The 56,106-nt window shown below is 67.3% G+C and carries 52 protein-coding genes (1 of these 52 running past the window's edge); 17 read left to right on the plus strand and 35 right to left on the minus strand.

Features of this window, described 5'->3' with window-relative positions:
* Positions 1 to 240: 240 nt before the first annotated feature.
* Positions 241 to 2,271 carry an SMI1/KNR4 family protein gene (locus ACWMMN_RS36220; protein ID WP_486424218.1) on the plus strand — a complete coding sequence of 677 codons (2,031 nt, stop codon included), beginning with the start codon at positions 241 to 243 and terminating at the stop codon, positions 2,269 to 2,271.
* 214 nt (positions 2,272 to 2,485) lie between these two features.
* Here the strand turns inward: ACWMMN_RS36220 and ACWMMN_RS36225 are convergent, their stop codons facing one another.
* From ACWMMN_RS36225 to ACWMMN_RS36235, 3 genes are all read right to left on the minus strand, one after another.
* Positions 2,486 to 2,896, minus strand: a complete 411-nt coding sequence (locus ACWMMN_RS36225) for a tautomerase family protein (protein ID WP_059242085.1) — start codon at positions 2,894 to 2,896, stop codon at positions 2,486 to 2,488.
* A 14-nt stretch (positions 2,897 to 2,910) separates the two neighbouring features.
* Positions 2,911 to 3,222 (minus strand): carboxymuconolactone decarboxylase family protein, encoded by a 312-nt coding sequence (locus ACWMMN_RS36230; RefSeq protein WP_059242087.1) that lies wholly within the window; start codon positions 3,220 to 3,222, stop codon positions 2,911 to 2,913.
* 251 nt (positions 3,223 to 3,473) lie between these two features.
* On the minus strand, positions 3,474 to 4,604 hold the full coding sequence (locus ACWMMN_RS36235) for a GlxA family transcriptional regulator (RefSeq protein ID WP_230950503.1): 1,131 nt from the start codon (positions 4,602 to 4,604) through the stop codon (positions 3,474 to 3,476).
* On the opposite strand from ACWMMN_RS36235, the gene ACWMMN_RS36240 reads away from it, so the two are divergent.
* The 3 genes from ACWMMN_RS36240 to ACWMMN_RS36250 are packed head-to-tail and all read left to right on the plus strand — an operon-like array spanning position 4,603 to position 6,265.
* Positions 4,603 to 5,352 carry an NAD(P)H-dependent oxidoreductase gene (locus tag ACWMMN_RS36240; RefSeq protein ID WP_059242091.1) on the plus strand — a complete coding sequence of 250 codons (750 nt, stop codon included), beginning with the start codon at positions 4,603 to 4,605 and terminating at the stop codon, positions 5,350 to 5,352. The genes ACWMMN_RS36235 and ACWMMN_RS36240 overlap by 2 nt on opposite strands.
* A 38-nt stretch (positions 5,353 to 5,390) precedes the next feature.
* A complete protein-coding gene (locus ACWMMN_RS36245) occupies positions 5,391 to 5,543 on the plus strand; it encodes a hypothetical protein (protein WP_155627361.1) in 153 nt (50 codons plus the stop codon).
* The gene (locus ACWMMN_RS36250; RefSeq protein WP_486424493.1) at positions 5,543 to 6,265 is read left to right on the plus strand and encodes a DJ-1/PfpI family protein; all 723 of its coding nucleotides are present in this window, start codon (positions 5,543 to 5,545) and stop codon (positions 6,263 to 6,265) included. Before ACWMMN_RS36245 ends, ACWMMN_RS36250 begins: the two co-directional genes overlap by 1 nt.
* Positions 6,266 to 6,295: 30 nt before the next feature.
* Here the strand turns inward: ACWMMN_RS36250 and ACWMMN_RS36255 are convergent, their stop codons facing one another.
* The 7 genes from ACWMMN_RS36255 to ACWMMN_RS36285 all read right to left on the minus strand — a co-directional run bounded on the left by ACWMMN_RS36255 (position 6,296) and on the right by ACWMMN_RS36285 (position 16,975).
* Positions 6,296 to 8,032 carry a phage integrase family protein gene (locus ACWMMN_RS36255; protein ID WP_486424219.1) on the minus strand — a complete coding sequence of 579 codons (1,737 nt, stop codon included), beginning with the start codon at positions 8,030 to 8,032 and terminating at the stop codon, positions 6,296 to 6,298.
* Positions 8,033 to 8,153: 121 nt separating this feature from the next.
* Positions 8,154 to 9,419 (minus strand): MFS transporter, encoded by a 1,266-nt coding sequence (locus ACWMMN_RS36260; protein WP_486424220.1) that lies wholly within the window; start codon positions 9,417 to 9,419, stop codon positions 8,154 to 8,156.
* 13 nt (positions 9,420 to 9,432) lie between these two features.
* Positions 9,433 to 10,218: a peptidylprolyl isomerase gene (locus ACWMMN_RS36265; protein ID WP_486424221.1), complete on the minus strand. Its 786-nt coding sequence runs from the start codon at positions 10,216 to 10,218 to the stop codon at positions 9,433 to 9,435.
* Between the two features lie 9 nt (positions 10,219 to 10,227).
* A complete protein-coding gene (narI, locus tag ACWMMN_RS36270) occupies positions 10,228 to 10,911 on the minus strand; it encodes a respiratory nitrate reductase subunit gamma (protein WP_059242102.1) in 684 nt (227 codons plus the stop codon).
* A 24-nt stretch (positions 10,912 to 10,935) separates the two neighbouring features.
* Entirely contained in the window at positions 10,936 to 11,634 is a 699-nt protein-coding gene (gene narJ / locus ACWMMN_RS36275) for a nitrate reductase molybdenum cofactor assembly chaperone (protein WP_486424222.1), read from the minus strand.
* Complete coding sequence (gene narH / locus ACWMMN_RS36280; RefSeq protein WP_342706462.1) at positions 11,631 to 13,160, minus strand: nitrate reductase subunit beta; 1,530 nt, start codon at positions 13,158 to 13,160, stop codon at positions 11,631 to 11,633. The genes narJ and narH overlap by 4 nt, the downstream gene beginning before the upstream one ends.
* Entirely contained in the window at positions 13,157 to 16,975 is a 3,819-nt protein-coding gene (locus ACWMMN_RS36285; RefSeq protein ID WP_486424223.1) for a nitrate reductase subunit alpha, read from the minus strand. Before ACWMMN_RS36285 ends, narH begins: the two co-directional genes overlap by 4 nt.
* A 435-nt stretch (positions 16,976 to 17,410) precedes the next feature.
* Between ACWMMN_RS36285 and ACWMMN_RS36290 the strand changes: the two genes are divergently transcribed.
* Positions 17,411 to 18,589, plus strand: a complete 1,179-nt coding sequence (locus ACWMMN_RS36290; RefSeq protein ID WP_342706464.1) for a tetratricopeptide repeat protein — start codon at positions 17,411 to 17,413, stop codon at positions 18,587 to 18,589.
* A gap of 36 nt (positions 18,590 to 18,625) precedes the next feature.
* Here the strand turns inward: ACWMMN_RS36290 and ACWMMN_RS36295 are convergent, their stop codons facing one another.
* The 6 genes from ACWMMN_RS36295 to ACWMMN_RS36320 form a co-directional block, all read right to left on the minus strand.
* On the minus strand, positions 18,626 to 18,772 hold the full coding sequence (locus tag ACWMMN_RS36295; protein WP_340626134.1) for a hypothetical protein: 147 nt from the start codon (positions 18,770 to 18,772) through the stop codon (positions 18,626 to 18,628).
* Positions 18,773 to 18,846: 74 nt separating this feature from the next.
* Positions 18,847 to 19,038: a DUF2964 family protein gene (locus tag ACWMMN_RS36300; protein WP_059242109.1), complete on the minus strand. Its 192-nt coding sequence runs from the start codon at positions 19,036 to 19,038 to the stop codon at positions 18,847 to 18,849.
* Between the two features lie 15 nt (positions 19,039 to 19,053).
* A complete protein-coding gene (locus ACWMMN_RS36305; protein WP_059242111.1) occupies positions 19,054 to 19,533 on the minus strand; it encodes a universal stress protein in 480 nt (159 codons plus the stop codon).
* 177 nt (positions 19,534 to 19,710) lie between these two features.
* The gene (locus ACWMMN_RS36310; RefSeq protein ID WP_174994068.1) at positions 19,711 to 21,486 is read right to left on the minus strand and encodes a right-handed parallel beta-helix repeat-containing protein; all 1,776 of its coding nucleotides are present in this window, start codon (positions 21,484 to 21,486) and stop codon (positions 19,711 to 19,713) included.
* 2 nt (positions 21,487 to 21,488) lie between these two features.
* Positions 21,489 to 22,616, minus strand: coding sequence for a 2-dehydro-3-deoxygalactonokinase (locus ACWMMN_RS36315; protein ID WP_486424224.1), 1,128 nt, complete (start codon positions 22,614 to 22,616; stop codon positions 21,489 to 21,491).
* 49 nt (positions 22,617 to 22,665) lie between these two features.
* Entirely contained in the window at positions 22,666 to 23,787 is a 1,122-nt protein-coding gene (locus ACWMMN_RS36320) for a porin (protein ID WP_063805316.1), read from the minus strand.
* A 319-nt stretch (positions 23,788 to 24,106) separates the two neighbouring features.
* Between ACWMMN_RS36320 and ACWMMN_RS36325 the strand changes: the two genes are divergently transcribed.
* Positions 24,107 to 25,102 (plus strand): LacI family DNA-binding transcriptional regulator, encoded by a 996-nt coding sequence (locus ACWMMN_RS36325; protein ID WP_063805298.1) that lies wholly within the window; start codon positions 24,107 to 24,109, stop codon positions 25,100 to 25,102.
* A gap of 20 nt (positions 25,103 to 25,122) precedes the next feature.
* Here ACWMMN_RS36325 and ACWMMN_RS36330 read toward each other — a convergent pair whose 3' ends face one another.
* The 7 genes from ACWMMN_RS36330 to ACWMMN_RS36360 all read right to left on the minus strand — a co-directional run bounded on the left by ACWMMN_RS36330 (position 25,123) and on the right by ACWMMN_RS36360 (position 32,217).
* Positions 25,123 to 26,028 (minus strand): SMP-30/gluconolactonase/LRE family protein, encoded by a 906-nt coding sequence (locus ACWMMN_RS36330; protein WP_174994065.1) that lies wholly within the window; start codon positions 26,026 to 26,028, stop codon positions 25,123 to 25,125.
* Positions 26,029 to 26,099: 71 nt separating this feature from the next.
* On the minus strand, positions 26,100 to 27,179 hold the full coding sequence (locus tag ACWMMN_RS36335) for an ABC transporter ATP-binding protein (protein WP_174994064.1): 1,080 nt from the start codon (positions 27,177 to 27,179) through the stop codon (positions 26,100 to 26,102).
* A gap of 31 nt (positions 27,180 to 27,210) precedes the next feature.
* A complete protein-coding gene (gene dgoD / locus ACWMMN_RS36340; RefSeq protein WP_059242122.1) occupies positions 27,211 to 28,356 on the minus strand; it encodes a galactonate dehydratase in 1,146 nt (381 codons plus the stop codon).
* On the minus strand, positions 28,353 to 29,138 hold the full coding sequence (locus tag ACWMMN_RS36345) for an SDR family NAD(P)-dependent oxidoreductase (RefSeq protein ID WP_486424225.1): 786 nt from the start codon (positions 29,136 to 29,138) through the stop codon (positions 28,353 to 28,355). Before ACWMMN_RS36345 ends, dgoD begins: the two co-directional genes overlap by 4 nt.
* A gap of 4 nt (positions 29,139 to 29,142) precedes the next feature.
* Positions 29,143 to 30,045, minus strand: coding sequence for a carbohydrate ABC transporter permease (locus tag ACWMMN_RS36350; RefSeq protein ID WP_174994062.1), 903 nt, complete (start codon positions 30,043 to 30,045; stop codon positions 29,143 to 29,145).
* Positions 30,042 to 30,911: a carbohydrate ABC transporter permease gene (locus tag ACWMMN_RS36355; RefSeq protein WP_059242128.1), complete on the minus strand. Its 870-nt coding sequence runs from the start codon at positions 30,909 to 30,911 to the stop codon at positions 30,042 to 30,044. The genes ACWMMN_RS36350 and ACWMMN_RS36355 overlap by 4 nt, the downstream gene beginning before the upstream one ends.
* A 70-nt stretch (positions 30,912 to 30,981) precedes the next feature.
* Positions 30,982 to 32,217 carry an ABC transporter substrate-binding protein gene (locus ACWMMN_RS36360; protein ID WP_081052133.1) on the minus strand — a complete coding sequence of 412 codons (1,236 nt, stop codon included), beginning with the start codon at positions 32,215 to 32,217 and terminating at the stop codon, positions 30,982 to 30,984.
* Positions 32,218 to 32,560: 343 nt separating this feature from the next.
* Between ACWMMN_RS36360 and ACWMMN_RS36365 the strand changes: the two genes are divergently transcribed.
* Positions 32,561 to 33,322: a 2-keto-4-pentenoate hydratase gene (locus tag ACWMMN_RS36365; RefSeq protein ID WP_059242132.1), complete on the plus strand. Its 762-nt coding sequence runs from the start codon at positions 32,561 to 32,563 to the stop codon at positions 33,320 to 33,322.
* A gap of 4 nt (positions 33,323 to 33,326) precedes the next feature.
* Here the strand turns inward: ACWMMN_RS36365 and ACWMMN_RS36370 are convergent, their stop codons facing one another.
* Positions 33,327 to 34,244 (minus strand): DMT family transporter, encoded by a 918-nt coding sequence (locus ACWMMN_RS36370; RefSeq protein WP_059242134.1) that lies wholly within the window; start codon positions 34,242 to 34,244, stop codon positions 33,327 to 33,329.
* A 290-nt stretch (positions 34,245 to 34,534) separates the two neighbouring features.
* Between ACWMMN_RS36370 and ACWMMN_RS36375 the strand changes: the two genes are divergently transcribed.
* A complete protein-coding gene (locus tag ACWMMN_RS36375; RefSeq protein WP_059242136.1) occupies positions 34,535 to 35,947 on the plus strand; it encodes a hypothetical protein in 1,413 nt (470 codons plus the stop codon).
* 42 nt (positions 35,948 to 35,989) lie between these two features.
* Here the strand turns inward: ACWMMN_RS36375 and ACWMMN_RS36380 are convergent, their stop codons facing one another.
* From ACWMMN_RS36380 to ACWMMN_RS36390, 3 genes are all read right to left on the minus strand, one after another.
* On the minus strand, positions 35,990 to 37,042 hold the full coding sequence (locus tag ACWMMN_RS36380) for an AraC family transcriptional regulator (RefSeq protein ID WP_059242137.1): 1,053 nt from the start codon (positions 37,040 to 37,042) through the stop codon (positions 35,990 to 35,992).
* A 148-nt stretch (positions 37,043 to 37,190) separates the two neighbouring features.
* Positions 37,191 to 37,517: a hypothetical protein gene (locus ACWMMN_RS36385; protein ID WP_059242140.1), complete on the minus strand. Its 327-nt coding sequence runs from the start codon at positions 37,515 to 37,517 to the stop codon at positions 37,191 to 37,193.
* A 32-nt stretch (positions 37,518 to 37,549) separates the two neighbouring features.
* A complete protein-coding gene (locus tag ACWMMN_RS36390; RefSeq protein WP_486424226.1) occupies positions 37,550 to 39,055 on the minus strand; it encodes a hypothetical protein in 1,506 nt (501 codons plus the stop codon).
* Positions 39,056 to 39,507: 452 nt separating this feature from the next.
* On the opposite strand from ACWMMN_RS36390, the gene ACWMMN_RS36395 reads away from it, so the two are divergent.
* Together ACWMMN_RS36395 and ACWMMN_RS36400 are read left to right on the plus strand one after the other, a co-directional pair.
* Positions 39,508 to 41,676 (plus strand): PA5441 family protein, encoded by a 2,169-nt coding sequence (locus tag ACWMMN_RS36395; protein WP_486424227.1) that lies wholly within the window; start codon positions 39,508 to 39,510, stop codon positions 41,674 to 41,676.
* Between the two features lie 7 nt (positions 41,677 to 41,683).
* Positions 41,684 to 42,391 (plus strand): DUF3142 domain-containing protein, encoded by a 708-nt coding sequence (locus ACWMMN_RS36400; RefSeq protein WP_486424228.1) that lies wholly within the window; start codon positions 41,684 to 41,686, stop codon positions 42,389 to 42,391.
* Positions 42,392 to 42,434: 43 nt separating this feature from the next.
* Here ACWMMN_RS36400 and ACWMMN_RS36405 read toward each other — a convergent pair whose 3' ends face one another.
* Both ACWMMN_RS36405 and ACWMMN_RS36410 read right to left on the minus strand, forming a co-directional pair.
* A complete protein-coding gene (locus tag ACWMMN_RS36405; RefSeq protein WP_059242147.1) occupies positions 42,435 to 42,809 on the minus strand; it encodes a gamma-glutamylcyclotransferase family protein in 375 nt (124 codons plus the stop codon).
* A gap of 58 nt (positions 42,810 to 42,867) precedes the next feature.
* Complete coding sequence (locus tag ACWMMN_RS36410) at positions 42,868 to 43,503, minus strand: LysE family translocator (protein ID WP_256087520.1); 636 nt, start codon at positions 43,501 to 43,503, stop codon at positions 42,868 to 42,870.
* A gap of 165 nt (positions 43,504 to 43,668) precedes the next feature.
* Here ACWMMN_RS36410 and ACWMMN_RS36415 point away from each other — a divergent pair, with 165 nt between their 5' ends.
* Positions 43,669 to 44,589, plus strand: a complete 921-nt coding sequence (locus tag ACWMMN_RS36415; protein WP_486424229.1) for a LysR substrate-binding domain-containing protein — start codon at positions 43,669 to 43,671, stop codon at positions 44,587 to 44,589.
* A gap of 96 nt (positions 44,590 to 44,685) precedes the next feature.
* On the opposite strand, the gene ACWMMN_RS36420 is transcribed toward ACWMMN_RS36415, so the two are convergent.
* Both ACWMMN_RS36420 and ACWMMN_RS36425 read right to left on the minus strand, forming a co-directional pair.
* Positions 44,686 to 45,522, minus strand: a complete 837-nt coding sequence (locus ACWMMN_RS36420) for an alpha/beta fold hydrolase (protein WP_486424230.1) — start codon at positions 45,520 to 45,522, stop codon at positions 44,686 to 44,688.
* Between the two features lie 153 nt (positions 45,523 to 45,675).
* Complete coding sequence (locus tag ACWMMN_RS36425; RefSeq protein WP_059242152.1) at positions 45,676 to 46,509, minus strand: oxidoreductase; 834 nt, start codon at positions 46,507 to 46,509, stop codon at positions 45,676 to 45,678.
* A 94-nt stretch (positions 46,510 to 46,603) separates the two neighbouring features.
* On the opposite strand from ACWMMN_RS36425, the gene ACWMMN_RS36430 reads away from it, so the two are divergent.
* Complete coding sequence (locus ACWMMN_RS36430) at positions 46,604 to 47,575, plus strand: AraC family transcriptional regulator (protein WP_486424231.1); 972 nt, start codon at positions 46,604 to 46,606, stop codon at positions 47,573 to 47,575.
* A gap of 272 nt (positions 47,576 to 47,847) precedes the next feature.
* Here the strand turns inward: ACWMMN_RS36430 and ACWMMN_RS36435 are convergent, their stop codons facing one another.
* Genes ACWMMN_RS36435 through ACWMMN_RS36445 form a run of 3 tightly spaced genes read right to left on the minus strand, consistent with a single transcriptional unit; the run spans position 47,848 to position 50,754 of the window.
* Positions 47,848 to 48,783 carry an alpha/beta hydrolase gene (locus ACWMMN_RS36435; protein ID WP_486424232.1) on the minus strand — a complete coding sequence of 312 codons (936 nt, stop codon included), beginning with the start codon at positions 48,781 to 48,783 and terminating at the stop codon, positions 47,848 to 47,850.
* 1 nt (position 48,784) lies between these two features.
* Positions 48,785 to 49,669: an alpha/beta fold hydrolase gene (locus ACWMMN_RS36440; RefSeq protein ID WP_256087524.1), complete on the minus strand. Its 885-nt coding sequence runs from the start codon at positions 49,667 to 49,669 to the stop codon at positions 48,785 to 48,787.
* 29 nt (positions 49,670 to 49,698) lie between these two features.
* Positions 49,699 to 50,754 carry a sugar phosphate isomerase/epimerase family protein gene (locus ACWMMN_RS36445; RefSeq protein ID WP_256087525.1) on the minus strand — a complete coding sequence of 352 codons (1,056 nt, stop codon included), beginning with the start codon at positions 50,752 to 50,754 and terminating at the stop codon, positions 49,699 to 49,701.
* Between the two features lie 112 nt (positions 50,755 to 50,866).
* Between ACWMMN_RS36445 and ACWMMN_RS36450 the strand changes: the two genes are divergently transcribed.
* On the plus strand, positions 50,867 to 51,460 hold the full coding sequence (locus ACWMMN_RS36450) for a TetR/AcrR family transcriptional regulator (RefSeq protein WP_256087526.1): 594 nt from the start codon (positions 50,867 to 50,869) through the stop codon (positions 51,458 to 51,460).
* A gap of 266 nt (positions 51,461 to 51,726) precedes the next feature.
* On the opposite strand, the gene ACWMMN_RS36455 is transcribed toward ACWMMN_RS36450, so the two are convergent.
* Positions 51,727 to 52,383, minus strand: coding sequence for an NUDIX hydrolase (locus ACWMMN_RS36455; protein ID WP_233464335.1), 657 nt, complete (start codon positions 52,381 to 52,383; stop codon positions 51,727 to 51,729).
* A gap of 395 nt (positions 52,384 to 52,778) precedes the next feature.
* Between ACWMMN_RS36455 and ACWMMN_RS36460 the strand changes: the two genes are divergently transcribed.
* The 4 genes from ACWMMN_RS36460 to fucP all read left to right on the plus strand — a co-directional run.
* Positions 52,779 to 53,639 (plus strand): PhzF family phenazine biosynthesis protein, encoded by an 861-nt coding sequence (locus tag ACWMMN_RS36460; protein WP_059242167.1) that lies wholly within the window; start codon positions 52,779 to 52,781, stop codon positions 53,637 to 53,639.
* Between the two features lie 325 nt (positions 53,640 to 53,964).
* On the plus strand, positions 53,965 to 54,642 hold the full coding sequence (locus tag ACWMMN_RS36465; RefSeq protein ID WP_059242169.1) for a hypothetical protein: 678 nt from the start codon (positions 53,965 to 53,967) through the stop codon (positions 54,640 to 54,642).
* A 334-nt stretch (positions 54,643 to 54,976) separates the two neighbouring features.
* Entirely contained in the window at positions 54,977 to 55,903 is a 927-nt protein-coding gene (gene rbsK / locus ACWMMN_RS36470) for a ribokinase (protein ID WP_174994043.1), read from the plus strand.
* A 40-nt stretch (positions 55,904 to 55,943) separates the two neighbouring features.
* Positions 55,944 to 56,106 carry the start of an L-fucose:H+ symporter permease gene (gene fucP, locus ACWMMN_RS36475; protein ID WP_340626146.1) on the plus strand. The gene runs 1,211 nt beyond the window's last position, so 163 of the gene's 1,374 nt are visible here — the first part of the coding sequence; the start codon lies at positions 55,944 to 55,946; its stop codon lies beyond the right edge, outside the window.

Consider the following 56,106-nt stretch of genomic DNA (forward strand, 5'->3'; position numbering starts at 1 on the left):
TCCGTGCCATCGGCCGATGCGTTGCGGCGCGTCATTCATTCGTCGACCGCCAGCCTGTTCCAGCACCGGCCGGGCCGTCCCTGCCAACAATCTCCTGACACACCTGACAGTTACATCGCAACGCGATGAATCGTCCAATAGCGCTTCACAAAAATCCGCCTTCGGTCACGCGTCTGGAGAGAGACGCGGGCCACCTGGCCGCACAATGGTGTGCCACGAAGCATCACGACGAGGAACCCGATGAGCGTACCCGCCCGCTATCCCGCATGGCTCAGGCAAGCCTATGAACCATGCCGGCGCCTCGTTCCCGGCGCGATGCTGAGCGAGTCGATCCCGATCGACGAAGCGGCATTGCGCGTCACGGCGGAGGACATCCTCGCCCCGGACGACGTTCCGTCCGTTCCGCTGGCCGCCTGCGACGGCTATGCGCTGCGTGCGGCCGATACAGCAACCGCCTCTCGCCGGGAACCCGTCGAGCTCGACTGCAAAGTCGGGCTGGGCCAGCTGGCGTCGCGAACGGCCAGCCCGGCTGCCCGCGCGCTCGGCGAACGGCAAGTGGCCAGCATTCCCGCCTACGTCGCGATGCCGGATCACGCCGACACGGTTGCGCCGAACGCCGAGCATCGGTGGATCGACTCGCACACGGGCGCACGCCTGCGGTTTCATGCGCCGCTGGCGGAAGGGCAGCACGTGATCGCCATCGGCAGTGAATTCCGGAAAGGACACGTGCTGCTCGCGAAAGGGATGCGGATCACGCCCGCGCGACAGGCGGCGTTGATAGCGGCAGGTGTGCGCGACGTTGCCGTCACGAGGCGGCCGCGTGTCGGCGTCGTGATCGCCAGTTACGATGTGGCGCCGCCGAGCCACGCGCGCGAACCCTGGCAGCGATTCGACTCGATGGGCCCGTATCTGCGCGCGGTGCTGCGGCAATGGGGTTACGACGTCCCGGTCGTCGAATATCTGCCGTTGCCTTCGACAGATTCGTTGTCGCCCGAGGTGGAGCGCAACGAACGGGCCTTCAGGCAGCAGCTGGTCGAGCTGTCCAGCCGCTACGACCTGATCGTCGGCGCCGGATTGCCGGCGGGTGCGCCATTCGGGATTCGCGGCCTGAATGCGCAGATGATGTATTCGAACAGCCGGGAGACGGTCCAGGTCCGGCAGGTGCCCGGCGAACGCTTCAACGTCGGGCGAAGCGAAGACCGCTCGCCGCCGACGAAGTGGACAGTGAAATCCACGAGGCCGGACGGCTTCGTCTACCGGACGGAGTCGTTCATCCGCTACGACCAGGCCGTGCTGGTCAACCTGCCGGGTCACACGAGCGGCGTCGCCGTACTGCTGCATACGATCGTCCCGCACGTGCTCGACCTGCTGGAGCACATGGCGACGCCGGGGCCGTATTGGGAAACCGCACTGACCGCGCACGACATCGAACCCGATGCCGAAGTCAACGGGATGCGATGGGGCAATCTGTCCGCCACCGAACGCGGCGAATCGCGGGTCCGTCTTCTGCCGTTCCAGGGTGACGGCCCCATCCGCGGCGTGGCCGAAGCCGACGTGCTCGTCGCGATCCCGGCGGGCGTCGATGCACTGCCGGCCGGGACGCCCGTGCTGTTTCTGCGACTGGATGGCACGGGTACGCGCGCGTCGCGCACCGACGTCACGACGGACGACACCGCGACCGTTCCGGCGCAGTCGCCGCAGGCCGCGGCCTCCGCCGCTGCACCGGTTGCCGGCGCCGCTGCGCCTGATGTTCACGATGCATGGAAACGCATCGAACACGCGATCGCCGCCCATCCCGCGAGCTTGCCGGGCGGCCTGAACGGGCCGGCCGACGCTCATGCGATTGCCGAACTCCAAGCCGCGCTGGGTTCGACGCTGCCGGACGACCTGATCGCCAGCCTCCGGTTGCACGACGGGCAAGCCGATCCCGACGCCGTGTTCGCCGAAAGCGATGCGTTGTTGAGCGCGCAGGAGATCGTCGCGCAATGGTCGATCTGGCAGAAACTGGTTGCGTCCGGCGACTTCGACGGCATGTCATCGGAACCCGACGCCGGCATTCGCGACGACTGGTACAACCTCAAGTGGCTTCCGTTCACGCACGACGGCAGCGGCAACCATCTGTGCATCGACCTCGATCCCGCGGCAGGCGGCGTGGCAGGCCAGGTGATCCGCGTGTGGCATGACGACGAGCTGCGCGAACGCGTCGCGTCCAGTTATGCGGAATGGCTCGCGGGCGTGGCCGCGGAGCGCGACGACCGGTCCGGCGATTGACCGGCCGGAAAACACGGGCCGGGGCGCCTTACCGAAGCCGGCAGTCGTCGATCGACTGCTCCGCGCACATGCACTTGTCGAAGCACTCGGCCCGGATGGTGGACATCCCGCGCTTTCGCCTTCGATGCGCTTCGGCCCTTTCGGTGCATCGGCTCTCGAAGGCGTTTTCTCCGTCGTCGCATGACCTGGTTCGGACCTCACGTCAACGCGATTCTCACGGTACGGCCCGATGAGCCGGCGGCGCCGTCAGCGATGCGGCCCGGCCATGCCCGAACGACCAGTCGTCGGCACCGGTCGTGCCGATGATCACCATCACGTCCGCGGGCCGGATACCGGGGCTGTCCGCGAGTCGTTCGACGAGTTTCGCGTAGAACGCCGCTTTACACGCAGGACTGCGCACGCGGCCAGCCGTGATGTGGATCAGGACGAAATCGTCGGTGCGCGGCCCGCCACCGTAGTCCCGGTCATAGACCAGTTCGCCCGGCCGGCACTGCTGAAAGATCTGGAAGCAATCCCCGGCCGGCACCTCGAACGTTTGCTCGAGCGCCTCCTGCAAGCTCCTCGAAATCGCCGCCAACCAGTCGGCGGGCTTACCGTCCAGCAACGCAATTCTCGCGTAAGGCATCGAACACCTCTCCGTTATTCGGGCAGCGCGGCGAGCGCATTGATCGCGGATGCCGCGGCGGGCCAGCCGGCGTAGAACGCGAGGTGGGTGATCAGTTCTCCCAGCTCGCCTTTCGTGACGCCGTTGGCGATGGCTCTCTGCAGGTGTCCGGGCAGTTGCTCGGGACGATAGAGCGCCGTGAGCGCAGCAACGGTGGCAATGCTGCGCTCCCGTGGCGAAAGCTCGGGGCGCTGCCAGACATCGCCAAAGAGCACGTCTTCGCTCAGTTGAGCGAGCTTTGGAGCGAATCGCGTGATTTTTTCCAGATCGGTGGCGGGTTTGGCCATCAGGGCACCTGTGGTGGGGATTGACGGCTTTCAGTCTAGCCAGCCACGCGCATGCTGAATATTTGAAATATCTGCATCAACGATCCTGTTTTTTTGAACGATCGACATCCGCCCGATATTGCCGGATCTGGCCGTGCGCCGTCGTTTCGCAACCGGTGTCGAACCGGCAGCGTTGCCCAGGCGGCGGAACGGCTGAATCGCTCGCCATCGGCCGCCGGCGCGCCACTGAAAAAGCGCGAGGACCACGCGGGTCAGGATGTTCGAAAACGCCCACGGTACGCGCCCGGGCTCAGCCCGACCCGCTCCTTGAACAACCTGCAGAACGAACTCACGTCGCTATAGCCGACCTTGACTGCAACCGCCTCGATACTCAGGTCGCCCGCCTCGAACAGCCCACGGGCCGCCTCGATTCTCAGGCTTTGCAAATAACGCAGCGGCGTCTGATCCAGCGCGGCCTGAAAGCGGCGGATGAGGGTCCGCTCGCTCACGCCGAGTTCGCTCGCGAGCACCGATATCCGCACCTCTTTTGCCATGCTCCTCTGCAACCGGTGCTGGGCGCGATGAACCAGCGAATCGCCATGAACCTTGTCGGCCAGCAATGGGAGATAAGGCGTTTGCCGGGTCTGGCTGACGTCGATGAGCATGGTCTTCGCGCAGAGCGACGCAATCGTCGGCCCCGACAGACGCTCGATGATGTGAATCGTCTGCAGCAGATAGGAAGCCGATGCGCCGGCGCAAATCAGGCGATCGACTTCAGTCAGAACGGGTTCGACCTGAAGATTCACACGGGGAAACCTGGCGCGAAACTGGTCGGCGAGCCACCACGTCGTCGTCGCCGATCGTCCGTCGAGCAGGCCGGTCTTCGCCAGAATGAAGGTGCCGGTGCAGTTTGCCGCGACACAAGCGCCGGCGTTCCATTGCGCGATCAGCCAGTCGCACGCCATCGATTGACTCGCCAGCAGCTTGTCGAACGCCTTGTGCCCGGCGTAGTGCGCACTAGGGACGAACACCAGGTCGAATCGCTGCCGCGGACGAATCGGTTGCGTACTGATCTCCAGACCGTTGCTGGTCCTGACCGGACCGCCATGCTGCGACACGAAATGCCACTCGTAGCGCGCCCCCGCTTCGCCGTTCTGCCGCCTCAGGTGGGAATTCGCAACCTGAAGTATGTCGGCGAATCCCCCCAGGCTGAAGGCATAGCAATTTTCGTAGGCAAGGATGGCCGCGCGGTGCATGTCGGATTTCGCAAAGTGTTTGTCACTTCCGCCAATGTACAGCAGCGCGCGGCGCGACGAAACTTTCGATGCGAAGTCACGTTTCACGCCTGATACCCGCGTTCCAGCCGGTATCCATTGCCCTTTCGTCACGAGGCCAGCTTTCATGAAAGTCCTGATCGTCCACGCGCATCCCGAACCGCAGTCATTCTGCACGGCACTCAAAACCACGGCAGTCGATGTGCTCGGCGACGCCGGGCACGAAGTGGAGGTGTCGGATCTCTATGCCATGGGTTTCAATCCCGTCGCATCCGCCGATGACTTCGGAACACGCGCCAACCCCGACTACTGCGTCTATGCACTCGAGCAGCGCCACGGCGTTGCCGGCGGCACCATCGCCCCGGACATCAAGGACGAACTCGAGAAGCTCATGCGATGCGACTTGCTCATCCTGAACTTTCCGCTGTTCTGGTTCTCGACCCCGGCGATACTCAAGGGCTGGATCGATCGCGTTCTCGTCTCCGGACCCGTTTATGGCGGCATGCGCTTCTACAATCGCGGCGGCCTGCGCGGGAAGCGCGCCGTGGTGAGTCTCACGCTGGGCGGACAGGCTCACATGTTCGCTGACGACGGCGTCCACGGGCCACTCATGGACATGCTGCGGCCGCTGCTGCAAGGCACGCTCGGCTATACCGGGCTCGATGTGCTCGAGCCGTTCGTGGCCTGGCATGTTCCTTATGTCACGCACGACGTGCGACTCGACTATCTGGCAGCCTGGCGAAGCCGCTTGTCGTCGCTCGCGACGGAATCACCGCTTCCATTCCCGAGTCTCGATGACTTCGACGAACGTTTGCATCCGGTCACCGGCGCAACCCCGGCGATCGAAACACGCCAGGTAGCGCGCGTGAAGATGTGAACGGGCGAAAATGACGCTTCCCGTGCGACATTCGCCAGATGCTCGACGACCAGCTCTTTTTGCATGTCGACCTCCGGCGGATCCGCGCGAAACGGTGCGCGCGCATGGCAGAAAGTGCGGGAGAAATGACCTTGCGACAGGCCGCGCGCGGCGCGATGCTACAGGCCGCTCATGCCTTCGAGGGATCGTGATGGCCTCCACGCCGTTCATCGTCGTATTCGCATTGTTCGATCACGTCACGCAGCTCGATTTCACCGGGCCGGACGAAGTGTTCTGGCGCCTTCCGGGCGCACAAATTCACCGCGCTTCCGTTCGCGGCGGATCGATTCGCGCGGACAGCGGCCTCGCCGTTGCGGAGGTCGGGCGGCTCGCCGACATCGCGCATGCCGATCTCGTCTGCGTGCCGGGCGGGCTCGGCGTGATCGACGCGATCGCCGACGATGCGTTCGTCCGCGAGGTGCGCCGGCTCGCGCAGGATGCGCGCTATGTGACGTCGGTGTGCAGCGGGTCGCTGGTGCTCGGCGCGGCCGGGTTGCTGCGAGGACGACGGGCGGCCTGCCACTGGGCGTGGCGCGACCTGCTGCCGCCGTTCGGTGCGATCGTCGACGAAGGGCGCGTGGTGCGCGACGGCAGGATCGTCACGGGCGGCGGCGTGACCGCCGGCATCGACATGGCGCTCGCGGTGATGGCCGACGTCGCAGGGGCGGAATACGCACAGGCGGTGCAGCTCGGCATCGAATATGCGCCGGAGCCGCCGTTCGACTGCGGGCGCCCCGAACTTGCCGCCCAGGATGTGCTCGCTTCCGTCTGCGCGCTGTTCGAGCGCGTACGGCCCGATCGTCATGCGGTCGTCGCGCGTGCGGCGCAGCAACTCGCGCAACGGGACGGATGCGGATGCGCGGCATGCCGCTAAAGCGGTGGCCGCCTGCCGCGCGCGACGCCGCTACTTGTCCGCAGCAAACGCACTCGACATCTGCCGCGCGCGCTTCACGTCGTCGCCATGCAGGTAAATCGATGTCGTCGAAATCGACGCATGCCGCAGGTTGTCGCGCACGGTCGTCAACTCGGCCCCGCGTGCAAGCGCGTGCGTCGCATGCGTATGCCGCATCCAGTGCGGGCTCGCCTGGCGCAGCTTCTGCGCCAGCGCCGGGTTGTCGGCATCGACGGCATCGGCCGTCTGCGCAAAAAACCGCTGCATCACCTTCCACAACCGCACGCTCGTGATCGCGGCCGCATCGTCTTCCGCGAGGCTCGGAATCAGCGGCGTATCGGGCCGCCAGCGCGCGGGCGTCACCGGCAACCGTCGCGCGACCAGATAGCGATCGAGCGCCGTACGCGCAAGCGGCGGCATCGCGACACGCGCGGCCTTGCTGCCCTTGCCGATCACCTTCAGCCACGCGTCGCCGTGCGCATCCGTCTCGATGCCGCCGAGCGTCGCGCCGACCAGCTCGCTCGCGCGCAGCCCGGTCGCATAGCCGAAATCGAGAATGAAGCGCAGCCGTTGCGCGGCGCCCGGCGTCCAGCCCGACTGCGGCGCGCCGGCCGGTGTGCGCCTCCGGAATTCGAGACCGTCGGCGATCGTGCGGACCAGCAGCCACTCGCCTTCGGTAAATGCATGCGACGTGTCGAGTGCGTTCGCGCCGCGCGTATCGCGCACCTTCACGCCCGCGAACGGATTCGCGAGCAGGTAGCGCTGCTCGATCAGCCAGCGGAACAGTGCACCGAGCACCGACAGCGTGTACGCCGCCGAGCGCGCGGACAGCGCGCCCGAGAACGGCCGCCAGTCGGGCGCGCCGCGCGGCCGCACCGGCCCGACCCAGCGCTCGTGCGGCGTCGGGCGCCGGATGAACGCGCGATACGCGACCGCATCCTCGGTCGTCAGCGACGACAGCGCGCGGCCGCGCTCGACGATCGCCCACAGTATCAGCCGCTCCGCTTCCTTGCGGTATGCGCGCCGCGTCGCGGCCGATTCGTGCAGCGACAGCCATGCGTGCACGGCCGCGTAGTCGTTGTCCGCGTCGAGCGTGCTGGTCGCGCGCGGCGCGCGGAACGTGCCGGCCGAGCCGTCGACCTCGTGCGGCAGCTTCAGCTGTTCCCACGGCACGATGCTGCCGCGCGGCGTCGCGGCGATCAGCGCGCGCGCCCGTTCGGTCAGGTCCGGGTGCGCGGCGAAGAAGGCCTCGATGCGCCGCGCGCTGGCCACGCCGAGGCCCGCGATCGCGCTCCACCACTGGCGCCGGCGCGGAATGCGCACCGTCAGGTCGGCCAGCGTCGCGATGCCATGCGCGCGCAGCGCGCCGACCGCGCGGGCGGGCAGCCACAGGCCGACGTCGTCGCTGATCTGCGGGACCGGTGCCCGCGCATGACGCAGCAGGCCGATCGCTTCGGTTGCGGCCTTCGCCTCCCGCAAACGCTCACCGTCGGCATGCCCGAGCCGTTCCGCGAGTTCGGGCCGACCGGCCTGCCGCGCGACGCGCACGAGGCGGCGGCGAATCGCGCCGATCACGCCGCGCGCCGATCGCCCGTCGCCCAGGCGATCGGGCAAGTAGCGCTCGACGGCCTGGCGCACGGTCATGCCCGCATACCACGCGCGCAGCGCGGCCAGTTCGTCGGCGTCGGGAAAGCCTGCGGGCGCAGGCGCGGAATCGGGGGAAAGCGGTGAAATGAGGCGCGGTTTCATGGGCGCCAGTTTGACAGAAGCGCGCGCGGCCGGATACGTCGTGCGCGCCTGCAGAGGGAAGCGACGCACTGACGCGATCCCGAGCCTTCCGGCATCGCGCCCGCGCATCGATCGCGCCCCGTCAGCCCGTGACCGGCGTGCGCCGCACTTCCGACAGGTAGATGAGGATCAACGACACCCACACGATCCCGTACAGGAACATGAAGCAGGTCGTGCGCACGCGCAGCAGGTCGAGCAGCACGCCGAACAGAATCGGCAGCAGGAAGCCGCCGAGCCCGCCCGCGAGCCCGACGATGCAGGTGACGACGCCCATGTTGTCCGCGAAGTCGTCGGCGACGTACTTGAAGGTCGACGCCATCCCGAGCGCGAACACCGCGCCGAGCACGAAGGTCAGCGCGACGAAACCGGCCACCGGCATCGACACGTTCAGCGTCGCGGTGCCGTCGATCGTGTGGATCACGAAGTCGGTCGCCGGGTACGACAACAGGAACAACGCGATCCACGCGACCCACAGCCCCCACCACGTGACCGCATGCGCGCCGAAGCGGTCGGACAGCGCGCCGCCGAGCGCGCGCAGCACGGAGCCCGGCAGCGAGAAGCCGGCCGCGAACGCGGAAGCCATCACGAGCGACATCCCGTACTCGCTCTTCAGGTACTGCGGAATCCACAGCGACAGCGCCGTGAAGCCGCCAAACGTGATCGAGTAGTACTGGCAGAGCCGCCACACGCGCGGGTCGCGCAGCACCTTGAACGCGTCGAGCATCGACCCGCCGCGCTTGCCCGCGCCCGGATCGGGCGCCGACGCGAACCAGAAGATCAGCGCCGTGACGAGCAGCGCGACCGCGTAGATGCGCGGCACGACGCGCCAGCCGTACGCATCGAGCAGCAGCGGCGTGACGAACAAGTTGACGGCCGCGCCGGCCGTGCCCGCGCCGAACACGCCCATCGCGAGCCCGCGCCGCTGCGGCGGGAAGAAGCGCGCGACATACGGCGTGCCGACCGCGAACGACGCGCCGACGCAGCCGAGGAACAGCCCGATCAGCAGGAACTGCCACAGCTGCGTCGCGTAGCTGACGACATAGACGGGCACCGCGCACACGACGAGCAGCACCGTCATCACGATGCGGCCGCCGAAGCGGTCGGTCCACGTGCCGAGCGGCAAGCGCATCAGCGCGCCGGTCAGCACCGGCGTCGACGTGAGCAGCCCGAACTCCGTGCTGTTCAGCCCGAGGTCGGTGCGCAGCTGTACGCCGAGCACGCCGAACATCATCCACACGACGAAACACACCATGAACGCGAGCGTGCTCGCGGCCAGCACCGACCACGCGCGCAGCGGGACGGCCGGCGCGTTCACGACCGGCCCGGCATTACCTTGTTGAATTGCCATACGCAAGACTCCGTTACTGGACCAGCGGCCCGTTCGCGCCGTCGAATTCGACGCCTTCGACGCGCGCATCGCCCGCGAGAATCGCCACGTACTGCCGCATCGCCCGCTGCCGCACGCGTTCCGACAGGTACGCGGCGATCTGGCCGGCGGCTTCGTCGAACGGCACCGCGTCGCCCTCCACGCGACGCTCGATGCGCACGATGTGGAAGCCGAAGCGCGTGTTGACGAGTTTCGGCAGCACGCCGATGCCGTCGGTATCGAACAGCGCGGCCTCGAATTCCGGCACCGTATCGCCGCGCAGCAGTTGCCCGAGGCTGCCGCCGACTTCCGCCGACGGGCAGTTCGACGACGCGCGCGCGACCGCTTCGAACGTCCCGGGCGCGGCCACGACATCGGCGAGCGCCCGTTCCGCGCGCTGCCGCAGCGGCGCGAGCGGCACGCGATCCGTCATCGCGAACAGCACGTGGCTCGCATAGACGATGTCGTTGCGGCGAAAGCGCGCCGGGTGCTGCGCGTAATAGCGCTCGCAATCCGCGCGATCGGGTTCGGGCACGTGCGTCAGTTCGCGTTCGAGCAACGCGTCGACGGCCGCGTCGTCGAGCGGTGCCCCCTCGTCGAGCAGCGAGAGCGATATCGCGCGCTGCCGCAGCAGCTCGCGCACCGCGAGCGCGCGCCGTGCCGCGTCGAGCGGATCGGGCGTCTCGCCGTGATGCGCGGCCTCGGCCGCGATCGCAGCGTCGTCGATCGTGATGCCGTTGATGCGCAAGACGACCGGTGCATCGGAGAGAACGTCGTTCATGCGGCCTCCTCAGCGCTTGCGCACGAGCTGGTACGGGCGGATCAGGTACGCGACCGACGCGATCCCGCTCCAGATATGCACCATCCGCGTGAACGGCGACACGAGGAAGATCGTGAAGCCGAGCAGGATGTGCAGCCGGTACGTCAGCGGCACGCCGACGAGCAGGCTCGCGATATCCGGCCGGAACGTGACGACGCCCTTCACGTAATCGGTCAACTGTTCGAACATCGCGCCGTCCATGTGCCGCGTCGACAGCACGACGGTGCCGAGCCCGAGCGCAAGCTGCACCCACAGCATCAGCACGATCAGGATGTCGGACCGGCGGCTGTTGCGACGGATGCGCGGATCGCCCAGGCGACGCCAGATCAGGATCGTGAGCCCGACGATCGCCGCGACGCCGGCCGCGCCGCCCGCCACCATCGCGACGAGCTGATGCCCGGACGCCGACAGGAATGGCGACACGAGCCAGTGCGGCGCCAGAAAGCCGCCGAAGTGACCGAGCACGACGACCAGCACACCCCAGTGAAACAGGTTGCTGCCGAGCCGCAGCATGCCGTGGCGCAACAGCTGCGACGAATCGCTTTTCCACGTGTACTGCTCGCGGTCGAAGCGGATCAGGCTGCCGACCAGCAAGACGGCGAGGCAGATGTACGGGTAGATCCCGAACAGGAACTGATGCAAGTAAGCGTTCATGTCTTTCCCCAGTTGGGCCCGCGCTTACGCGCCGCGGGCCGGCCGCCTGTCGTGGAACCGCACGGTCTGCTCCGCCGGCGTCGCTGCCCCGACGAAGCGCACGGCCTCGTCCGCATACGATGCGTCGAGCGCGCGGTAGTCGTCGGCGCTCGGCCGCTCGGCGGCCACGTCGTCGTCGGCTGCATCCGGCGCGTCGGCCGGCGCGAGGCCGGCCAGCGGCAACAGCGCGCCGACGACGAAGCTGTAATGGCTGCCGCGCTGCGCGAGCTGGCCGGCCAGCGCGCGCAGGATCTCGCCGGTTTCGGCGAGCAGCTTGCGTGCGTCGGGCACCGGCAGCCGCGACAGGTATTCGAGGAACACGGGCAGGTAGTCGGGCAATTCGCCCGGGTTCAGGAACAGCCCGTGCCGCTCGTACATCTGCAGCAGGTCGACCATCGCCTGCCCGCGGTCGCGCGATTCGCCGTGCACGTGTTCGAACAGGTACAGCGACGTCGCGCGGCCACGGTCGAACAGCCCGACGTAGTTCTCCTGCAGCGTCAGCAGGTCGCGCTCGCGCACATAGGCAAAGAACCGGTCGAGGCCTGCGCGTACCGACTTCGGCACGCGGGTGCGGTCGCGCAGGTGCGCTTCGATCGAGTCGAGCGCGTCGACGAGCGATGCGTCGGGATAGTCGAGCAGCGCCGCGAGCGCCGCGTAGGTCGGATCGGATGCGGTGCTCGTCATCGGGAAGCCTCGTGGATCGGGATGGTCTTGTTGCCCTTCTTCGGGCTGAACAGGCTCGCTTCGGAACGGCCGTCCGAGCAGCCGTTGCCGAACGAGAAGCCACACGACGCGCGCAGGTCGTATGCGTTCTCCGCATACTCGCGGTGGGCGGTCGGGATCACGAAGCGATCCTCGTAGTTCGCGATCGCGAGATAGCGATACATCTCCTCGACCTGCGCGAGCGACAGCCCGACCTGGTCGAGCACGCCGCGCGCGTCGATGCCGTCCACGTGGCGCGCACGCATGAACGCACGCATCGCGAGCAGCCGTTCGAGCGCGAGCTTCACGGGCGCCTCGTCGCCGGCCGTCAGCAGGTTCGCCAGATAGCGCAGCGGGATGCGCAGCGATTCGACGTCCGGCAGGTAGCCGTTCATCCCGAGCGCGCCGCTGTTCGCGGCCGAGTTGATCGGCGACAGCGGCGGCACGTACCACACCATCGGCAGCGTCCGGTATTCCGGGTGCAGCGGGAATGCAATCTTCCAGTCGATCGCCATCTTGTAGGTCGGCGAACGCCGCGCGGCGTCGATCCACGCGGCCGGCACGCCGTCGCGCTCGGCCTGCGCGATCACGGCCGGATCGTCCGGATCGAGGAACAGCGACAGCTGGGCTTCGTACAGGTCCTTCTCGTTCTCCACGCTGGCCGCTTCGCCGATGCGATCGGCGTCGTACAGCAGCACGCCGAGATAGCGGATGCGGCCGACGCAGGTTTCCGAGCACACGGTCGGCTGGCCGGCCTCGATGCGCGGATAGCAGAAGATGCACTTCTCGGCCTTGCCGCTCTGCCAGTTGTAGTAGATCTTCTTGTACGGGCAGCCCGATACGCACATGCGCCAGCCGCGGCACTTGTCCTGGTCGATCAGCACGATGCCGTCCTCCTCGCGCTTGTAGATCGAGCCCGACGGGCACGACGCGACGCACGCCGGGTTCAGGCAGTGCTCGCACAGGCGCGGCAGGTACATCATGAAGGTGTTCTCGAACTGCCCGTAGATGTCCTTCTGCACGTTCTCGAAGTTGGTGTCCTTCGCGCGCTTCTCGAACTCGCCGCCGAGGATTTCCTCCCAGTTCGGCCCCCACTCGATCTTCTCGAGCCGCTGGCCGCTGATCACCGAGCGCGGCCGCGCGACCGGCATCGCGCGCGTGTTGCCGGCTTCCTGCAGGTGCGCGTAGTCGAACGTGAACGGCTCGTAGTAGTCGTCGATCTCGGGCAGATGCGGATTCGCGAAGATCTGCGCGAGCAGTCGCCACTTGCTGCCGAGGCGCGGCTCGATCTTGCCGTCCGCGCGCCGCCGCCAGCCGCCGCGCCAGCGGTCCTGGTTCTCCCAGTCCTTCGGATAGCCGATGCCCGGTTTCGTCTCGACGTTGTTGAACCACGCGTATTCCATCCCTTCGCGGCTCGTCCACACGTTCTTGCAGGTCACCGAGCAGGTATGGCATCCGATGCACTTGTCGAGGTTCAGCACCATCGCGATCTGTGCGCGTACCTTCATGACGTTTCTCCCGTGTCGATGGGAGTTGGCGCTTTGGCGCCTACTCCCGTCCCATGCAAGGCCCCTACCGCGTGCATTGCGGGATCGACCGCAGTCTCTTCGCCGTCGAGCCAGTCGATCTTGTTCATCCTGCGCACGATCAGGAACTCGTCGCGATTCGAGCCCACCGTGCCGTAGTAGTTGAAGCCGTACGCGAGCTGCGCGTAGCCGCCGATCATGTGGGTCGGCTTCAACGCGATGCGCGTGACCGAGTTGTGGATGCCGCCGCGCGTGCCGGTGATCTCGGAGCCCGGCGTGTTCACGATCTTCTCCTGCGCGTGGTACATCATCACCATCCCGGACGGGATCCGCTGGCTGACGACGGCCCGCGCACACAACGCGCCGTTCGAGTTGTAGCACTCGATCCAGTCGTTATCGACCGCGCCGATCGCCTTCGCGTCGTCCTCCGACATCCATACGATCGGGCCGCCGCGCGACAGCGTCAGCATCAGCAGGTTGTCCGTGTACGTGCTGTGGATCCCCCACTTCTGGTGCGGCGTCAGGAAGTTCAGCACACGTTCGGGGTTGCCGTTCGAGCGCGTGCCGAGCATGTGCGCGTAGCTGCCCGTATCGACCGGCGGCTTGTACGCGCACAGCGATTCGCCGAACGCGCGCATCCACGCGTGATCCTGGTACAACTGCTGGCGGCCGGTCATCGTGCGCCACGGCACCAGTTCGTGCACGTTCACGTAGCCGGCGTTGTACGACACGTGCTCGGATTCGATCCCGCTCCAGGTCGGCGACGAGATGATCTTGCGCGGCTGCGCCTGGATGTCGCGGAAACGGATCTTCTCGTCGGCGCGCGCGGCAGCGAGGTGCGTGTGGTCGACGCCCGTGATGCCGGACAGCGCGCGCCACGCCTTCACCGCCACTTCGCCGTTGGTCTCGGGCGCGAGCGCGAGGATCACCTCGGCCGCGTCGAGCGCCGTGTCGATGCGCGGGCGCCCTTGCGCGGCGCCGTCGGCGACCCTGTAGTTGAGCTCGCCGAGCAGCGTCACTTCGTCCTTCGTGTCCCAGCCGATGCCCTTGCCGCCGTTGCCGAGCGTGTCCATCAGCGGCCCGAGCGACGTGAAACGCGCATACGTATTCGGATAGTCGCGCTCGACGACGGTCACGGTCGGCATCGTCCGGCCCGGCACCGGTTCGCATTCGCCGCGCTTCCAGTCCTGCACGTCGAACGGCTGTGCCAGCTCGCCCGGCGTGTCGTGCGCGATCGGCGCGAGCACGACGTCGCGCTCGACGCCGAGATGCCCGTCGCACAATTCGGAGAAGCGCTTCGCGATCCCCTTGAAGATCTCCCAGTCGCTCTTCGATTCCCATGCGGGATCGACGGCCGCCGACAGCGGATGGATGAACGGGTGCATGTCGGACGTGTTCATGTCGTCCTTCTCGTACCAGGTCGCAGTCGGCAGCACGACGTCCGAGTACATGCAGGTCGTCGACATCCGGAAATCGAGCGTCACGAGCAGGTCGAGCTTGCCGCGCGGCGCTTCGTCGTGCCACGTCACTTCCTCGGGACGCGAGCCGCCGGTTGCACCGAGATCCTCGCCCTGCACGCCGTTGGTCGTGCCGAGCAGGTGCTTCAGGAAATACTCGTGACCCTTGCCCGACGAACCGAGCAGGTTCGAGCGCCACACGAACAGGTTGCGCGGGAAGTTGCCGGGCGCGTCGGGATCCTCGCTTGCCAGCTTCAGCGTGCCGGCCTTCAACTGCCGCGCGACATCGGCGCCCGCGTGCGCGGGATCGGCCAGCGCCGCCCCCACCTTCAGCGGATTCACCGACAGTTGCGGCGCGGACGGCAGCCAGCCCATCCGTTCCGCGCGCACGTTGTAGTCGATCGGCGCCCCATGGAACTGCGACTTGTCCGCGAGCGGCGACAGCAGCGTGGCCGGGTCCATCGGGTCGTAGCGCCACTGATCGGTGTGCGCGTAGAAGAACGACGTCGAATTCATCTGGCGCGGCGGGCGGCTCCAGTCGAGCGCACCGGACAATACCGTCCAGCCCGTCTGCGGCCGCAGCTTCTCCTGGCCCACGTAGTGCGACCAGCCGCCGCCCGGCTTGCCGATGCAGCCGCACATGATCAGCATGTTCATGATCGCGCGGTACGACATGTCCATGTGGAACCAGTGGTTGATCCCGGCGCCGATGATCACCATCGACTTGCCCTGCGTCTTGTGCGCGTTCTCCGCGAACTGCCGCGCAACCGAGATCACGTCCGCGCGCTTCACGCCGGTGATCGTTTCCTGCCATGCGGGTGTGTACGGCAGGTCGTCGTCGTAGCTCGCGGCGACGTCGCGGCCGCCGAGGCCCTGGTCGAGCCCGTAGTTCGCCACGAACAGGTCGTAGACGGTCGCGACCAGCATGTCGCCGTTGCGCGTCGCGATGCGCCGCACGCCGATCCGGCGCGACAGCTCGGACGCATGCTGCGTCGAGTTGAAGTGCGCGTGCGGCTGGTTGCCGAAGTACGGGAACAGCACGTCGACCACGTCGTCGTGCTCGGCCGTGCACGACAGCCGCGGTGACAGCGCCGCGCCCTTCGACGTCTCGCCGCGCAGGTTCCACTTGCCCTTGTCGGCGTCGTCCTGCTGCCCCCAGCGGAAGCCGACCGAGCCGACCGGCACGACGAACTCGCCGTTCGCGTCGTCGATCATCACGGTCTTCCAGTCCGGATGCGCGGCCTCGTCGAGCGCGTCGTCGAAGTCCGACGCGCGCACGAGGCGCTCGGGCACGTAGCCGTCGCCGTGCGGTACGAGGCGCACCAGGCATGGCATGTCGGTGTAGCGCTTGCAGTAGTCGGAGAAGTAGTCGCTCTTCCCGGCGAGATGAAATTCCTTGAGGATCACGTGGCCCATCGCGAGCGCGAGCGCCGCGTCGGTGCCCTGCTTCGGGTGCAGCCACAGATCGCCGAACTTCGCGCCTTCCGAGTAATCGGGGAACACCGACACGACCTTGGTGCCGCGATAACGCGCCTCGACGAGGAAGTGCGCGTCCGGCGTGCGCGTCTGCGGGACATTGGAGCCCCACATCATGATGAACGTCGAGTTGTACCAGTCGGCCGATTCCGGCACGTCGGTCTGTTCGCCCCAGGTCTGCGGCGACGCCGGCGGCAGGTCGCAATACCAGTCGTAAAAACTCAGGCACACGCCGCCGATCAGCGACAGGTAGCGCGAACCTGCCGCGTACGACACCATCGACATCGCGGGAATCGGCGAGAAGCCGACCACGCGATCGGGGCCGTGCCGCTCGACCGTGTGCACGTTGGCGGCCGCGACGATCTCGTTGACCTCGTCCCAGCTCGCGCGCACGAAGCCGCCGAGCCCGCGCCGGCTCTGGTACGAACGGCGCGCTTCATCGTCGTCGACGATCGAGCGCCATGCTTCGACGGGGCCGAGCGTGCGGCGGCGCTCGCGCCACAGCTTCACGAGCGCGCTGCGCACCATCGGATGCTTGAGGCGGTTCGCGCTGTACAGGTACCACGAGTAAGACGCGCCGCGCGAGCAGCCGCGCGGCTCGTGGTTCGGCATGTCGGGACGTGTGCGCGGATAGTCGGTCTGCTGGGTTTCCCAGGTGACGATCCCGCCTTTCACATAGACCTTCCACGAGCACGAACCCGTGCAGTTCACGCCGTGGGTGGAGCGGACGATCTTGTCGTGCTGCCAGCGCATCCGGTAACCGTCTTCCCATTTGCGGTCTTCGTCGGTGACGGCGCCGTGCCCGTCGGAAAAGCGTGGCCTGGTGGTGGAGAAATAACGCAATCTGTCCAGGAAATGGCTCATGGGGATCTCGTTTTTCCGGTCTTTTGGCAGACCCTGATTATTTAAGGAGGCGAAATACCGGTTGTAAAGGACGATCGAATGTCGATCATTTCGTCCTTCTCACCGTGATCGAACCCATTGTCAGGCGGATCAACATATCACGACTTGATACAAATCACGGAATCGTTCATCTATCCGCAACAGTGAAATCGAATGGGGATCGAGCGCGCGGCACGGCCTGTTATGCTGCGCACTGCATTCCCGCGTTGCCCGTCCGTTGCCGTCATGCATCCCGTGACGGCGGGCGGGCTCCGCATTGAATTGCACTGGACGATCCGATCCACCGCATCGGGATTCGCCAACCGCAGCCGGCCGTTCATCAAAGACCGCGCGGTTTGTTCAGTGCATTTCCGGCCGTCGGACCATCGCACCTTTACATACAAGAACCGAAATTTCATGACATCCCGACTTCTCGCCGCGCTCGTTGCCGCGGCCTTGAGCTGCACCGGCCTGCCCGTCGCCCACGCGCGCACCTACGTCGCGCCGACGGCGTCGCTCGGCAAAGGCGCCTACGTTCACCAGTTCGTGCTGCGCGACCCCGTCACGCAACAGCCGCTGCCGAACGCGCGCTACCGGCTGTTCCTGCCGGGCCAGGTCATCGCGGGGCTGCCCGTCAAGCCGGGCGAGCACGACAGCGTGATCTTCGGCACGACCGACGCGGCGGGCCGCACGATCCGGATCCGGCTGCCGAAATCGCATCCGCAGAAGCAGTGGGTGTTCAACCCGGTCGTCGGCGACGGCGACCTGGGCGAATCGTTCCGGCTGGTCGATCCGGGCGGCAAGGCGTCGCTCGGCCGTTTCCCGTACGTGCTGGACGTGGAGAACGAATATCTGGCATGCGGCTATTCGGACGCGAACGGCTACACCTACTACGCACAATCGCGCACGCCGCGGAACGTCAATCTTTACGTCGGCATGCTGGAAAAAGCGGCCGACACCGACTGGTGCGCGGGTCCGGGCCTGACCATCGCGAACAGCGCGAACGAACCCGGCACGCCGGACCTGTACACGCAGTACCTCGGCACGCTGGTCACCAACAGCGACCGGATCAGCGGCGAGTTGCGGCAGCAGATCGTCGCGAAGCTGCTGTCGCTCGCGATCGCCGAACGCGACGCAAGCCGCGTGGCTGCCGTGCTCGATCTCGACACGATTCCGGACGATCGCCTGAACGATATCGGCTACCGGCTCGTCGATGCGGGCGTGGAGGTCGATCGCGGGCTCGCAATGATCGACACACATCTCGCGAAGTCGCCCGACGATGCGTATGCGCTCGACAGCAAGGGCTGGGCGCTATATCGCCTCGGCCGCAACGACGAGGCGCTCACGTGGTTCGACCGCTCGATCGCGATCTTCGCGAAGGACGACGACGGCGACGCGCGCGAAGCCCATGCGACCGGGCTGACGCACAAGGGTGAAGTGCTGTGGAAACTGGGGCGCCGGGATGAAGCGCGCGATGCGTTCGCTCAGGCGCAGAAGCTTCAGCCGAAGAACGCGGAGCTGGCGGAAACGCTGAAGCGACTGGACGTGCAGGCGAGCCCGGACAGCGCGGCGGCGCCCGGTGCGAGCGGCACGTAATCTCGACGGAAGCGGTGATCGTCAGGGCAACGACGGTCACTGCTGACAGGGATCGTCACGGGACAGCATATAGACGTGCCCCGACGCGTTCGCCATCGCATGACCGTTGGCCACAAAGCGCTGCTTCGTGTTCGACATCATCGCAACGACGACTTTCGACTGATCGATGCCCGGCTGCCCCATCAGCTATGTTGTCGTTCTTCGAGCACGATAGTGCCTGCACGCGTTCCCTCAAGGAAAGACGCAGCCTCCCCGCGTCATTCCTCGCCTTTCGCGCCCGGATTGAGCATCACGACGAAGCCGGCCACACCGACGATCAATGCGATCGCGCCGCCACGCAGCGCCATCGCTTCGTCGAACAGCAGCCCCGTTACGACGGCCATCATCCCCACGAGCGACACGAACACGGCGATCGCCGCGACGACGATGCGGTACTGGCGGCGGATCATCGCTCGAACACCGCGTTACGCCGCAGCCGCGGCCGCCGCTTCGTCGGCATCGTCGCCGCGAATCAGCAGCACCGGGCACTTGGAGCCGCGCACGAAGCGCTCGGCGACGCTGCCGAGCAGCACGCGCCGGATCCCGCGCCGCCCGTGCGTGCCGACCACCGCGAGATCGATCCCGTGCTCCTTCACGTAGCGCTGCAGGCGCTCCGCGATGTCCTCGCCGATGCTCTCGGTCTCGACGAGTTCGGCTTCGCCTTTCGCGCCGGCCAGCGCGACGATCTGTTCGGCTTCACGCAGCACCTTGCGCCCGTCGTCGCGGATTTCCTCGACGAGCGCGTGCGGATCGAAACGTCCCGCGTACGTGAACAGCACCGACTTGTCGACCACATACACGACGCTGACGTGCGTGTCGCTCGCCAGCGCCACTTTCACGGCCTCGGCAAGCGCCTGTTTCGACGAAGCACTGCCGTCGACGGCCACCATGATCTTCTTGTACATGCGAACCTCGCTGGGGTGAACTGCCGCGCGCCCTGTCGCGCGCGGCCATGTCACCATCATCGGCCGACGGCGGGCCCGGATGTTGACGACGATCAAGCCGGCGGGCGTCCGGCCCGCGACCGGACGACGCACGCGCCGGGCACCGGGCGCCACGCATCGACGCCCGCGCCCGGCCCGTCATCGCGCGTGCGGCGCGCGGTACTTGTGCCGGTCGAACCCGCTGTCGCGCAACCAGGCACCGGCGACCGCGTCCACGTCCTGTCCGGCGAACGGCAGCACCGTGTCGGGCTGCGCACCGTGGCGATAGTTCGGCCCGGTGAACTCGGAATCCGCCGCATAACCGAAGTACGCGTTGCCGCTCCACACGATGTTCGCGTAGCTGCCTTGCGCATTCTTCGTCCGGTAGATCGCGCCGCTATCCGAAGCGTTGTAGAAGCGGTTGCCCGTCACCTGGAACGCGTTCGCATAGCTGAGGTTCTCGACGATCGGCGTCACCAGCCCCGGCGTACGCGTGATCACGACGTTGTCGCGCACGACGGAATCGGCCGATCCCGCCGCCGAGATGATCCGCCGCTTGTCGTTCAGGCTCAGGTTGTTTTCGACGATTGCCCCCGTCTCCTGCGCCGTGTGGCCCAGGCCGTCGGAACCGCATCCGCAGAACAGCATCAGCCCGCCGTCGTTGTCGTGGCTGAAGTTCGCAGCCACGCGCGTGTTGCGCGTGCCGAGATCCGCGTCGAACGCCATCCCGTCGCCGGCTTCGATGTTGTTCTGCAACCGCACGCCGTTGACTTCGTTGTACTGGAACAGCGCATCGTCGGTGTTGATCGCCCACGCGCCGGCGCTGTTGCCCGGTGCGCGCATCCAGATGTCGTACAGGTGGTTCGCCTCGACCTTCGGCGCGGTTGCCGTGCGCACGATGATGCCGTCGCCGCCGACGTTGTGGATCAGGTTGTTGCGCAGCACGACGCGCGTCATCGGGAAGTAGTCCGACGCCGCCTGCGTGGCCGGATTCGTCAGGTAGGCCGGATTGCCCTTGTACGGCGGATAGTCGCCGCACGGCGCACCGCCTTCGCGGCACATCCACGCGGAGCGCGTCGACAGTGCGACCGCATCGACGGCGTAGATTTCGCTGTTCTCGACCGCGATGTCGTCGAAGTTGGTCGGCTTCTCCTTCGTGCCGACGACTTCGTTGTCGCGCGTCACCTCGAACAGCATCCCGCCGGTCGTCTTGTACGAGCCGACCGTATTGCCGGCGACATCCTTCAGATAGCCGCGAACGTGATGCACGTACACGTCGTCGACATGGTAGTGGCTGCCCGTGCCGTAATCCTCGAGCCGCACGTACAGCCCGAGGCGGCCGCCGACGGTCGTCGCATCGTTGGTCAGTTCCAGCGAACGGATCTCCCAGTACTGCGTGTTGTACAGATAGATCGCCGCGCGGTTCACGGTCGGGTTGTCCGTCTTGCACAGCGAGTAATAGCCGCTGAATCCGTTGGGCGTCTTGTGCTGCTCGGTGATCGACTGGTCGGGGTCGGCCGTCGTATCCGCACAGCCGGCCGCGATGACGGGGCGCGATGCCTTCGGGTCGCCGTATGCATCGACGACGATCGGTGCGCCGGCCGCGCCGGTACTGCCCGGCGCGGGCGTAAAGCTGCCGTTGCAGGTGGTGCCGCGCTTGAAGCGCACGTGCGTGCCGGGTGCGAGTACGATCCGGTTCAGCGTCGCGAGATCGCGGATCGGATTGGCCGGGGTGCCGAGCGTCGCGGGCGATCCCGTTCCATTCGCGCCGAGCGAACAGTCGACGTGCAGCGTGCCGGGCGTCGCGCCGCCGGCCTGCCCGGCCACGGACGCGGCGGCAAGCTGCTGCCCCGCCACGCCGTCCGCCGATTCTCCACCGCCGCATGCGGCCAGCGCGCCGATCAGCGGCGCTGCGACAATCTTCCAGTGTTTCAAAGTCAGTCTCCCGAAATATTGCATTCGTGATCCGGCACCGGGTCGACCGCCGGTCGCTCCGCATGCCGTCCGCCCATTCCGGCAGCCGGTTCGTCCAGACGAACCGGCGCCCCCTCGCTTGCCGCGGGCAACAGCCCTGCCCGCTCGGCCAGCACCCACAAACCGGCCGCCGCCGCGCCGTCGATCGTGTCCACCGGCGGCCAGCCGAACAACGACGCCGCGTGCCGGTAACGCGAGCACAACGCGGCATCGCCAATCAGCATCGGTCGCGGCGCGCCGGCGCCTGCTTCGGCGCCCGGCCCGTCGCCTTCCGCGGCAAGCCCCGCAAGCTCATGCCCGATCAGCACGCCGGACAGGTAGTCGCGCTGCTCGGCGGCCGCCAGTTCGCCGGCCAGCAGCCGCGCGCGGCTGCCGAAGATCGTCGCGAGCAGCCCCGTCGCATGGCCCGCCTGCGCCGCGTGCACGCCGCGCTCGAATGCATCGCGCGCGAACGCGGCCGGCGGCCGCATCGTGCGGCCGAGCAGGCTGTGCGTGCACAGCAGCGCGTACAGCTCGCCGGTCATGAACGTGCGGAAGCGCTCGATGCGCGAGCCGCGCACGGCAACCCATTTCGAATGCGTGCCCGGCAACCCGATCCACCGGGCAGGCGCCGAGTCGTGCGCCGCGCCGCCCGCATGCAGCGCGCCGACGATCTGCGTCTCCTCGCCGCGCATCACGTTCGCGAGTTCGCCGCGCTGGATCAGCCCCGGCACGATGTGCACGATCGCGCCGCGCCGCGCGTGTACCGGCTGCAGCGACGCGCCGAGCCGCACCGCATCGATCGGCACGTCCGCGTACGGCGCCTCGCGCCAGCCCTGCGCACTGCCGACCATGCCGGCCGCGACGACCGGCAAGTCCGGCCACGCATCGAGCCACGCGCCGCAGACGCCCTCGAACGCGTCATCGCAAGCGTCGGCGATCGCAACGCCCGCGCCGCCGATCTGCATCACGCCTTTCGGCGCGGCGCGTTCGTCGAGCACGGTGCGCGCGTCCGCCATCAGGTACGCGCGCAGCGACGTGGTGCCCCAGTCGAGTGCGATCAGGCGTGGCAACGGCGATTGCCCGTTGGCACGTGGTGTTGCATCTTGCATAGGATTCCTCTGTTTGACGGTTGCGGCTCGCTGCGTGATTCGGCCTGGATCAGAAGAGCGTCTCGATCCCCGCATAGATGCCCGTCTGTCCGTGCCCCGGCATCGGCGACGCGCCCAGCCCGTTACCGTTGCCGAGCCCCGGCGACTGCGGGTTCACGCCCAGGTTCGCGTTCGCGCTGTTGAACACGTGCGCGGCCGTCGCATACAGGAACGTGCGCTTGGACAGGTCGTACATCGTGCCGAGCCCGATGATCGTCGAGCGCCCTTCGCCGCTGTGGTCGGCGGTCCACTGGCCCGCGTCGATCTTCATCGAATAGACGGCGCCCTGCAGATGCAGGAACGGCGTCGCGTCGTACGTCAGGCCGCCCCAGTAGTAGTTCGCGGTACGCGACAGGCCGGCCGGCGTATCGGGCGCGCTGTAGCGCGTATAGCCGAGTTGCACCAGCGCCGGGCCGAAGCGCTCGCGCACGCCGATGAACGCTTCCTGCGACGCGGTGAACAGGTTGTCCTCGCGGCCGTACTGGTTGCGGATCTCGTTCCAGATGGCGCGCACTTCGAAGTCGCCGTGCGTATAGGCCACCGTCGCGCCGTCGGACAGGCCCGTCGCGCCGACATTGTTCGGCGAGCCGCGCAGCCAGCCGTTCGAGCTGTTGCCGAGGTTCGCCTGCAGCGCGAACGAGAAGCCGCCGAACTTCGGCGATTCGTAGCGGATCCCGTTCGACAGCTTCGGGCCATTGCGGTACGACGTCAGCGATTCGACCGAGTAGTTCTCCTCGAGCAACGGATCGTACGACCAGATATAGCTGTTGATGAACGAGCCCTGCCCGAGCCTCAGGAAACCGTAACGCTCGTTCTTCAACCCGATCCACGCGCCGCGCTGGAACAGCACGCCGCCGCCGTAGTTGCCGTTCGCCGCATTGATCGACGACTCGAGCCAGAATACCGCCTGGTTGCCGCCGCCGAGATCCTCCTTGCCGGTGATGCCGAGGATGCTCGTCCCCCAGTCGTTGCCTTCCGAGAAGCGCGAACCGGTCGAATGCGGGCCGTTCTGCACGCCGCTCAGGTACTGCACGTCGCCGCCGACGCGCCCCCACACCGTGACGCTCGACTGAGCCTGCGCCACCGCCGGCACCGCCAGGGCCAGCGCCGCGATCCACCCGTACTGTCGCATCAAGATCTCCTCCTGCTTTTCGTTGACGTTTCGTCTGATTTGGGAAAACGCTTTCCCTCAACAGCAAAAAAATTTCGCGGCGGTTGTCGTGTGTCGTTTTCCGCTACGTTTCGAACGGAAGGCACGCGTGCTATGCTCGCGAAATGGGAAAGCGTTTTCATTGTCGGCGCGCGATTGCGCTTTTTCAAGAAAATTCTGGCCCCCCAAGGGATACTACCGAGTCCGGTCGCGCGGCACGCATGCGATGCCGCCGCACGGCCGCCGCCGCCGGCGCGCATGCTATGCTCGCCGGCAAAATGCACTGACACTCACTTTCATCGTGGCCAAGATCAACGAAGTCGCCGCCGCTGCCGGCGTCTCCATCGGAACCGTCTCGAAGTTCATCAACAAGACGAAGCGCTTCTCGCCGGACGTCGAGCGCCGCATCGCCGAGGCGATCGAGCAGCTCGGCTACGAGTCGAACCCGCTCGCGCGCTCGATGGCCACCGGCCAGACGGGTGCGGTCGGCGTCGTGATCCAGGACATTCTCAACCCGTACTTCACCGCGATGGTCAAGGGCGTGAACCGGATCGCGCAGCGCAACGATTTCGTCGTCCTGATCGTCGATGCCGACGAGAACCGCAAGGGCGAACGGCCGGCGCTGACGAAGCTGAGCCGGCGCGTCGACGGGCTGATCCTGAACACCAGCATGCCCGACGACGACCTGCGCTGGACCGCGAGCCTCGGCAAGCCGGTCGTCGCGGTCGGCTCCGCGCCGCGCGACGGCCTGCTCACGCTGTACTCCGATCCGGTCCGCGCGGGCGAGATGCTCGGGCAACACCTGTTGATGGAGAAATACCAGCGCTTTGCGTATATCAGCCTGCCGAACGCGCGCGGCGACGACGAGCGCCGCGCCGGCGCCGAGCAGGTGCTCGCGCGTGCCGGCCTGCCGCTGCGCACCTTCAGCGTGCCGCGCGCGACGGTGGCCGACGGCGAACGCGTGTGCGCGTCGGTGATGCTGTCGGCCGAGCCGCCCGACGCGGTGATCTGCTACAACGACATGATCGCGGCCGGCTTCATCAAGGAAGCCGAACGGCTCGGCATCTCGATCCCGCACGACGTCGCCGTGTGCGGCTTCGACAACCTCGAACTCGGCAAGCTCACGTCGCCCACGCTGACGTCGATCGACACCGAAACCGAGCGCGCGGGCGAGGTCGCGATGACGACGCTGCTCGACGCACTGGCCGGCAAGTCGCCCGATCCGCATACGATGCTCGATGCGCGGCTGGTCGTGCGCGAATCGACGGTGCGGCCGCGCGACGCGCGGCGCCGCTGACCGCCCGGCCGTTTGCCCGTTCAACGCGGCGTGGCCGCGACCGCGTCACCGAGCCATGCGTGCGCAACACGATGCTGTTCGAGCCCGGCGACACCCGGTCGTGTCTCGAACAGGCTGCCCGCGAGCGGCCCGCGCAACAGCCCGTCCGCGCTCACGTTGACCGACGCCGACGTGACGAACAGCGTCGCACGATCGGCGCCGCCGAACGCAACGCTGGTCGGCCGCTGCACCGGCATCTCGACAACCCTGTCGAGCGCGCCGTCGGGCGCATAGCGATGCAGCCGCCAGCCGTCCCAGACCGCCGACCACACGCCGCCTTGCGCATCGACCGCGAGCCCGTCCGGCACGCCGCGCGCGTCGTCGAACGTCGCGAACGGCCGCGCATTCGACAACTGCCCCGCAGCGACGTCGAAGTCGTACGCGAAGATCGTGCGGCGGCCGGAATCCGTCACGTACATCGTTGCGCCGTCCGGGCTCCAGCCCATTCCGTTCGCACAGGCGAAACCCGCGACCGCGACACGCGACGCACGCGCATGCTCGAAGCAATGCAGATCGCCGGGTCCGTCGCCGTCGTCGGCCATCGTGCCGACCCAGAAGCGGCCGCGCGCATCGACCGCGCCGTCGTTGTAGCGCAGCGACGGCCGCGCGTGCGCGGCGTCGGCCAGCCGTTCGAGCGTGCCGTGCGCGGGATCGAACAGGTGCAGGCCGCTCTTCAGCGCGACGAGCAGCCGCCCGTCGTCGACGCTTGCGACACAGCCGGCCAGCTCCGGCAGCAGCCAGAAGCCCGTCTGCCCGTGGCCGGGCGTGTAGCGGTAGAGCGCGGTGCGCTTGATGTCGATCCAGTAGAGCGACGCCGAGCGTTCGCACCAGAGCGGGCCCTCACCCAGGATCGCGTTCGCGCCCTGTACCAGTTTTACTGTCGTCATCGAAATTCTGTTTTTGTGCATGCGTTCGGCCGCCCGCCGGTGCGGCGGGCGGAACCTGCCGGGAGCCGGCCTTACAGCGCGCGGCCCGCGTCGTCGAAGAAGTGCGCGTGCCGCATGTCGACGCGCACACCGACCGGCTGCCCCGACGCAACCGCATACGCGTCGCGGTTCTGCCGCACCGACAGCGGCCGGTCGTGGCCCGCGAGTTCGACATAGACGATCGTCGCGTCGCCCAGATGCTCGGCGTGCGTGACGCGGCCGTCGAGCCCCGTGCCGGGCGCGCCGACCGTGAGGTTCTCCGGCCGGATCCCGAGCTGCAGCGAACCCGACGGCCACGTGCGCGACGCGTCCTGCGTCGCGGCGAGCGAGCCACCCGGCACGTCGAAGCGCGGCGCATCGGCGCCGCCCCGCGCGCGGCACGGCAGAAAGTTCATCGACGGCGAGCCGAGGAACGATGCGACGAAATGGTTCGCCGGTTGCTCGTACAGCGACAGCGGCGAGCCGACCTGCTCGATGCGCCCGCCGTTGAACACCGCGATCCGGTCGCCGAGCGTCATCGCCTCGACCTGGTCGTGCGTCACGTAGATCATCGTGCTGCCGAGCTCGCGATGCAGCCGCGCGAGTTCGAGCCGCATCCCGCCGCGCAGCGCCGCGTCGAGGTTCGACAGCGGTTCGTCGAACAGGAACACGCCCGGCTTGCGCACGATCGCGCGGCCGATCGCGACGCGCTGCCGCTGGCCGCCCGACAGCGCCTTCGGCTTGCGGTCGAGCAGCGCGGACAGCCGCAGCGCTTCGGCCGCCTGCCCGACACGCGTGCGCGTCTCCGCCGCGTCGACCCCCGCGAGCTTCAGCCCGAACGCCATGTTCTCGAACACCGTCATGTGCGGATACAGCGCGTAGTTCTGGAACACCATTGCGAGCCCGCGCTTCGCGGCCGGCACGTCGTTGACGCGGCGGCCGTCGATCAGCAGGTCGCCCGACGTGATCTCCTCGAGCCCCGCGAGCATCCGCAACATCGTCGACTTGCCGCAGCCCGACGGGCCGACGAACACCATGAATTCGCCGTCCTCGATGTCGAGGCTGACGTCCTTGATCACATCCGCGCCGTCGTCGTAACGCTTGCGGATCTGCTTGAGCGACACACTTGCCATGATTGCGTTTCTCCTCGTCCGTTCGTGCCGCTTACCATTCGGCAACCGAGCCATCCTCGCGGCGCCACACCGGGTTGCGCCAGCGGTGCCCGGTCGCGGCGGCTGCCCTCACCTTCTCCTCGTCGATCTCGACGCCGAGCCCCGGCGCATCCGGACGCGCCACGTAACCCGCGTCGAACGCGAACGGGATGCCGCGCGTGTACGCATACATCGCGTTGTCGTCGTGATAGGCCACATTGGTCGACTGCTCCTGGATGAACGCGTTCGGCGTGCAGAAATCGATCTGCAGCGACGCCGCGAGCGTCAGCGGGCCGAGCGGGCAATGCGGTGCGACCGCGACGTCGTACGCTTCGGCCATCGCCGCGATCTTGCGCAGCTCCCAGATACCGCCCGTATGACTCACGTCGGGCTGCACGATATCGACGACACCTTCCTGCAGCAGCGCCTTGAACTGCCAGCGCGTGAACAGCCGCTCGCCCGTCGCGAGCGGCACCGCGCAGTCGCGCGCGACTTCGCGCAGCGCGTCGTTGTGCTCGGGCAGCAGCAATTCCTCGTAGAACATCGGATCGAACGGCGCGAGCGCTTTCGCGAGCGCCTTCGCAACCGGGCGGCGCACGCGGCCGTGGAAGTCGATGCCGAGCCCCACTTCCTTGCCGATCGCGTCGCGTACCGTGCCGAAGCGTGCGACCGCGCGGTCGATCGCCGCCGGCGATTCGATCCAGTCGGTCGCGTTGACGACCCCCATCTTCAGCGCGGTATAGCCGGCCTCGACGAGCTGCCGCGCGTTCGCGGCCATCTCTTCGGGGGTGTCGCCCTTCACGTGCGCATAGACCCGCGCCTTGTCGCGCACGGGGCCGCCGAGCAGGTCGTAGACGGGCACGCCGAGCGCGCGCGCCTTGATGTCCCACAGCGCCTGCTCGATGCCCGAGATCGCGCTCGTCAGGATCGGGCCGCCGCGATAGAAGCCGCCGCGGTACATGACCTGGAACAGGTCCTCGATGTGGCGCGGATCGCGGCCGATCAGGTAGTCGGCGAGTTCGTGCACGGCCGCCGCGGTCGTGGCCGCGCGCCCTTCGACGATCGGCTCGCCCCAGCCGGCCAGCCCTTCGTCGGTGCTGACCTTGACGAACTGCCAGCGCGGCGCAACCGCGAATGTTTCGATTTCGGTGATCTTCATGTGGAGGAACGGGTCCGGTTGAACAGCAGTGCCGACATGCCGTTGTCGGCGACGAGATCGGCGCCGGCGATGCCGGTCGCCGCGTCCGACAGCAGGAACGCGGCGATCCGGCCGATATCGGCCGGCTCGTTGATGCGCTGCGCGGGATGCAGCGCGCGATACGCGTCGAGCAGCGCGGGATCGCGCTCGAGCGCCGCGCCGATCGGCGCGTTCAGCGTGAAGCCGGGGCTCAGCGTGTTGACACGGATGCGCTGCGGCGCGAGGCTCGTCGCCATCGCGCGCGACATCGCGACGATGCCGCCCTTGGTCGCCGCGTACATCTCGAAGCCCGGCACGCTCGCGCCCGCATGGTTCGACGCGATGTTGACGATCGCGCCGCCGCCGGCGCGAGCGATGCGCGGCGCCGCGAGCTGCGCGCACTGGAACATCGAGCGCAGGTTGGTGCGGTACAGGCGGTCGCAGTCGTCGAGCGAGAACGCATCGAACGGGCCGTGCAGCGTAACGCCCGCGTTGTTCACGAGCCCGTCGAGCCGGCCATGATGCGCGTCGACGCGCCCGAACAGCGCGACGACGCTCGCCGGATCCGCGACGTCGGTTTCGACGAACAGCGCGTCGCGGCCGCCGAGCCGTTCGCGCACCGCATCGGCGCGCGCGGCGTTCTTCTCCGCGACGACGACCTGCACGCCGCATTGCGCGAGCACTTCGACGATGCCGAGACCGATGCCGTCGCCGCCGCCGGTGACGACGATCACGCGGCCGTCGAGCGATTCGAATGGATTCATGATTTCACCCCTTGACCGCGCCGGCCGTGATGCCCGCGACGATCCTGCGCTGAAGAATGAAGAACAGCACGAGCAGCGGCAGCGTGCCCATCACCGCCGCCGGGAACAGCTTGGTCGGGTCGATGTCGTTGGTGCCGATGAAGCGGAACACCGCGACCGTGATCGTGAACTTCGACGAGTCGGTCAGGAACAACAGCGGATAGACGAGGTCGTTCCACACCGATAACGTGACGAACATCGCGAGCGTGCCGGTGATCGGCCGCAGCAGCGGCAGCACGATGTACCAGTACACCTGCAGCGGGCTGCAGCCGTCCATCACCGCCGCTTCTTCCAGTTCGAGCGGAATGCGCTTCAGGAAGCTCGTGTAGAAGAACACGCCGAGCGGCAGGCTCTGCACGGTGTACGCGAGCACGACGCCGAGATACGTATTGAGCAGGTGCAGGTCGCGGAACAGCACGTACAGCGGCGTCAGGCTGACGAACATCGGGATCGTCAGGCCGAGCGTCAGCACAATGTAGACCGCGGTCGACAGCCGGCCCTTCACGCGGGCCAGCGGATAGGCCGCGAGCGACGACAGCAGCGCGACGAGGAACGTGACCGCGAGCGTGATGCCGATCGTGTTCGCGACGCTGCGCCAGTAGTTCATCTCGGTGAACACGGCCACGTAGTTGCCGAAGAACACGTGATCGGGCAGCCCGAGCGGGCGCGCGATGATGTCGTCGCCGGTGCGCAGCGACATCAGCACCATGTAGATCGTCGGCAGCAGCACGATCGCGACGATCGCGATTGCGGCCACCAGCCGCGCGAAGCCCGGCACGCGGCGCAGCAGCGTGCCCGCGCGCAGCCCGCCGCCCGACGTGCCGGCGGACGGATGGTCCGCATGAAAGCGTTGGCGGATGACGTTCACAGGTTGTCCTCCCGGCGGCGCAGGATCGTGTTCTGGGTGGTCGCGACCACCACGACGATCGCGAGCATGATCATCGACAACGCGCTCGCGAAGCCGAACTTGTAGTCGTTGAACAGGCTGTGGAAAATTTGCAGCCCGAGCGTGGTCGTCGCGCCGTCGGGCCCGCCGTTGGTCAGCACGAGCGGCAGTTCGAAGGTCTTCAGCGTGCCGATCGTGCTCAGCGTGATGTTCACGGTGAAGGCCGGCGCGAGCAGCGGCAAGTCGATGCGCGTGAAGCGCACCCACGCGTTCGCGCCGTCGAGCTTCGCCGCGTCGTGCAGTTCCGACGGAATGTTCAGGTAGCCGGCCAGGAAGATCGCCGTCGAATAGCCGACGTACATCCACACGTGCACGGCCGTGACGGCCGGCAGCGTGACCGACGGATCGCCGAGCCATACCTGCTGCAACGCGTCCAGATGCACGAGATGCAGCAGCTCGTTGATGCCGCCGCCGAGGGGCGAGTACAGGTACTCCCACACGAACCCGGCGATCACCGCCGAGAACATGCTCGGCACGAGCAGCCCGACCCGCAGCGCGCCTCGCAGCCGCGGCAGCGAGAACAGCAGCGCCGCGAACAGCAACCCGAGCCCGTTCTGCACGATCACGACGATCGCCGCATACGCGAACGTGACGACGAGCGTATGCAGGCTCGCCGGATCGCGAAACGCGGCTGCGTAATTCGCGAGCCCGATCCAGTACGCATCGCCCACGCCGGAGAAATCCGTCAGGCTCATCCGCGCGGCCTTGAACAACGGATACAGGCTCAGCAGCGCGTACAGCGCGAGCGCCGGCACGGCGCACCACAGCAAGGTCCGGTTGCGCTTCATCGTGCGCCTCCTTCGTCGAACCGCGCCGCGCACCCTCGCGCGGCACGGGAAATGTCAGCAGTCAGGCAGCTCATCGCGCGGCCGCATCCCAACGGGCGAGCAGTTTCGCCGGGTCCTGCCCGATGTCGAGGAAATACGCGGACATCGAATTCCAGATCGCCGTGAAGAGCGCGCCGGTCCACACGCCCTTCGGATACAGCACGACGTGCCCGTTCTTCTGCGCGGCCGCGTACGGCTGCGCCTGCGGCGGCATCGCGTCGGTGCCGCCCTCGAATGGGCTGAACCCGGCTTCCGCGTCGAGGAACTGGCGGTCGTTGTCGGGGCGCGCCCAGAACGCGAGCCACTTCTTCGCGGCATCGGCGTGGTGCGACGCCGCATTGATCGCCCACGCGGTGCCGAGCATGTCGAGCGCGACCGGCCCGTTGCCGGACACGAGCGCCGGCAGCGGCGCGAACTGGAACGACAGCCCCTTCGTCGCACTGAACTTCGCGATATTCCACGCGCCCTGCGGCATCATCGCGACGCGGCCGGCCTGGAATTCGGTCAGCCCCGTGCTCCACGCGCTCACGCCATTGTTCAGGCGCGGCACGAAGCACTTCGCGTCCGCGAGCACCTTCAGCGCAGCCATCGATTGCTTGAACGCCGGATCGGCCGCGAAGCGCGCGCTGCCCGCACCGACGAACGACTCGGCGCGCGCATCCGCGTCGCCGCCGCCGGCCGCAAGCCCGGACGCGATCACGAGCGCCGCGGGCGCCCAGCCTTCCTTCGCGGGCAGCAGCATCGGCGTGATGCCGGCCGCCGCGAGCTTCCCGCACGCGGCTTTCAACTGGTCGACGTCGGTCGGCACCGTCGCGATGCCCGCGCGCTTGAGCAGGTCGAGGTTCGCGAACAAGCCGATGCCGACCAGTTCCATCGGCAGCATGTAGGTCTTCCCGCCGATCTGCGTATGGGTGCGCACGCCGCGCCAGATCGTCGGCACCCACTTCTCGCCGCTCAGATCCAGCAACTGGTGCGCGCCCTGCCACTGCCGCATCAGCTCGCGGTCGACCATCAGCACGTCGGGCCCGTTGCCGCCCTGCAGCCGCGACGCCACGACCGTCGTCGTGTCGTTGCGCGACATGTATTCGAACTTGACCTTGATGTCGGGGTTTTCCTTCTCGAACTTTGCGATCAGCGCCGCCATGTTGGCGGGCTCGGCGCCGCCGCCCTTCCAGCCCGTCACGTCGAGCGTGACCGGCGCGGCGCACACCTGCGCCGCCAGCACTGAAAGGACTGCGAAAGTTACCGCTCGAAGCCTGTTGAACATCTGCTGTCTCCACGTTGTTGTTGAATCGTTGCGTACGGCCAGTGGCGTGCGGCGGCCGGCTGTGCGGCATGCAGCCGCGATCCGTCGCGCAGGGCGCCCGCGTTTCCCGTCGTCCGATTCATTTGGGAAAGCGCTTTCCCTATTGTGTCGCACAACCTGCCCGGCGTGCAAGCACCGGCATGAAACGATCGGCTAGGGGATATCCCGAGGGCCTGCGCGACGGCCGCGAGCCGTCCCTATGCGCCCGGATCGAGCGGCCATCGTGCCGAAGGCGCTATCATCGACGATGCGACTTTCGTCCGGCCCCTTTTTGCCGGCCCCACTTTCAACTCGCTCAACCGACATGACAACGACTACCGAACGCGTGGACGGCGCCGCCCAGCATCTCGTCGCCGCCCGCCATGCCGGCTCGCCCGGCCCGCTGTTGCCTGATGCGCTGCGCCCCGAAGACGTCGACACCGCGCTCGCGATCCAGCAACGCGTGGCCGACCTGCTCGGCGAACCCGTCGGCGGATGGAAATGCGCGCTGCCGCCGCCCGACCGCGTGATCCTCGCGCCGATCTTCGCGTCGACGATCCGCGAAGCGGATGCGCCGTACCGCGTCGTCGGCGGGCCGATCGTACGGATCGAACCGGAAATCGCGTTCGTGCTCGATCGCGACCTGCCCGCCCGCGAGCGGCCGTATGAGGAAAGCGACGTGCGCGCCGCGATCCGCGAAGTGCGCGTCGTGCTCGAGGTGCTCGGCTGCCGCTATGCGGAACCGGCGCGCGCGTCGAAGTTCGAGCTGCTGGCCGACGGGCAATTCAACCAGGGGCTGTGCGTCGGCCCCGTCGTGCCCGACGGGCTGAACGTGCCGCTCGCCACTTTGGCGCTGTCGTTCGAAGGCGCGCTGAACCGCACGATCGACGGCCGCCATCCGGACGGCGATCCGCTGAAGCCGCTCGTGTGGCTCGTCAATTTCCTCGCGTCGCGCGGCGATGCGGTGCGCGCCGGGCAGATCGTGACGACGGGTTCGTACGCGGGCGCGATCGACGTGCCGCTCGGCGATGCGCTGACGGTCCGCTTCGGCGAGCTCGGCAGCCTGTCGGTGACGTTGACGGCGTGATCGGTCAGGTGCGTGGCTGCCCGGCGTTTCGTGACGGCAGCGTCATCGCCGCCACGCCCGCGACCACGCATCCGAGTCCCAGCCAGGCCGACATCGACAGCGACTCGCCGAGCAGCGCCATGCTGATGCCGACGCCGATCGGCACGCGCAGATAGGCCTGCGCGGTCGTGCCGACCGAACCGAGCGTCTGCACGAGCCGGAAGTAGATGACGAACGCCAGCGCCGTCGAGAAGATCGCGAGCGCGGCCAGCGCCAGCAGCGCTTGCGGCGACGGATGAAGCGTCCACGGCCGGTCGACGACGAGGCTCGCGGGCACCAGCACGAGCGCGCCGACGACGAGCGAGCCCGCGGCCGGTGCGGCCGGCGACAGCCCCTTGAACGAGCGTCCGTAGATCGCGGCGCCCGCGTAGCAGACGGTCGCCGCGACGATCGCCAGTTGCGGCACGAGTTGCCGCCCCAGTCCGTCGAGCACGCTGACGCCGACCACCAGCGCAATGCCCACCAGCCCCGCAACGACGCCGAACAGTTTGCGCGGCGTCAGGGGTTCGTGGCGCGTGATCAGCCAGGTGCCGAGGAACGCGAGCACCGGGGAAGCGGAATTGAGGATCGTCGCGAGACCGGCTTCGACCGAACGCTCGGCCCACGCGATCAGCGTAAACGGCACGACGCTGTTCAGCAGCGCCTGCACGAAGAAACGCCGCCAGACCGTCGGATCGCGCGGCATCGGAATCCGCCGGACACGCATCCACATCAGCAGCACCGCGCCTGCGATCAAGGTGCGCGCGGCGATCAGCGTCAGCGGCGGGATCGTCTCGACGCCGATCCGGATGAATGTGTAGGACGCGCCCCATAACGTCGAAAGCGTCAGGAGCAGCAGCAGGTCCGCGACGGCGGGCGGGCTGCGGGTCAGGGCTGGCTGCATGTCGGGTAACTCGGATTCGCGGGACGGGACGGGGCTGGCCGGGTCGGCATCGACCCGTTCGCGTCAGGCCGCACGTGCGGATTATGGCGGCGGCCGCCAGCGGATGCTTCAGCCTCGCGCGAAATGTGGGTTGCCGGCATCGACGACGCACGCTTCGCCCGCCCGTCACCCCATGACGCGGATGCGACACGACACCGTGCACCTTCGATCCGCCGTGATAACGTTGCACATCGTCGCACGTTCCGGCCCTGACGCCGCGCACGCGCATCGCCTTCACGCCCAGACCCGCCATGTCGCTGACACCGCTTCCCGCCCTGCTCGACGAAACCCTACACGCCGTCGTGCGCCGTTACCGGCTGCCGCCGCTCGACGGCGCGTCGTCGCTGACCGATGCGACGAACCCGGCCACCGCCCTGGCGATCGTGATCGAGGCGGCGCGCAGGATGCGGGCAGACGGCCACGCTCCCGGCGCAGCATTGCGGCAACGCTTCATCGATGCACTCGCGCAGATGATCCGCGACGCAATGGATCCGGCATCCGGCGATCCGTCGTTTCAGGCCTCGGTGCTGCGTCACGATGCGCCGAGCGTACGCGAATACGCGTCGCTGTCCGCGCACGCCGAGCAGGACCGGCGCGCGCTCCACTCGGCCGTCAATGCGATCGCGCACCCGGCCAAGCTCGAGCGCAGCGCACTGGCCTGGCAACGCGACGGCCTCGCAAGGCTGCATGCGGCCGCGACTGCAGCGTCGTGGGCCGGTCTGCATGCCGCGCTGGCGCAACTGCTCGCGCTGCCCGACATGGCAACCGACGCCGCTTTCGAGCAGGACATCGTCAAGCTGAAGGACAGCCCCGCGCTTGAACGCATGCTGCGTCTCGATGCACTGGCATCGGACGAAGATGTGCGCCGATACCGCGCGCTGTGGGTCCGCCAGGGGCCGCTCGAAGGCAGCACGGTCGCCGTTGCGCAGGGCGCCGCTTCCCAGCAGCGCGGTGCCGCCGTCGAAGCGCTGGCGGCACAGGCGCTCGATGCGCTCGCACGCAGGCTCGACGCGGTGGACGAGCAGCGGACCTACCGCGTGGTCACGTCGATGCGCGTGCCTTCGTCGATACCGGGCCGGCACGACCGCGCAAAAACCGAATGGGACGCGATCCTGCTCGAACGCGCGCGCGGCACCGATCCCGCGTCCGCATGGAACGTCCGCTTCCTCGTCGAAGCGAAGGCGTCCGCGGATGCCGCGACGACCGATTTGCCGCGGCTGCTGCGCGGCCTGAACCTGCTCGCGCAGGCCGACCCCGGCACGGTCTATGCGTTCGAGACGCACCAGGGCACGGTGCGCGTGCAGGGCGCATCGCTGCGCGCACTGGCGACCGACGAAGCGTCGCTGCAACGGGACGTGCTCTATTGCTGCGATGCCTCCGCGGACGCGACGCCGCGCCTGCTGGGCGCCGCAAGCCGGATGCAGCTGCTGTCGGCGCAGGCGAGCCTCGAATACGCGAGCGCGCTCGCGCAGCAGCGGGATGCCGATCCGGACGGCCTCGGCGTCGTGTGGCACGCACTGCTGACCCTGCCGCAATGGCATGCCGTGCTGCATCAATACCCGTCGCTGCGGCAGGTCCGCGAACTGATGGTGGCGATCGACGACCTGCGGGCCGCGATCGACGACACGGACGAAGGCGGCATCGCAAGCAGCGTGTGCGCGTGATGCTCGCGCACGCCCGCCGCGCGACGCACACGCCCGGCCCGCTCAGTTGGTGAGCACGCCGAACGGCAGCGTCCACCCGGTCAGCCTGCCGCCGTCGCCCCATCGCGCGTCGGCCGCATCGACCGGCAGCAAGACCGGCGCGGCCGCACACTCGAGCGTCTCCTTCGGCGTATGGCCGAATTCCGCCTTGAACAGCCGGTGGAAATACTTCTCGTCGGGGAAGCCATGCGCCCACGCAATCTCCGCGATGCGCTGATGCCGGCGCTGCGGATCGCCGAGCACGTGGTACGCGTGGCGCAGCCGCCGGCGCGTGATCTGCCGCATCACGCCGCCCTCCTCCTTGAACAACTGATAGAGCCGTGCCCGCGACACGCCGATGTCGCGGCAGATCCGCTCGGGCGAGAGGTCCGGCTCCAGCAGGTGCACGTCGATGTAGCGGCGCACCCGGTCGACCAGCGCATGATCGATCGGGCCGCGCGCATCGTTCAACGCCTGCGCGGCGGGTGAAACGGCCGCGGCCAGCAACAGCAGCATCGACTGGACGATGCTCGGCACCTCGTGCATGCGCAGGTTCGACAGGTTCCGGAACAGCGACAGCATCTGGTCGGCGACCAGGCGCCCCACCCCGCTCGTCAGCGTCTGGCCGTGCGCGTGCGCCGCGTGGCTCGGCAGCAGATATCTGGGCACGACCAGGCTGATCACGTCGCCGGCCTCGACCTGGCAGTCGTTGATCTGCGCGACGTCGTAGACGAACAGGTCGCCGGCGCCCTTGATCAGCTCGGGCCCGCCGGTATGGCACGCGAGCCGCCCGCCGAGCAGCAGCGTGAAACGGATCGAATCCTGCCCGTCGAGCCGGATTCGCCGCGGGGTGCGGTGCACCGTATAGGTCGGCGCGCGCGAGCGCCAGTGCCTGCCTGACAGGATCAGCGGGCCGAGTGCCGCGCCGCTCGCTTCCGCGTCGAACGGGCCGAGCCCGCCGTCGTCATCGAGCCGGTAGTCGCACAGCATGTCCTTGACCCAGACATGGAACCGGTCCGGCTCGGGGTAGTCGATCGTGCGAAACTTGAAAACAGGGACGAATGCTGCTTGATCCATGACAGTTTTTTTATCGAACCGGCGGGAAAGGATGCATCGGTTCGTCGATTATCGGACCAAATTGCGCCGGCGCAAGGCCGGCGCAGCACATCGTCCACCCAAACGGTCGACCGACGCCCGGCGGCGGGCGTCGTCGTCATCGCAGCCATCAGCGTTGCGGATGGCATTCCCAGTTGTTGTACGTCGGCCGATCGATCGGCGTGAGCCCCGGAATCATGAACACCGTACAGCCGAAACGCCGCCCCTTGCCGGTCGTCGCGTCGTAACTCACCTTCTGGCCGCCCAGTCCGTCCTTTTTCCCGTACTGCACGTTGGCGATCGTGATCTCGTCGGACGACGCGAGCCCGAGCGTCTTCGCGGTCGACGTCTGCACGTCGATCATGTTCATCTGCGTCGTGCCGCACGCGGACAACACGAGGGCCGCGACCAGGGCGCCCAGCGCGGTCCGGACGGTGCAATGCAAGCTTCCTTTCATGCTTTCTCCCTCAATTTCCCGGCGCGAACCGGTTACGATCCCGGCGTATAGAAACTGGCCTGCACCTGGCTGCCGACGCTCGGGACATACGACAGCCAGGCAAGCGCCATCGCCCCCGTCGCGTTCACGGCCAGCGCCGGCCACGACGCGCTCTGGGCCGCCACCGTCGACGCGCTCCACGCACCCTTCCGGTAGCTGGCCGCGATGACCGCCGACGCGCCCGGCAGGCCCGTGTCCTGCCATGCCACCGTCACGTTGCCTCCCGCATCGACCACGAGCGGCGGATACTGGCCAGCCGCACCGTTCAGGTGCTCCGTCAGCCGCTGCAGCGACCCCCAGTTCCCGCTGGTATCGGCGACGCTCACCTGCAGGGCCGCGCCGCCTTCCGCCCACATCGCGGCGGCCACGCCGTTGTCGTTGACGGCCAGCATCGGCGTCGCGATGAAACCCGTCGGCTCGACGATCGCCGGCGAAACGGGCTGCGCGGGCTGCCACCCGGTTCCGGACACATATCGTTGCGACATCGTGGCGGTGTAGATCTTCCCGCCCGTCACGTCGATTTCCCCCCAGAGCAGCGTGATGTTGCCCTTCGCGTCCATGCCTGCCACCGGCGAGATGATCGTCGTGAACAGGCTCGTGTTCGACACGGCCTGATTGACGTTGGTCCAGCCGTTGGTCGCGTCGTACGTGGCGGTCCACAGCGCCGAGTGCGTATGGTTGGTCTGCCGCCATGCGAGCACGGCACGGCCCGACGACAGGACCGAGATCATCGGCCTCACGTTGTCGGTGTCGCCGGTCACCGCCCCCGGCCCGCTCTGCACCGGCATCTGGATCACCGCCGGCGACGACCACTGTCCGGCCTGCGTGTAGCGCGACCACGCGATGCGCGTATCGAGCAGGCTGATCGACTGCGTCCACGCGACGAGCGCGTTGCCCTGGCTGTCGATCCCGGCCGAATAGGTCGAACCCGTCACGTCCGGCACCAGTTCGAATGCCGCGCCCCAGCCGCCGGCCGGGCTGTACGGCCGCGCCCACAATGCGTACGTGTTGGGGCCCGGCATCCATTCGGTCCAGAACGCGACGGCCTGCCCGCTCGCGTTGCCGACCAGTTGCGGCGGACTCGAGCTCGTCGTGTTCATCGAATGCGAGCCGTCGCCGGTGTCGAGCCGCGTCGCGCTGCCCCAGCCCGAACCCGCGACATAGTGCGCGCCCCACATCTCGTTGCCGTTCGCGCCGGCCGGGCCATTGGTCATCCAGGTGGCGAGCGCGTTGCCGCTTGCGTCGATCGTCACGCTGGGATCGCCCTCCGGCCCCTTACCGTCCACCGCAGCGGCCGTCGACCAGCCGGCCTGCGGCTGCGTGGACCCGCCGCCCGTCGGGCCGCCGCTCGAGCCGCCACCGGGCGAGGTCGGGCCGGAAGGCGAGCCGGGATTGTTCGGCGTCGACAACGACGCGCCGTCGTTCGTCGCGACGTCATCGCCGCCGCATGCGGTCAGCGCGAGCGCGGCTGCCATGACCATCCATGTAATGGGTTTCATCGGAATCCTCTTGTTTTCATTTGCCGGCGCACTCTCGTCTGCCGTTCGCCGCAACGACGCATCCCATCGCCCGGCCCATTGATAAGCAATACTATTTAACAGGCATGGAAACCGGCATCGGTTCGCCACCCCTTGATGATCGATTCCGCCGTGCGGATCGACGCGAACGCCACTTGCGGCAAACCTCCCCCGTCGGGCAGCAACGATCACGCCGGGTCGTCTTTCGTCGGATGTCCGTCACTGCCGGCTGCATCTTAATTCAAGCGATCCGGATTCAAGGTGGCGTTGCGTCCACACTGAGTGGACTTCCATTTCGCCGGGCCTGTGCTCGGCCGGGCCGGCCCGGCTGCACGCCGGCAGGCGTTGCCGCCCGTGAGGTACGATACGCGCCGGGGCAAACCGCGCCCCCTGAGAGATCCGGCCGTCGCGGCCTCCTACCCAGCACAAGAAAAATGCCAAGAAACCCATCGCTGCACCGAAACCTGTTCGCCGCGCTGGCGGCCAGCCTGCTCTGGACGCCGGCCGCCCATGCCAGCGGGGACGACGGCTGCTACGTGCCGAACACGCTCCGGCAATCTTCCTATTCGTGCGGCAACCTGCCGATCCTGACGCCCGCCAACGACACGCGCATCAACGCGATGCTGATGATGGTCGATAGCAGCAAGGTCGCGCAGGTGTTTCCGGACCCGAAAACCATCCCCGCGAAAGAGCGGATCAACCAGATCGTCGTGCCGTTCCCGATGGATTTCTCCGGATGGATCTACATCGGCCAGAAGGAGCCCGACAAGACCGGCAACGCGCCGGATGCGGATGCGTCGTCGAACCGGTATGCCGACGGCGAAGGCAGCATCTGCCGCAGCATGGGCTCGGGCTCGGACGCATTCAACGACGCCCTCGGCGGCGCCGGCGGCCTCCCCGCCGACGAGGCCACGCGCCTGCGCGCGGCGCGCGCCGACATCGCACAAAAAACCTGTGCCGCGGGCGGCGCGAGCGCCGTGTGGACGAAGCCGCCGGTCAAGTCGCCGCTCGGCCAGCAGTTCGCCGCGTATCTCGACGGCACGAACGCGTTCTACCGCGCCGACTTCCTCACCGCGACCCGGGCCTTCGCGAACGCATCGCACAGCGCGGACCCGTGGCTGAAGGAAACCGGCCTCTATATGGCCGGGCGCGCGCAATTGAACGCCGCGCAAGCCAACGCATTCGACAACGACAACCCGACGCCGTCGCGCGCACGCGTGTCGAAGGTGTCGCTCGACGCCGCGAACACGGTGTTCCGCACCTACCTGAAGGTGTATCCGCAGGGACGCTATGCGGCCTCCGCGACGGGGCTGCTGCGGCGTGTCGCGTGGCTCGGCGGCAACGTCACGCAGCAGGCCGACCTGTATGGCCACGCACTCGCGCGCTGGTCGCCGGCGACATCGAACGTGCCGCTGATGCAACTGGCAAACGAACTCGACAGCAAGCTGCTGTTCGGACCGGACTTCGACGCGCGCCAGATCCAGTCGCCCACCGTGCTCGCCACCGTCGACCTGCAGCGCATGCGCGTGTCGGACAGCAGCGATTCGACCCGCAAGCCGATGACGCTGGACGAATTGCAGGCGCAGAAGCCGCGCTTCGCGAACGCGCCCGCGCTGTACGACTACCTGCTCGCAACCTGGTATGTCCAGATCGGGCACAAGCCGGATGCCGCGCTCGAACTGCTGCCGCAGACGCCCGCCGCGCCGCTCGACTACTTCGGGCTCAGCCAGCAGGCGCTGCGCGCATTCGCGCTGGAGGACAGCGGCCAGAACGACAAGGCCCGCCAGCTGTGGCGCGACCTGGTCCCGCTCGCGAAATTCCGCTTCCAGCGCGAAATGCTGGAACTCGCGCTTGCGATCAACCTGGAGCAGGCCGGCCTCGTCAACGACGTGTTTGCCGACGATTCCGTCGTGCAGAACGGCGCGATCCGTGCAGTCCTGCTGCAGCGCACGGCCAATGCGGACCTGCTGCGCGCGCAGGCGCAGAACCAGGCGACCGGCGGCGCGCTGCGCGACACCGCGCTGTACACGCTGCTGTACAAGGAACTCACGCGCTCGCATTACGCGGAATTCATCGCCGATACCGCGCTGGTGTCCGGCACGCCAGCCGATCCGCTGAAGCCGTTCATCGCATCCGGCGCGAAGAACGAAGACGGCTACGCGTGCCTGTCCGCGCGCGACATCGCCACGGCGCTGCAGCAGAATCCCGCCGATCCGAAAGGGCTGAACTGCCTCGCCGATTTCGTGCGCCTGCATCCGCCCGCGTCCGGCCTCGAAAGCGATCCGGTGCCGCCGTGGATGCGCAGCGCGTCGAACACGTCCGCTACCCGCGTGCCGCCGACGCTCGGTGCATCGCCGTCGCAGTTCGCGGGCAAGCCGTACGAGCGGATGTCGAGCTACGTGACGGTGATGGCCGATGCGCAGGCGAACCCGAACGACCGCGCGTACGCGTTCTACCGCGCGATCAAGTGCTATGCGCCGGCCGGCTCCAACGAATGCGGCGGCAAGGACGTGCCGAAGAACACGCGCAAGCGCTGGTTCGATACGCTCAAGACCGCCTATCCGGGCAGCCCGTGGGCGCAGAAGCTCCGCTACTACTGGTAAGCGCCGCATGAAGCGCATCGCGTGCATCGCGCTGCTGCTGGCCGCGCGCGCCGCGCTGGCCAGCACCGTCGACGCTGCGCAGTACGACGCATTCTGGCTGTGGGCGGGCGTGAAGCCGCAGGCGGTCGTGCACGGCGCGCGCACCGTCTACGTGCTGCAAGGGCAGATCGAGGCGTCGCCGCAGGACGAGTCGCAGGTACGCGTGATCGCGCAGGGCGTCGCGCTGCCGCCCGCGCCCGATGCGCGCGTGTGGCTCGTCTATCGTGCGCATACGCTGCGCTGGACGCCGCGCGTCACGCAGATCATGCTCGCGCAGCTCGAGCGCTGGCGTGCGTCCGGCCGCACGATCGCCGGCATCCAGATCGACTTCGATGCGCGTACGCGCCACCTGCAGGATTACCTCGAATTCCTGCGGACGCTGCGCGAGACCTTGCCCGCCGATTGCCGGCTGAGCATCACGGGGCTGCTCGACTGGAGCAGCCGCATCGATACCGGTCAGGTCAACCAGCTCAAGGGGATCGTCGACGAGGTGGTCGTGCAGACCTACCAGGGCCGCAGCACGATCCCCGACTACGCGGCCTACCTGCCGCGTGTCGCGCGGCTGCAGCTGCCGTTTCGCATCGGCGTGATCCAGGGCGGCGAGTGGGACGCGCCGCCCTACCTCGCATCGAATCCGTGGTTCCGCGGCTACGTCGTGTTCCTGCGCAACCGGTAGCGGGCGGCCGCACGGCGAGGGCGATCCCGCCCGCGCGCCCGGGTCAGCCCGGGCGCGGCGAGCTCGCGTCCACGTACACCCACGCCGCAACTCCCGACTCGAGCACGACGCGGTCGCGCCGATACGCGTCGACTTCGTAGTCGTCCGCGTGCCGCAGTTCCTCGCGCGTGATCGCAAACACGGTGCCGGTCACGCGATCGCCGGACTGGCCGGTATAGGCCACCACCGGGTGATGGGTCTTCCCGCTCGTCGCGACCACTTCCGGATCGTCGATCTTCAGCATCGTCATCGCGTAGCCGGGCATCGCGTCCTCGCGACCGTCGAGCTTGCGGCCGAAGGTGGCGAGCTGCACCTGTTCGAGTTGCAGCGTGCCGTACGAAAAGAGGTGTTCGGAAAAAGCGGTAGCGGAACTGGACATGATTGAACTCGAGGAAAAAATCCGGGGCACGTGAAGCGTAACGCAGATCGCCGAAGCGCTACACGGCGCCCGCGATCGTGCTGCCGAGCCCGGCGAGCGCAATCACGAGCAGCGCGAGCGCCGACGACGCCGAGATCCATCGCTGCTTCCGGTGAATCGACGGATGGTTGATCGCGGCCATGTAGCCGGTCAGGATCGTGAAATCGACTGCGATCCACAACGCGGCCAGGATCGCCAGGCTCACGCGCGAGTCCGGCGTGATGCCGACGAACTGCGGAAAGAACGCGACGAAGAACAGCAGGTCCTTCGGGTTCGCGATGCCGACGAGGAAGCCGCGCACGATACCGGGCAACCCCCGTGGCTGCGGAACCGGTGCGCCTGCCGCCGCGTCGTGACCGGCGCGCCATTCGCCGAGCAGCGTCCGGATCGCCAGCACCGCGATGAATACGCATCCCGCGACATGCAGCCCGGCGAGCAGGCGATCGCTGACCATTACGACGCCGAACACCATCAGCATCGCGCCCGCGATCATCACGAGGCTCGCGGCATTCGCGCCCACCGCGGTCAGCACGCCCTGGCGGAAGCCGCGCCGCGCGACGGTACCCGTCACGAGCATGACGACCGGGCCGGGGGTCGCGATGAGCAGCACGATCGCGGCGAGATAGGCGAACAGCAGCGGGTAATGGAGTGACATGAATAAAAGTTGATCGACGATTCGGGAGGCGTGCCCATCACGGTGGCATCATGGAGGCTCGACGTCTCGGACGGCACGGTTTCAGCCAGTATCGCGCGTCCAGGCTGCCGGTGAAAAACGGAAAATCCTGTCTGATGACATGAGTTTTATTCATATTCAAAACCCATGAAGGCCAAATCGCTTCCCCCCGTCTATGCGCTGCGCGCGTTCGAGAGCGCCGCACGCACCGGCTCGTTCACGCTCGCCGCCGAGGAGCTGAGCCTGACGCAAAGCGCGGTCAGCAAGCACGTGAAGACGCTCGAGGCCTATTTCGGCCGGAAGCTGTTCGTCCGGCGCGGGCCCAGGATGACCGTGACGGCGGAAGCGCACATCTTCGCATCGGGCCTGAGGCGCGGGTTCCGGCAGGTCGAGGAAGCCTGCATGCTGTTCCAGACGCAGCGCGACGTGCTGCGGGTCAAGGCGCCGTCGACGCTCACGATGCGCTGGCTGCTCGACGCGCTCGCCGCCTTTCGCGCCACGCAGCCGGCGTTCGAAGTGCAGATCGCGAGCGTGTGGATGGATGTCGATACCGTCGATTTCTTCAGCGAGTCCTACGATTGCGCGATCCTGCTCGGCACCGGCAGGTTCGGCGAAAGCACGCACTGCGTGAAGCTGTTCGACGAATGGCTGATTCCGGTGTGCTCGCGCGCGACCGCGACGGTCGCGCGCGCGAACCCTTCCGCGTGCGAGCTGATCCACCCGTCGCCCGACCGGCGCGACTGGCGCCGCTGGCTCAAGGGCAGCGGTCACGATCTGCATGTGGACATCACGCGCGGGCAGGTGTTCGACATGCTCGAACAGGGGATCGCGGCGGCGATCGCCGGCCACGGGATTTCGATCGGCGACCTCGCGCTGTGCGCGAAGGCGATCGACGAGAAGCAGCTCGCGCTGCCGTTCAAGACGGCCGTCAGCACCGGTGACGCGTATTACCTCGTCTGGCCCGAGGATTCCGGCAAGGCTGCGCAGGTGCGCGAACTGCATACGTTTCTGGCAGGCCGGATGCCGCGCCTCGCGCATCCGGGTGTTCGCTTCAACGGGATGGGCTGAAACCTGGCGATCGCGCCGCCCCTTTCAACGGGGCCGGCGGATCGCCTGCCGCCGGTCACGGCGCAGCCCGCCGACGCAGGCATGCGCCCAACATCGTTACGCCTGCACGAACGCCAGCAGGTCGGTGTTCAGCACGTCCGCATTGACCGTCAGCATGCCGTGCGAATAACCCGGGTAGGTCTTGAGCGTGCCGTTCTTCAGCAGCTTGACCGACTTCAGCGCGGAATCCGCGATCGGCACGATCTGGTCGTCCTCGCCGTGCAGCACGAGCGTCGGGACGGAGATCGACTTCAGGTCGTCGGTCTGGTCCGTTTCCGAGAACGCCTTGATGCCTTCGTAATGCGCCTTCGCGCTGCCTTCCATGCCCTGGCGCCACCAGTTGCGGATCACGCCCTGATGCACGGTTGCCCCTTCCCGGTTGAAACCGTAGAACGGGCCGCTCGGCACGTCGAGGAAGAACTGCGCACGATTGTCGGCGAGCGCCTTCCGGAAGCCGTCGAACACTTCGAGCGGCAAGCCGTCGGGATTCGACGCGGTTTTCAACATCAGCGGCGGCACCGCGCTGACCAGCACGGCCTTCGCGACGCGACCGGCCGGCTCGCCATGCTTCGCGACGTAGCGGGCCACCTCGCCGCCGCCCGTCGAGTGACCGACGTGCACCGCATTGCGCAGGTCGAGCGCTTCGACGACGGCGAACGCGTCCGCAGCGTAATGATCCATGTCGTGGCCGTCCGAGACTTGCGCCGAGCGACCGTGGCCGCGCCGGTCGTGCGCGATCACGCGATAACCCTTCTGGACGAAGAAGAGCATCTGCGCATCCCAGTCGTCGCCGGACAGCGGCCAGCCATGGTGGAACATGATGGGCTGCGCGTCCTTCGGGCCCCAGTCCTTGTAAAAGATCTCGACGTGATCCTTCGTGGTGACGTATGGCATCGCGATGACTCCTGTGAGGTGAATGAACATGGCGCACTCGCCAGCAGCCATTATCGGACATTAATGTGAAATCCCGATGCCATGACAGGCCACGCAGGCCGATCATCCGCCGACAGGAAATGAACGGCGCCGTTGCGTCGCGCACCGCGCGCGTCAGCCGTCCGTCGAAACCGTCACGGCCTCCCACGCGCGGATTTCGTCGTCCAGTGCCGACAGTTTGTTCCGCACCAGCCGCAGCGCATCGCTGCCGAGCAACAGGTGCGCGGGCGGGTGTTCGGCTGCCATGACGGCGAGCATCGCCCGCGCGGCCTTCGCGGGGTCGCCCAACTGCTTGCCGCTCTTGTCCTCGCGCGCCTGGCGGATCGGGTCGAACAGTGCGTCGTAGTCGGCGATCGAGCGTGGCGTGCGCGCCATCGAGCGGCCGGCCCAGTCGGTGCGGAACGAACCCGGCGCAACGGCCGTCACGGCCACGCCGAACGGCGCGAGCTCCTTGCCGAGCGTTTCGGAAATGCCCTCCAGTGCGAATTTGCTGCCGCAGTAGTAGGCGATGCCCGGCATCGTGACGTGACCGCCCATCGACGTGATGTTCAGGATGCGGCCGCGCCGGCGCTCGCGCATGAACGGCATGACGGCCTTCATCATCGCGACCGCACCGAATACGTTCACGTCGAACTGCCGGCGCATCTCCGCGAGCGGCGCTTCCTCCATGATCCCTTCGTGCCCGTAGCCCGCGTTGTTCACCAGCACGTCGACCGGCCCGACGTTCGCTTCGATGTCCGCGACGACGCCGTCGATGCGCTCGAAGTCGGTCACGTCGAGCACGCGTGCAACCGCCGCCTGCGCGGACAGCGCCTCGAATTCCCGCGCCGCCTGCGCGCTTCGCACCGTGCCGACCACCGTGTGACCGGCCGCCAGCGCCTCCTGTGCCAGCGCGCGACCGAAGCCGCTGCTGACGCCCGTGATGAGCATGATGTTGCCTGATGCCATGTGTGCTTCTCCCGAATGTCGATTGAAGCATGCATACTAGTCTGACGATCGATGTCGATTAAGCCCGATTCCACTGATTTTCTTGCACAAAACTATGAGCACGGCCCCCACCTCCGCCCGACCTCCGTCGCTGCCGCCGCGCGACCGGAAGCGCCTGGTCACGCTGCTGCGCGCGCTGGCGCCCGACGAAGGCTACAACCTGACGGCGCTGCCGAGCGTGCGCATCCTGCGCTCGAACCGCGCGCTGTCGCGCACGCCGGTGCTGTACGACCCGGGTATCGTGATCGTGTGCCAGGGATCCAAGCGCGGCTACTTCGGCGGCGAGCGCTATCGGTATGACGAGCACCATTACCTGGCCGTCGCCGTGCCCGTCCCGTTCAGCATGGAAACCGACGCCACGCCCGAGCGCCCGCTGCTCGCGCTGTACCTGCACCTCGATTTCACGCTGGCCGCCGAACTCGCCGCGCAGATCGACCGCGAAGGCAGCGCGGAACCCGTGCAGGCGCCGAGGAGCATGATGTCGACGCCGATGGACGCAGCGATGCACGCGTCGGTACTGCGGTTCGTCGAGGCGATGCACCGGCCGCTCGATGCCGCGGTGCTCGGCCCGGCGTTGCTGCGCGAGCTGTATTTCCGCGTGCTCACCGGCGCGCAGGGCAGCGCGATGCGCAGCGCGCTCGCGATGCGCGGGCAGTTCGGCCGGATCGGCCGGTCGCTACGGGTGATCCATGCCGACTACGCGCAGCCGCTCGACGTATCGCAACTGGCCGACGAAGCCGGCATGAGCGTGCCAAGTTTTCACAGTCACTTCAAGGCGATCACGCAGGTGTCGCCGATGCAGTACCTGAAATCGACACGCCTGCATCAGGCACGGTTGTTGATGGTGCGTCAGGACCTGACGGCGGAGGCGGCCGGCTACGCGGTCGGCTATACGAGCCCGTCGCAGTTCAGCCGGGAATTCAAGCGCCTGTTCGGCCTGACGCCCGCGAAGGAAACGCAGCGCATGCGCGAAAGCTTCGCGATTCCGGAGGCATTCGAGGATGCGGTGTTCGTGTCGTCGCATTGACGGGGGGAACCGCGAGCGGCACATGCACGATGCCGGCCGGTCCGCGCCGTCCCCATGCATGCCCTCGTTGCGCCGGTCGGCCATGACCGCGCGTTTTGCGGGCATGCCGCCATCGCCCGGAAAGAACGGACCAACCCGGGCCATGACATCGGCCGGGGCCGGACGATCGACACCGATGTGGATGCCACGGGAATGCCGGATGCTGTCGCGCACACGAACCGGTCAATCCCGCCAATCGACGCTGCGCATCGAAACCATGCGCAACCGGATCGCTATCGGAAGACGTCGCGCATGTCCGCTCCGACCCGCTCGAACACATGGCGCGCTGCCGGCGTCACGCCGCCTATATGAATGCAGCCATGGACCATTCCGGGTAGCACACTCAGATTGACCGGCACGTTGGCATGCTGCAAACGCTTCGCGTACGCTTGCGCTTCGTCGCGCAACGGATCGAATTCACACACGAGCAACGTGACGGGCGGCAACCCCTCGTGCGAACGCGCGCGCAGCGGCGACACATAAGGCGATCGTCCGTCGGCCGGATCGTCCAGATACATTGCGTAGCAGTACTGCATGACCTCTTTCGTCAGATAGTAGCCCTGCCCGTAAGTGTCATAGGACGACGTGTCCATCGACGCATCGAGCGGCGGATACAGCAACAGCTGATGCGCGATGGCAGGGCCACCTTGCTCGCGGGCTACCAGACACGCCGCCGCCGCGAGGTTGCCCCCGGCACTGTCGCCGCCGACGGCGATGCGCCCGGGGTCGAGCCCGAGGTTGCCCGCGTGTCGGCACACCCAGGCAAGCGCATCGCAGAAGTCCTCCAGCGGCCCCGGGAACGGATGCTCGGGCGCAAGCCGGTAATCGACCGACAGCACGACGCACCGCGTCGCGTTGGCCAACGCGCGGCAAGGATTGTCGTAGAGCTCGAGCGTACCCAGGCACCACCCGCCACCATGCGCATACACGATGGCCGGTCGCGGTAACCCGCCATCCCCGATGTCGTGCGGCCAATAGGCACGCACGCGTATCTGTCGCCCGTCGCGCGTCGGCGCCGCGAAGGTTTCCATACGGCCGATGGATTCCAATGGCCCGTGCCATGCCCGCAGCGCGCGATCCGTGGCATCCCGCAGCTCGGCCAGGGACGAAGGCGGTTCGCCCACGGCCAGTTGTTCCAGCAACGCTGCAATGTTCGCGTCGACCGGCATCTCAGCGGCTCCGTTCCAGGAACGGGAGCAGGTGCCCGATAAACACCTCGGGCGCCTCCTCCATCACGAAGTGGCCGCAGTCGGGCACGATCGCGCCCTGCAAGTCGGTCACGTTGTCGCGCATGGTAACCAGCGGCGCATCGCGGGTGGCGTGTTCCGCGCCGATGGCGAGCACCGGCATCGTCAGCTTGCGCGTCGCCCGCGCCTGATTCTGGCGAATCGTCTCCGGTATCGCGCGGTAGTAGGAGAAACCACCCCGCAGGCCACCCGGCGATGAATAGGCATCGACGTAGACCTCGACGGCCACGCGGTCGCGCCGGAACGACCAGCGGTCGAACATGAACTCCAGATAGGCCCGCTCACGCCCCGCAATCAGCGTTTCGGGCAGGTCGGCCAGCTGGTTGAACATGAAATGCCACAGGAAGATGTTTTCTTCCGGTGGCGCGAAGATCGAAGGCGCGGGCGCCAGCCCGGGGATCACCGCCTCGGTCAGGACCAGCGCCGTCACGGCCTCGGGCCGGTCGCTGGCCAGCGCATAGGCCACCCACATCCCGACATCGTGGCCTGCCACCTGGTACGCGTCGAAGCCGAGTTCCACCATCACACGATGCATGATCGCGGCCGTGTGCCCCGTGTCGTAACCCTCGTGAGGCCGGTCGGAATAGCCGGTGCCCGGCGGGTCGACCGCAATGGCCATGAAGCCCCGTTCTTCGAGTGCGCGCATGACGTGGCGCCACGCGTACCAGGTCTGCGGCCACCCGGGAATCAGCAGGACGGGAGCGCCCGTGCCGGCGATGACGCAATGGATTCGCTGGCCGTCGATGCGGACGTATTGATGCGTAAAGCCTTCGAAGCCGGCCGACGGAGACAGAAGTTGAGCGGACATATGATTTTCCGTAGTGATGTGGGAGCGGCTCACGCCAGGCCGAGCATGGTGTGGATTTGCCGTGCATCGACCGCCGCACCGGCGAAATCGTCGAACGCGCGCTCCGTCACGCGGATCATGTGGTCGTTGATGAACGCCACGCCTTCGCGTGCGCCATCCTCCTGGTTCTTCAGGCAACACTCCCACTCCAGGACCGCCCAGCCCGGGTAGTCGTACTGCGCGAGCTTGGAAAAGATCGCCTTGAAATCGACTTGACCGTCGCCAAGCGAACGGAAACGACCCGCACGATCGAGCCATGAACTGTAGCCGCCATAGACGCCTTGCCGCCCCGAAGGCTGGAATTCCGCGTCCTTCACATGGAACATGCGGATGTGTTCGCGGTAGATGTCGATGTAGGCCAGATAGTCCAGCTGCTGCATCACGAAATGGCTGGGATCGAACAGGATCTTGCAACGCGCGTGCTGGTCGACCAACGCGTGGAATCGTTCGAACGAGACGCCGTCATGCAGATCTTCGCTGGGGTGGATCTCGTAACACAGGTTGACGCCGTTGTCGTCGCAGACATCGAGAATCGGGCGCCAGCGGCGCGCCAGTTCATCGAAGGCCGCCTCGATCAGGCCCGCGGGCCGTTGCGGAAACGGAAACAGGTAGGGCCATGCCAACGAGCCCGAGAAGGTGCCCATCTCGGTGAGCCCCAGGCGGCGTGACGCGCGTGCCGCCAGCTCGAGTCGCTCCAGCGCCCATGCCGTGCGCCTGGCCGGATTGCCGCGCAAGGGCTCCGGGACGAAGTTGTCGCACATCGCGTCGTACGCCGGATGCACCGCCACCAGTTGCCCGAAGAGATGCGTCGTCAACTCGCTGATCTCCAGGCCGTGCCCGGCCAGCATGCCCTTCACTTCGTCGCAGTAGTCCTGGCTGTGCGCCGCGGTCTCCACATCGAACAAGCGCCGCTCCCAGGCGGGAATCTGCAACGCCTTGAAACCAAGGCCGGCAGCCCATTGCGCGATGTTCGGCAAGTTGTCGAAAGGTGCGACGTCGGCAGCGAACTGCGCAAGATGGAGGCTGGGCCCTTTGAGGGTACGCATGTGCATGTCCTATTCTTTGTTGATCGACAAAGAATAGGACATGGGAATATCCCGTGTCAACACGGCACGCGATAAAATCGGCGCAACGACGGATCGGCAGACGAGAGAGGCAATGGCAGGAAGACCGAGGGAATTTGATCGCGACACGGCCTTGAAACAGGCGATGCTGGTGTTTTGGCGACGCGGCTACGAAGGCACGTCGATGTCCGACCTGGTCGAAGTCATGGGCATCGCCTCCGCACGCATCTACGCCGCCTTTGGCAGCAAGGAGGCCCTGTTCCAGGAAGCCGTGGCGCTCTACGAGCAAAGCGACGGCGGTTTCGCCGACCGCGCGCTCCGGGAAACGAATGTCCGCGCGGCCATCGAGACGATGCTGCATGAGGCGATAGCCACCTATACCAGGCGCGGCCGCCCTCATGGTTGCATGGTGGTCTCATCCGCCACGAACTACTCGGCCAGCAACGAAGGCGTCATGGCGTGGCTGACCGAACATCGCCGAGCCCGGACGCAATCGATCCTCGAGCGCCTGCGAGAAGCGCTGGCCCAGGGCCAGCTCAAGCCTGGCACCGATGTCGCCGCATTGGCCGATTTTTACGCCGTGCAGTTGCATGGCATTTCCGTCCAGTCCCGCGACGGCGTATCTAAGGATCGCCTGCTGGCCGCCGTCGGGCCGGCGATGATGCCGCTGGATCTGGCGCTGCGCTAGCGAACCAGCGGCATCGTCCCATGTTCGTCGGCATCGCGATCAGGGACGCGCGTTGTGCAAGCACGTTGGCGCCGGTTTCAAGCAGAATCGCCAACACGGCCTCGACCTGGGGCGACACGCGCCATCTGTTCGCGGAACCCGCACGACGCCCGTCGTTGTGCAAGCGCGTCTGGCCGCGCCGCCGGTCGAAGCGCACCACGCTGGCGACGTAAGTTTCCGCCGTCTGCATGCGCGGCCTTTGCGAGCCCGACGCCCGATGCATGCACCTAGCCGGGACGGGCCTGCTCGCCGTGCGCGGTGTCGAGCACGAGACCGGCCAGCGACTTCAGGATGAATGCGGTCACGCCCCAGATGTCCTGCGGCTGGTCGGCCCAATACCAGCCGCCGGCACGTTCGCCGTCGCTGTATTGCCGCGGCAGATCCGGGTTCAGCAGCGCGGAGAACGGAAACTCGAAGATCTCCTCGACTTCGGCCGGTGCGGCTTCCCATGCGGCGGCTTCCGGCACGAGGCCGATCACCGGAAAAATCGCGTGGTGGCGCTTGCGGGTCTTGTGAATCGGCATGGACCCGACGACCTGCACCGCGCCGGGATCGAGGCCGATTTCCTCGAACGCTTCGCGCAGCGCCGTTGCGCCGATGCCGGCATCCGACTCCGCCGGACGCCCGCCCGGAAAACTCACGTGCGACGAGTATTCGCTGAGCCCCGACGATCGCTTGGTCAGCAGGATCGTCGGCTCGCGCCGCGTGACGATCGCGACCAGGACCGCGGAGAATTTCCACTGGCCGTCGTTGTCCGCGAGGGAGTGCTTCGCCGTCGACCAGTCCGTTGCGGCGGGAATCCGGAAGCCTTCCACACCGCGCACGATTGCGTCCAGCGCGCCCTGCCGCGAATCGGCGTTCGGGACGCCGCTGTCGGATTTCATGTCTCCTCCTTCCTGCATGCTTGAATCTGCAAGCGCTGAGCGACACCGAACCCGACACGTGTTGCACGGGCACGGCGTCGTTATCGCAAAAACCGATGAATCCGCATCCGGATGCGATCGCAAATGACACGCGTTCGAGCGCGGCCGTCTGCTTCGGCGCAAAAATATCCGCCATCGTTGCGGATGGTTGAATGCCTCGACCGGATCGCCTTCGACGCATCGAAGCAACCCGATGATGCATGAAAACCGGATCGCAGGTACGCCGCCCCCTTCATCGCATGTTGCGGGCACAATGGCGTACTGCATGACCACCTCATGCATCGATCACGCGGCTGTGGACAGCCGATCACTCCTGTTTCGAAGCCGGGCAATCGCTTCATCCACGCGAGATTCACATGACCCCGTATGCCTTCCGCCTGCTGAATGTCTTCGCCGAATCGACGTTCGGCGGCAACCCGCTGTGCGTATTCGACGATGCGCGCGGCATGGACGATGCGACCATGCAGGCGCTGGCCGTGCAGTTCAACCTGTCGGAGACGACCTTCGTGCTGCCGTCGGAGCGTGCGCATGCGCGCGTACGCATCTTCACGCCGGGCTATGAAATGGCCTTTGCGGGCCATCCGACGCTCGGTACCGCGCATGTCGTGCGCGACCTGCAGAAAGCAGGCGGCACGCTCGCACTCGAATTCAAGGCGGGGGTTGTCGACGTCCAGGCGCACGACGACGTGTGGACGTTCACCGCGCCGCATGCAGGCATGCCGAAAACGGCACCGTGCCAGTTGACCGATGCGCAGACGGCGGCGCTGCTGGGCCTCGCCGAGAACGATCTGCTCGCGCCGCCGATCTGGGTCGACACGGGTGCAGACCAGTTGCTGGTCGCGCTCAAGGACCCCGCCGCCGTGCGGCGCGCGCGGCCTGACAGCGCCCGCCTCGACATCTGGCCTCAGAGCAGTCTCGGCCGCAGGACCGCGTATGTGTTCGCATTCGACGCCGAGCGCCCGGGGACGGTTGTGTCCCGCTACTTCTTCGTGAAGCAAGGCGGCGGCGTGTCGGAGGATCCGGGCACCGGGTCGGCCTGCGCGAACCTGGGTGGCTGGTTGCTTGCCGCCGGACGCGATCTGCCTGCCGCGTTTCAGGTCGAGCAGGGCGATGCCGTCGGCCGGCCTTGCCGACTGCGGCTGTCGGTCGGCGCTACGGGTGACATCCGCGTCGGCGGGCGCGTGATCGAAATCGGGCGCGGCGTGATCAACGTGTGACGCGGGCGATCAGGGCGGCGCTTTCGCGCATCGCGCTCCCACCCGCCCCACTGCACTTCGTGCAGCGTCTCGCCGGGCCTGAGTACGCTCACGTCATCGCCGATCGACGCTAGGTGAAAGAAAACAGGGCGCCGGGCTTTTCGGCTTGGAAGGGATTCTGCGGTACGGTCCCGCGCCACCACTTCACATGCCCGCTCGATGAGCGGGCATTTTCCTCATCTCGCCCGCTTGACTGTACGTTCGCCCGAAAATACCGCGTTTCGGGCACGCACTTGCGCCACGCACGGTAAGCTGCACGCATCGCCCGCCCAAGCCGATCGCCGCCATGAACGACCTCGCCCCCGACCTCGCCCGCGCGCTGCGCGCGTCCTGCGACGCCTGCTTCGGCACGGCCGCCGTCTGGCCGCTCGTCGAGCGTGCCTATGGCGAGTCGCAGCGCTTCTACCACACGCTCTCGCACCTGGCCGAACTGTTCGGTCATCTCGCGCCGTATCGCGCGGAACCGCTGTGGCCGGCGATCGAACTCGCCGTCTGGGCACACGATGTCGTCTACGCGACGACGCTGCCGGACTATGCGGAAAACGAAGCGCGCAGCGCGCAATGGCTCGTCCAGGTCACGAACGCGCGCTGCGACGCAGCGTGGTTGGAAGCGCATGCATCGCATGTCGCCGCCGCGCATGCATTCGTGCTTGCAACGAAATCGCACCGGCTGCCCGACAGCCTCGCGTCCACGCCGGCATTGCAGCGCGCGGGGCTGATTTTTCTCGATGCCGATCTCGCGATCCTCGCGGCCGCGCCCGGCCGGCTGCGCGAATACGATCGCGCGATCGCCCGCGAATGGGCGCAGGATCCCGATGCGCCATCGGCCATTTTCCGCGCGGGCCGCAAGCAGGCGCTCGAACATCTGCGCGCGCAGACCCCGCTGTTTCGATCGGCGGAATTCGCGCCGCTCGCACCGCTCGCGCAACGCAATCTCGATACGCTGATCCGCGCGTACGCATAAGCGCCGCGCCCGCCTGACGGACGCGCCCGCATCGCCGCCGCCTTCCTGGCTAAGCCCGCCGTGCACGCCCGGTGACCCGGCGCGCGCCCTCGCATCACGCGACTTCCCGGAAGCAGCACCCCGCCATCAAAGGCGGAAGCTGCATTTCGGCCTTGTACGACATCCGACAACAAAATCACCGATACCACGATTCCGGCCACACATACCCCGTGAAAAGTGACCCCAATAACATCAGGAGATTGCATTATCACATTTAATGTGATTTTATTATCACCTGTTGCAAGCCGCCGTCGACCACGCGCGCGGCGCACCCCATACCAAGGAAGAGACGCAGATGGAGACAATCGCCGTCATCGGCAGCAACATGGTCGACCTCGTGACCTACGTCGACCGCATGCCCGCCCGGGGCGAAACGCTTGAGGCGCCGAACTTCGAGCTCGGCTGCGGCGGCAAGGGCGCGAACCAGGCCGTCGCGGCCGCCCGCCTCGGCGCACGCGTCGTGATGGTCACGAAGGTCGGCGACGACGTGTTCGCCGACAACACGATCCGCAACTTCGCGCGCGAAGGGATCGACACCACGCACGTACGCAAGGTCGCCGGCGTGCCGAGCGGCGTCGCGCCGATCTTCGTCGAGCCCGATTCGAGCAACAGCATCCTGATCGTCAAGGGCGCGAACCGCCATCTGCAGCCGGCCGACATCGACGCGGCCGCGCCGGCGCTCGCCGACTGCGCTCTGATCGTGCTGCAGCTCGAGATCGAACTCGACACCGTCTATCACGCGATCGAATTCGGCGCGCGGCACGGCATCCCGGTGCTGCTGAACCCCGCGCCCGCCGTGGCCGACCTCGATTTCGAACGGATCCGCTCCGTCGAATTCTTCGTGCCGAACGAAACCGAGCTCGCGATCGTGTCGGGCATGCCGGTCGATTCGCGCGAGAGCGCGGCCCGTGCCGCCGAAGCGCTGGTCGCGCGCGGGCTGAAGCATGTGCTCGTCACGCTCGGCGACCAAGGCTCGCTGCTCGTCTCGCACGACGGCGCCCGGCACGTGCCGGGCGTCCCGGTCGACGCGCGCGATACGACGGGCGCCGGCGATGCATACATCGGCTGCTTCGCGCGCTGCTACGCCAGATCGCGCGATGCCGTCGACGCGATGCGCTACGCGTCCGCGTATGCCGCGCATTCGGTCACGGGCCTCGGCACGCAGAAGTCGTATGCGGACGCCGCGACGTTCGAACGCTTTCTCCACGACGCCGGCCTCTGATCGGCGCCTTCATCGACGAGACATTGGGAAGGAGACACCCATGAGCCGAGCCAGGATCGAACACACACCCGACGGCTATTACCTGAACCGCACGCCGCTCTTCGCATTCACGTTGCTGTGCTGCCTGTTCGCGCTGTGGGGCACCGCCGCGAACCTGAACGACGTGCTGATCGCACAGTTCAAGAAATCGTTCTTCCTGTCCG

This window comes from Burkholderia cepacia complex sp. TUM26381 (genome assembly GCF_057439935.1).

Bases quoted from the DNA above. Each gene is read 5' to 3' on its own strand.
- ACWMMN_RS36295 (WP_340626134.1), bottom strand. From the start codon at position 18,772: ATGGGGCAGCCGGGCATCGATCAGTCGAAAGTCGTCGTTGCGATGATG.
- ACWMMN_RS36450 (WP_256087526.1), top strand. From the start codon at position 50,867: ATGGCAGGAAGACCGAGGGAATTTGATCGCGACACGGCCTTGAAACAG.
- dgoD (WP_059242122.1), bottom strand. From the start codon at position 28,356: ATGAAGATCACCGAAATCGAAACATTCGCGGTTGCGCCGCGCTGGCAG.
- ACWMMN_RS36410 (WP_256087520.1), bottom strand. From the start codon at position 43,503: ATGTCACTCCATTACCCGCTGCTGTTCGCCTATCTCGCCGCGATCGTG.
- ACWMMN_RS36370 (WP_059242134.1), bottom strand. From the start codon at position 34,244: ATGCAGCCAGCCCTGACCCGCAGCCCGCCCGCCGTCGCGGACCTGCTG.
- ACWMMN_RS36400 (WP_486424228.1), top strand. From the start codon at position 41,684: ATGAAGCGCATCGCGTGCATCGCGCTGCTGCTGGCCGCGCGCGCCGCG.
- ACWMMN_RS36445 (WP_256087525.1), bottom strand. From the start codon at position 50,754: ATGCGTACCCTCAAAGGGCCCAGCCTCCATCTTGCGCAGTTCGCTGCC.
- ACWMMN_RS36390 (WP_486424226.1), bottom strand. From the start codon at position 39,055: ATGAAACCCATTACATGGATGGTCATGGCAGCCGCGCTCGCGCTGACC.
- ACWMMN_RS36385 (WP_059242140.1), bottom strand. From the start codon at position 37,517: ATGAAAGGAAGCTTGCATTGCACCGTCCGGACCGCGCTGGGCGCCCTG.
- ACWMMN_RS36460 (WP_059242167.1), top strand. From the start codon at position 52,779: ATGACCCCGTATGCCTTCCGCCTGCTGAATGTCTTCGCCGAATCGACG.
- ACWMMN_RS36360 (WP_081052133.1), bottom strand. From the start codon at position 32,217: ATGTTCAACAGGCTTCGAGCGGTAACTTTCGCAGTCCTTTCAGTGCTG.
- ACWMMN_RS36265 (WP_486424221.1), bottom strand. From the start codon at position 10,218: ATGAACGACGTTCTCTCCGATGCACCGGTCGTCTTGCGCATCAACGGC.
- ACWMMN_RS36405 (WP_059242147.1), bottom strand. From the start codon at position 42,809: ATGTCCAGTTCCGCTACCGCTTTTTCCGAACACCTCTTTTCGTACGGC.
- ACWMMN_RS36355 (WP_059242128.1), bottom strand. From the start codon at position 30,911: ATGAAGCGCAACCGGACCTTGCTGTGGTGCGCCGTGCCGGCGCTCGCG.
- ACWMMN_RS36255 (WP_486424219.1), bottom strand. From the start codon at position 8,032: ATGAAACCGCGCCTCATTTCACCGCTTTCCCCCGATTCCGCGCCTGCG.
- ACWMMN_RS36455 (WP_233464335.1), bottom strand. From the start codon at position 52,383: ATGAAATCCGACAGCGGCGTCCCGAACGCCGATTCGCGGCAGGGCGCG.
- ACWMMN_RS36365 (WP_059242132.1), top strand. From the start codon at position 32,561: ATGACAACGACTACCGAACGCGTGGACGGCGCCGCCCAGCATCTCGTC.
- ACWMMN_RS36345 (WP_486424225.1), bottom strand. From the start codon at position 29,138: ATGAATCCATTCGAATCGCTCGACGGCCGCGTGATCGTCGTCACCGGC.
- ACWMMN_RS36440 (WP_256087524.1), bottom strand. From the start codon at position 49,669: ATGTCCGCTCAACTTCTGTCTCCGTCGGCCGGCTTCGAAGGCTTTACG.
- ACWMMN_RS36240 (WP_059242091.1), top strand. From the start codon at position 4,603: ATGAAAGTCCTGATCGTCCACGCGCATCCCGAACCGCAGTCATTCTGC.
- ACWMMN_RS36420 (WP_486424230.1), bottom strand. From the start codon at position 45,522: ATGCCATACGTCACCACGAAGGATCACGTCGAGATCTTTTACAAGGAC.
- narJ (WP_486424222.1), bottom strand. From the start codon at position 11,634: ATGACGAGCACCGCATCCGATCCGACCTACGCGGCGCTCGCGGCGCTG.
- narH (WP_342706462.1), bottom strand. From the start codon at position 13,160: ATGAAGGTACGCGCACAGATCGCGATGGTGCTGAACCTCGACAAGTGC.
- ACWMMN_RS36395 (WP_486424227.1), top strand. From the start codon at position 39,508: ATGCCAAGAAACCCATCGCTGCACCGAAACCTGTTCGCCGCGCTGGCG.
- ACWMMN_RS36250 (WP_486424493.1), top strand. From the start codon at position 5,543: ATGGCCTCCACGCCGTTCATCGTCGTATTCGCATTGTTCGATCACGTC.
- ACWMMN_RS36430 (WP_486424231.1), top strand. From the start codon at position 46,604: ATGAGCACGGCCCCCACCTCCGCCCGACCTCCGTCGCTGCCGCCGCGC.
- ACWMMN_RS36335 (WP_174994064.1), bottom strand. From the start codon at position 27,179: ATGGCAAGTGTGTCGCTCAAGCAGATCCGCAAGCGTTACGACGACGGC.
- narI (WP_059242102.1), bottom strand. From the start codon at position 10,911: ATGAACGCTTACTTGCATCAGTTCCTGTTCGGGATCTACCCGTACATC.
- ACWMMN_RS36225 (WP_059242085.1), bottom strand. From the start codon at position 2,896: ATGCCTTACGCGAGAATTGCGTTGCTGGACGGTAAGCCCGCCGACTGG.
- ACWMMN_RS36465 (WP_059242169.1), top strand. From the start codon at position 53,965: ATGAACGACCTCGCCCCCGACCTCGCCCGCGCGCTGCGCGCGTCCTGC.
- ACWMMN_RS36380 (WP_059242137.1), bottom strand. From the start codon at position 37,042: ATGGATCAAGCAGCATTCGTCCCTGTTTTCAAGTTTCGCACGATCGAC.
- ACWMMN_RS36305 (WP_059242111.1), bottom strand. From the start codon at position 19,533: ATGTACAAGAAGATCATGGTGGCCGTCGACGGCAGTGCTTCGTCGAAA.
- ACWMMN_RS36415 (WP_486424229.1), top strand. From the start codon at position 43,669: ATGAAGGCCAAATCGCTTCCCCCCGTCTATGCGCTGCGCGCGTTCGAG.
- ACWMMN_RS36375 (WP_059242136.1), top strand. From the start codon at position 34,535: ATGTCGCTGACACCGCTTCCCGCCCTGCTCGACGAAACCCTACACGCC.
- ACWMMN_RS36220 (WP_486424218.1), top strand. From the start codon at position 241: ATGAGCGTACCCGCCCGCTATCCCGCATGGCTCAGGCAAGCCTATGAA.
- ACWMMN_RS36425 (WP_059242152.1), bottom strand. From the start codon at position 46,509: ATGGCATCAGGCAACATCATGCTCATCACGGGCGTCAGCAGCGGCTTC.
- ACWMMN_RS36435 (WP_486424232.1), bottom strand. From the start codon at position 48,783: ATGCCGGTCGACGCGAACATTGCAGCGTTGCTGGAACAACTGGCCGTG.
- ACWMMN_RS36315 (WP_486424224.1), bottom strand. From the start codon at position 22,616: ATGCAAGATGCAACACCACGTGCCAACGGGCAATCGCCGTTGCCACGC.
- ACWMMN_RS36290 (WP_342706464.1), top strand. From the start codon at position 17,411: ATGACATCCCGACTTCTCGCCGCGCTCGTTGCCGCGGCCTTGAGCTGC.
- ACWMMN_RS36330 (WP_174994065.1), bottom strand. From the start codon at position 26,028: ATGACGACAGTAAAACTGGTACAGGGCGCGAACGCGATCCTGGGTGAG.
- ACWMMN_RS36285 (WP_486424223.1), bottom strand. From the start codon at position 16,975: ATGAGCCATTTCCTGGACAGATTGCGTTATTTCTCCACCACCAGGCCA.
- ACWMMN_RS36300 (WP_059242109.1), bottom strand. From the start codon at position 19,038: ATGATCCGCCGCCAGTACCGCATCGTCGTCGCGGCGATCGCCGTGTTC.
- ACWMMN_RS36235 (WP_230950503.1), bottom strand. From the start codon at position 4,604: ATGAAAGCTGGCCTCGTGACGAAAGGGCAATGGATACCGGCTGGAACG.
- ACWMMN_RS36320 (WP_063805316.1), bottom strand. From the start codon at position 23,787: ATGCGACAGTACGGGTGGATCGCGGCGCTGGCCCTGGCGGTGCCGGCG.
- ACWMMN_RS36260 (WP_486424220.1), bottom strand. From the start codon at position 9,419: ATGGCAATTCAACAAGGTAATGCCGGGCCGGTCGTGAACGCGCCGGCC.
- rbsK (WP_174994043.1), top strand. From the start codon at position 54,977: ATGGAGACAATCGCCGTCATCGGCAGCAACATGGTCGACCTCGTGACC.
- ACWMMN_RS36245 (WP_155627361.1), top strand. From the start codon at position 5,391: ATGCTCGACGACCAGCTCTTTTTGCATGTCGACCTCCGGCGGATCCGC.
- ACWMMN_RS36230 (WP_059242087.1), bottom strand. From the start codon at position 3,222: ATGGCCAAACCCGCCACCGATCTGGAAAAAATCACGCGATTCGCTCCA.